The organism is uncultured Roseobacter sp., assembly GCF_947495025.1.
Lineage (GTDB): Bacteria > Pseudomonadota > Alphaproteobacteria > Rhodobacterales > Rhodobacteraceae > Roseobacter.
In genome coordinates this window covers 670,873-726,356 of the sequence record NZ_CANLXG010000002.1, presented here as the reverse complement: position 1 = coordinate 726,356, position 55,484 = coordinate 670,873, and the positions used below count along the sequence as shown (strand labels likewise).

Genomic DNA, 55,484 nt, shown 5'->3' with positions numbered 1-55,484 from the left:
GCTGAACCGATGGGTGGGCTGATGGGGGATGCAGTGGCCCAGCCTGTCTTCCAGGCCGGACAGATGCTGATCATCGTGGTGTTCCTTTTTGCCCAGAGCGTCTGGTTCGGCCTTGCCGGTATCGCGCTCATTCCGCTGCAGGCATGGCTGATCCCGATGCTGCAGCGTCAGATCAACCAGCTGAACAAAAAGCGCATTGTCGAGGTCCGCCAGCTTGCCGCAGAGATCGGGGAAACGGCCGCCGGCATTACCGACCTGCGCACCAACGGTGGCTGGCGGTTCCGCCTTGCGGGGTTCACCAGCCGTCTTGGCCGTCTGTTTGATATCCGGTTCCAGATCTACCAGAAGAAATTCTTCATGAAGTTTCTCAATAACTTCATCACCCAGCTGACGCCGTTCTTTTTCTATTCGGTCGGCGGTATTCTGGCCATCCGCGGCGAAATCACAGTTGGCGCTCTGGTTGCGGCGCTGGCGGCGTACAAAGATCTGTCCAGTCCCTGGAAAGAGCTGCTGACCTATTACAACCAGGTTCAGGATATGTCCTTGCGCTGGGAAATCGTGACCGAGCGTTTTGCGCCTTCGGGCATGATTGATGAGAGCCTCTTCGAAGGCGAACCCGAAGAGGTGCCGCACCTTGACGGTGCCATATCCATCCAGAACGTCACCGTGCGGAATGCTGATGGAAACGCTGTTCTTGAAAACCTTGACCTTGAGATCCCGGCTGGCGCACGGGTTGCGATCAAGTCCTCAAGTCAGGTCGAACGTACGGCCATGGCCGAGCTGCTGACGCGCGAGGTCATGCCGACGCGGGGCAGTGTCACAATCGCCGGTCATGAACTGGCCAGGCTGCACCAGGCAGTTATTGCAGCCCGGATCGGATACGCGCATTCGCGTCCGTATCTCTTTAACGGCACTCTCGGTGACAATCTGCTGATGCCGCTGAAATCCAGCCCCAAAACGGTTCTCTGGGACCCTGACAGAAAGGACCGCGAAACGATCGAAGCCGCCCGGTCGGGCAACAGTCCTGACAGCCTCAGAGCAGAGTGGCTGGATCCGGGAATTGCCGGTCTCAATTCAGCCGAGGAAATCCGCGGGTGGTGGTTCCAGCTCGTGGAAGCGATGGGTCTTGATGAGTTTATGTTCCGCAGGATGCTGGCGGCACGGATGGATCCCGAAGACCATCCTGATCTGGCCTCGCGTCTCGTTGCCCTGCGCGAAGAGGTCCACGAACGCCTCGTGGAGCGTGGGCTTGATACCGTTGTACACAGATTCCATCCCGACGAATTCAATCCATCAATCCCGCTGGGCGGCAACCTCATGTTTGCCTCACCCAAACGCGACATCAGCCAGCAGGGACTGGCGGCCGAGCATGATTTTCTGTCTCTGATTATCGAGCTGGGCCTTGCAGAGCAGGGCATTGCCATATCGCAGACTCTGATCGAAACACTGCACCAGACCTTTGGTATGGACGGTACGAGTCACCCGCTCTTTACCGCGCTGGGCATCGAGGACACGCTCTATGAGCGGCTGGTCGATATTGCCGCGCGGCGTCAGGACAAGGGCGATCAGGCACTGACAGAAGAGGAATTCGCGCTTCTGCTGACGGTTCCGTTTGCCTTCAGTGCAGAACAGATCGGCCCAGCGTTTCCCGAAGCCTTCAAACAGGAAATTCTGGAGATCCGTCGCGCCAAAGCCGAGGAAATGCGTGCCCGTGCCCAGGATCTTTTTGTTCCGATTACGCCTGACAACTATCTGCCGCGCCTGTCGATCATGGAGAATGTTCTTTACGGCAAGATATCCGCTGTTGCCGGTGTGCAGGGCGAACTGGTCGAGGATGTTGTGGCCGAGGTGCTGACCCGCCACGAGCTCAAACGCCTGGTGGCTGAGACGATCCTTGATGTTCCCACCGGGCTCGGGGGCGCAAATCTTGCGTCGGTTTTCCTGGAACGTGCGGCCTTCAGCCGTGCGGGGATCAAGCGCCCGGACGTTCTGATCCTCGACACGGTGCTGGCCAGCCATGACGCTGAAACCCGCAGCCGTACCCGCAGCAGGCTTCAGGAACTGCTGCCCAAAACGACACTGATCTTCCTCGAAGAGAACTTTGCCAATCCGGAGGCCTACGACATTTACGTGGAGATCCAGAACGGGCGCATTGATGGCGACTCGGTCATGGAAACACACGATGATAGCGACACCGGCTCGGATGATCTGAGGCGCAAAATCCGCGCGATTTCGCGTACCGAGCTCTTTGCCAATCTAGACGCGCGCAGTCAGCGGTTGCTGGCCTTTTCGGCTACCTGGTACAAGGCAAAGCCCGGCAAACGCATCTTCTCTATGGGTGAACGACCGGATGCGGCCTATCTGTGCCTCTCCGGCAGGGCGATGATGAGTTACCGCGATGATGACGGCGTGTCGCGCGATGTGACAGCTGTCGAGCCAGGCCGGCTGATCGGTGATCTCGCGATCATTCTGAATGAACCACGTCAGCTCGACCTGGCCGCAACAGAAGAAACCCAGTTCCTGCGCATTGGCGCAGAACAGTTCCGCTCGGTGATTGAGAATGATCCGGTTGTTCTGATGCGGTTGCTTCAGACCGTGGCCGAGCATCTGACCGGTGCGGCGGAACTGTTGCGGGAGGCTCGGGTCAACGTGCGCGACCGGGCAGTTGAACTGACAGCGGCTGCCGAAGAAGAAGCCGGGCGTGACGCCGGCAGGGAAAAGGTCGACGACTGAGCATGCTGAGCCGCCAGGACTACCGCGCCCACGACGCGCTGATCGAACCGGTGCGCCCGACGGCGCAGCTGTGGCGGCTGGTTATAGGGCTGATACTGGTGGCAGGGGTGTATCTGCTGTGCAACCAGATGTTTTTTCAGTTTCTGGGAACGGTACTCGGGCCGGGCGCTGTCGGGTTCTTTACTTCGCTCAATGGCGGCACTTCCCCGGTCAGCATGCTGATCCTTCTGGGTACCTTCGGGTTTATGACACTGGGTGTCGCTGTTGCTGTGCGGGTGGCGCACAACCGCGGGATCACCAGTGTGTTTGGTGATTTTTCCCGGACACGCCGGCAGTTTCTGGATGTGCTTATTGTGCTTCTGGTCCTGAACGCTGCGATATTCGTGCTGCCGCCCTGGGGTATGGGCGTGGATCTCGCACCCAACCTCGGTTTTTCGACATGGATGCTGATCCTGCCGTTGTCCGTCGGTGCAGTCCTTGTCCAGGTCAGCGCCGAGGAAATCCTGTTTCGTGGTTATATCCAGCAACAGCTGGCGGCCCGGTTTCGCCCGCGCGTGGTCTGGCTGATCGTGCCGTCACTGCTTTTTGGCCTGGGCCACTACATGCCGTTGCAGGCTGGACCGAACGCGACACTGATTGCGCTCTGGGCGGTGATGTTCGGCGTACTGATGGCAGATCTGACCGCGCGCTCGGGTACGCTCGGGCCTGCCATCGCGGTGCATTTCGTAAACAACGTGGCTGCAATCCTTTTCGTCTCACTGCCCGACGGGCTGTCAGGCCTGTCACTGTATGTCACGCCTTTCTCGATGGAGGACGCTGACACGCTCCGGGCCTGGCTGCCCGTCGATTTCGCGCTGATGTTTGTCAGCTGGCTGGGCGCGCGTCTTGCGCTTCGCCGCTGATTGCACTTTGTGCAGTACCGCCTTATTTAGGGCCTGAGAGTAACAGGGGTGGCCGTATGAACTGGATCACGAACTATGTCCGGCCGAGGATCAATTCGATCTTCTCGCGTCGTGAGACACCGGACAATCTGTGGACCAAATGCCCCGAGTGCGGGACCATGTTGTTTCACCGTGAAGTGGCAGACAACCTGAATGTCTGCTCCAGCTGTGACCATCACATGCACATCACGGCACGCGACCGGTTCACGGCGCTTTTTGACGGCGGCGTCTTTACCGAAGTTGACGTCAGAGCGCCAAAGGCTGATCCGCTGAACTTCCGGGACCAGAAGCGGTATCCGGATCGCCTTAAAGCTGCTCAGAAGCAGACCTCTGAAAAAGAAGCTATGCTTGTGGCCCGCGGAGAGATCGGACGCACGCCGATCGTCGCCGCCGCGCAGGACTTCTCTTTTATGGCCGGTTCGATGGGCATGTATGTGGGCAACGCGATTATCGCGGCGGCCGAAGAAGCGGTAAAGCTCAAGCGCCCGCTGATCCTGTTTTCGGCAGCCGGCGGCGCGCGTATGCAGGAAGGTATCCTGTCGCTGATGCAGATGCCCCGCACGACGGTGGCCGTGCAGATGCTGAAAGAGGCAGGTCTGCCGTACATCGTTGTTCTGACGCATCCGACGACAGGCGGTGTTACGGCCAGCTATGCGATGCTGGGTGATGTGCATATCGCCGAGCCCAATGCGCTGATCTGTTTTGCGGGGCCGCGCGTGATTGAACAGACGATCCGGGAAAAACTGCCGGAGGGCTTCCAGCGCGCGGAATACCTGCTGGATCACGGAATGCTGGACCGCGTGACCCATCGCGGTCAGATGCGTGAAGAACTGATCACCATCACGCGAATGCTGCTGGGGATGCCGCCGCCCGTACGCGGTGACCTGCCCGCGCCGGACCCCGAGCAGGAAGCCACTGCCGAGGCCGCCGAGGCAGTTATGGAGGAAGCAGCCGCAGCCCCGCAGGACCCGCCAAAGAAATGACGGCGCTGACATCGGACGTCATTCTGGAACGGATGATGGCGCTGCATCCCAAGGTGATTGACCTGACCCTGGACCGGGTCTGGCGTCTGCTGGACGCGCTTGGAAATCCGCAGAACGAACTGCCGCCGGTGATCCATCTGGCGGGGACGAACGGCAAGGGATCAACCCAGGCGATGATCCGCGCCGGTCTAGAGGCCGCCGGCCACAGCGTTCATGCCTATACCAGTCCGCATCTGGCACGGTTTCACGAGCGTATCCGTGTGTCCGGAGACCTCATCGATGAGACAGATCTGACATCGGTGCTGGATGAGTGCTACGACGCCAATGGCGGTGCGGATATCACCTATTTTGAAATCACGACCTGTGCGGCGATCCTCGCGTTTTCGCGCGCGCGGGCTGATTACACGCTGCTGGAGGTAGGTCTGGGTGGCCGGCTGGATGCGACAAATGTTGTCGACCGCCCGGCGATGACGGTCATCACGCCGGTTTCTCTCGATCACCAGCAGTTTCTTGGAGATACCATAGGCCAGATCGCAGGCGAAAAAGCGGGCATCATAAAACGCGGTGTGCCCTGTGTGGTATCACAGCAGACTGATGAGGGCATGGATGTGATTGAGGCGAGGGCCGCCGGTCTGGGAGCGCCACTTTTTGCTTATGGCCAGCAATGGCATGTCGGGCCTGAAAGGGACCGCATGGTCTATCAGGACGAGACAGGTCTGCTTGACCTGCCGCTCCCTGCATTGCCCGGTGCACATCAGATCATGAATGCGGGTGCTGCGCTGACGGTGCTGAGGCAACTTGGTGCGGACAGCAGTGCCTGCGAGGCTGCTGTGACACGCGCCAGCTGGCCCGCGCGTATGCAGCGGCTGCAGCATGGGCCACTCGCTGAAGCGGCGGGTTCGGCGGAACTGTGGCTGGACGGCGGTCATAATCCCGCTGCCGGAGAGGCTCTGGCGCAGCATCTGCAGACTTTGCCTGCGCGCCAGACATGGCTGATCTGTGGTATGCTCAACACCAAGGATGTCGGGGGCTATATGCGCCCGGTTGCAGCAGTGGCAGAGGGGCTGGTTGCGGTATCCATTCCCGGAGAGGCGAATACGCTTCCCGCCGAGGCAACCGCCGAAGCGGCAAGCGACGCGGGTCTTGATGCAACCGTGGCGCCGGATGTGCGCGAGGCTATCGCCCAGATCACGTCACGTGCACCGCAGGCGCGCATTCTGATCTGTGGTTCGCTGTATCTGGCCGGCTCGGTTCTCCGCGACAACGGCTGAAGTGAGTCCTTTTGGCCACAAAATGTAGTTCCCGTCTGACGATATTGACGCTGCGTGAATCCCGCGTCTATATCTTGCCCGCTTGTCCCTGCGGAATTTCACGCAGGGCGGGAATATTGCCTGTGGGGGGCAGCATTCATGTGGTCAGAAAGCCGGACAGGCGGGTCCGGACTTGATATGTCGCGCCTGTCAGCGCGGCGCAGAATACAGCAGCGCTGTCTGATTGCTGCTGCAGCCTGTGCTGTCGGACTGGCAGTTGTGGCCGGTGCGGGTGTAATTGGTGCTCCCGTTGGCACTGAACGGGCCGACGTTGCCCGTGCAGACGTATCGCTGCTGCGCATCACGGCCCCCGCGGCCCTTTCGGATCCGAACCGTGTGCCGGTAAGCCACCGGGTTGCACAACCGCTGCGGCTGACGGATCGCAGCGTCGGCGCGCATGATCTGAGCCTGCGGGTGCATCAGGTGCTGGCCGGTCTGGGCTATCACGCCGCTGGCAATGACAGCCTGCATGATCTTCTGGTCCGCACACTCGCAGGCCGCCAGAGCGATGCCTACATCAGCGCTGCCATTGTCGCAGGTCACCGCGATGGTGTTTTCAGCCTGCCTGATGCTCTGATACTGTCCGGCGGTCGTCCGGATACGGATCGCCTGTTGCAGGCGTTTCTTGAAACCGCCGGCGGTTAGAAGCCCCAGCCTTCTGACTGCATTTCGCGCAGACGTGACGCGGTTCTCTCAAACTCAAATGTCCCCTCGCCTTCGACGTACAGCATCTCCGGCTTGGCCGCCGCAGAGCAGATCAGCCGGACCCGTGCCTCGTAAAGCGCATCTATCAGCGTCACAAAGCGTCTGGCTTCGTTGAAGTTGTTCCTTGAGAGTGTCGGAATATCGTCCAGGACCAGCACGCGGATTGCGTCAGCGAGCGCAAGATAGTCTGCAGGCCCGAGGTGGCGGCCACACAACTCGTGAAAGCGCGCGCGGGCGATACCGTTGCGAAAGCGTGGTATCTCTACCTCGCGCCCCTTAACCCGAAGAACCAGCGGCGTGGCGGGCCCTCCGGTGAGGTCATTCCAGACAGCGTCCATTGCAGCCCGGCTGTCACTGTTCACAGGTGTGAAATAAACCTGTTGGCCGCCCAGACGGTCCTGCCTGTAATCGGTCGGGCTGACCAGCTCGTGCACAACCATTTTCTCGCTGATCAGCGCGATAAAGGGCAGGAAAAGGTCGCGGTTAAGACCGTCTTTATAGAGATCACCGGGAACTCTGTTGGATGTCGTGACAACGACGACGCCGGCTGCGAACAGCGCCTCAAACAGGCGTCCGACGATCATGGCGTCGGTGATATCCGTGATCTGCATTTCGTCAAAAGCCAGCAGACGCACAGAGGCCGCGACATCGGCGGCAACGGGGGCAATTGCATCCTCGACACCGGTTTTCCGGGCTTCGTGCATGGCGGCATGGATTTCCTGCATAAAGGCGTGAAAATGCACGCGTCTTGCAGGTACATCACCGAGGTGTTCGACAAAAAAGTCCATCAGCATGGATTTCCCGCGCCCGACTCCCCCCCAGAGGTAAAGCCCTTTGGGAGGCTCGGGCGCTTTGCGGAAAAGACCCTTTTTGACGGGTGTTGCCAGGGCGGCACGGATGCGTTCAAACTCCGGTAAGACCGCAACCTGTGCAGGATCCGACTGTAACGTGCCGTCATTGGTCATGCGGGTGTAGAGGTCAAGCAGAGTGTCCATGTCACCGGCATAACCCGCGCCCCGTCCGGGGAAAAGAGGCGGGGTGCATCAGCGAAGGTGATGTTTGCGTAAAAACTCCTGATTTGACCTGCGTCTTTCCATGGTTACGGTCATCACAGGCAGGAGAATACCAATGTCAGAGCGCGCGCCCCTTTTTACTCCCGTACTGATTGTCGGGATGCTGATCATCCTGGTCAGTTTCGCGATCCGTTCGACATTTGGCGTATTCCAGATTCCGATCGCAGAGGAATTTGGCTGGCTGCGGGCCGAGTTTTCGCTCGCGATTGCCATTCAGAACCTCGCATGGGGCATCGGGCAGCCACTGTTCGGTGCGCTGGCAGAAAAAATCGGCGACCGAAAGGCAATCATCTTTGGCGCGGTGATCTATGCGCTGGGGCTTGTTTTGTCTGCCAATTCGGTAACGCCACTGGAACACCAGCTTTATGCCTGGCTGCTGGGCTTTGGTATTGCGGGCACCGGGTTCGGCGTAATCCTGGCCGTGGTGGGCCGTGCAGCGACAGATGAAAACCGATCCATGTCGCTGGCGATTGTCTCGGCGGCGGGCAGTGGCGGCCAGATTTTCGGCCCACCCGTGGCCGAATGGCTGCTGAGTGTCATGCCCTGGCAAAGCGTTTTCATCATATTTGCCGCAGCTATTCTGGCGGTGCTTCTGCTGCTGCCGCTGATGCGTGCCCCGGCAATGGCGAGCAAGTCGGAGCTGGAAGAGAGCCTGGGCGAGATTCTGGTCAAGGCCTTCAAAGACCCTTCCTACACTTTCATCTACCTTGGGTTCTTTTCCTGCGGCTACCAGATCGCGTTCATCACTGCACATTTCCCGGCTTTTGTGACCGAGCTTTGCGGACCGATCATGCCCGGCGGTATGCTGGACAACATGGGCATCAGCACGACGTCGGCGCTGGGTGCGGTTGCCATCTCGCTCATCGGGTTCGCCAATATCGGCGGAACACTGTTGGCCGGCTGGCTGGGCAAGCGGTACTCAAAGAAATATCTGCTGGCCGGCATATACACCGGCCGGACCATCGTCGCGGCGCTTTTCATTCTTTTCCCCATCACGCCGGAAAGCGTCATCCTGTTCTCGATTGCGATGGGTGCGCTGTGGCTGGCTACGATCCCGCTGACGTCCGGTCTGGTCGCCCATATCTACGGGTTGCGCTATATGGGGACGCTTTACGGCATCGTGTTTCTCAGCCACCAGCTGGGCAGTTTCCTGGGTGTCTGGCTGGGTGGCCGGATGTACGACATTTATGGTGACTACACACTTGTCTGGTGGATCGGTGTGGGTGTTGGTGCGTTCAGCGCCATCATCCACCTGCCGATCCGGGAGCGTCGCCTCGAAGGACTGCGCACCGCCTAACCACTCTGGTGGGTGAATTCATGGATATGATCCAGCACTGTTGTGACATGGGTATAGGTCAGCCCGTGGCCGGCATCGTCCAGAATGACAGTCTGCACCGTCGGGTTCCAGTCGATCAGACGATCTGCTGCAGTGATCGGTATCACGTCGTCCTGACGACCCCAGATGGCCATCACCGGCACACCCTCTTTCTGCAGTGTTTCATGGAAAGGCCGCAGGTCCTCACGCAGTATGCCGCGCAGACTGGAGGCAACAGCGGGAATAAATCCACGCCAGTTTATCTCGGCTTCCTGCAGATCCGCTATGCGCTGACTTGCGCCTGGCTGTGACCGTTCTGCTGCGATCCCGCGGCGGAGAATGTTCGGATAGAACTCCAGTGCCATCCACGTGCCGACAACCGGGAGCGTCATCATCCGGCGGAAAAAACCACCTGACAGATCCGTCATCCCGGCAGGCGCCAGAAGCACAACCTGTCGGATGGCAACTGCCTCTGCGGCGGCGAAAGCGGCTGCAATGGCGCCCCCCATTGAATAGCCGACGACAGTAATGTCGTCATCAATGCGCTGGTCGTCCAGCAATTCGCTCAGCTGGCGGCGGAAAAAGGCGACGTCCTGTCTGCCTTTCGGCCGATCAGAATACCCACGTCCGTAAAGGTCATAGGTCAGGACCCGAAATCCGATCTGACTGAGCCCCTGTGCGATGCCACGCCAGACAAACGACGGTGTCGTGAGCCCGTGAATGCAGACGGCAACCGGGCCGTTCTCCGGCCCCCACCACTGGTAATGAGTCACACCGTCGGGAAGCTCCGCAAACTGACCGGGCGCCTCGCTGCGTGCGGCAGCGTTCATCCTTTTGCGGGTCGCTTCGATGACCAGCGGTGTGGCGATTACGGCGGCCAGTATCAGATATGCCCACATCATGCGCGCGTACTCCAGCGATCGAGAATGTAGCGGCTGGTCATCAGGTCCAGATGCGCACCACCGCCATTTTTAAACAATGTGATTTCGTCGGGGGACTGCCGTTTAAATCTGTCTGGTCCGTAATAATCACTGACAATCTGTGAGGCCTCAAAAGTGCCCAGTCCGATCGGAATTTTCAGCTCTCCGATATGGCCCACGGTCGTCTCAAGGCTGTCGACGAAAACGCGCGCGCGGTTCAGAGCGATATCATCCACTTCGCGCATGTCCGGCCTGTAGGCACCTATGAGGTCGATGTGCTGGCCGGGTTGCAGCCAGTCGCCACGCAGCAGGGGTTCGGTGGTCATCGTGGCGGTGGTCACGATATCTGCCGCGCGTACGGCGGTTTCCAGATCATCCGCTATGGCCAGACCTTCGATTTCAGCGGCCAGTTTTTCGGCGTTGGCACGGGTCCGGTTCCACAATGTAAAACGGGCATCCGGAAAGGCTGCGGAATAGGCCGCATGAAGACCGCGCGCCTGGGTCCCTGCTCCGACAATCAGGATGTTTTCACTCTCGGGTCGCGCGAGGCGCCGCGCAGCCAGCAGGCTGTCGCCGGCGGTCTTCCATTTGGTGACCAGATGAAAATCGATGACTGCCTCAAGTACGCCGGTCGCATCCGCGTAAAGCGTAACACCCCCGTTGATCGTCGATGCCTCTTTGCCGGAATTGCCGGGAAAAACTGTCGCTGATTTCACAGCCAGACCGAGTCCGTCAATCCACGCTGCACGGTTCAGCAGCGTGTCGTTTCCGCGATAAAGAAACGTATCGGCAATATCGGCGCGGGGCATAAGGTGCCCGGCTGCCAGTGCATCTGTCAGACCGATCCAGTCGAGCAGAGCATCGCCTTCGTCGAAAGAGATAAAGGGCGGGCTCATGTGGCTTCGTCAGATGTGAGCAACCCTGCAGAAACCAGGCGGTCGGCCCAGCCCTGCGGTCCCTCAAACAGATGTGTCTGCCAGCCCTTCTTCTGCGCCGCCGCGATATTGTCTGCGCGGTCATCTGCAAAAAGCAGCGCAGACCCGGACAGGCCGGAGGTGTCCTCGACCGCGGTGTAGATTGCCGGATCAGGTTTTGTCATACGCATATGACCCGATATGAAATCGCGGTCAAAATCGCGCAGGAACGGGTAATGCGTGGCAGCGTAGTCATAGCTTTCAATGCCGAAGTTTGTCAGCGAAAATACCGGTACGCCCCTGGCCTGAAGCGCCTTCATCAGGCGCACTGAATGATCAATGACCGGCGTTGCCATTTCGATCCAGCGATCATGCCACATGCGGATTTCATCCCGCCAGTCGGGATTTTGGTCCGCAGCTGTATAGATGGTAGCAGTGAAAGGGTGGCCCAGGTCCACCAGCTCGTTCATGCCGTGCAGATCGACCACGTCAAACATCGCGCGGCGGCGCTCCTCGCCGATTGCGGCGTCATAAAAACGTTCGGGTTGCCATTCAATCAGTACGTTGCCGATGTCGAAAATGACGGCCTGTGGTGTCACACTGCTCATGCGCGCTCTCCTTTTTGGCAACAGCTAACGCAGCGTCCGGGCTTTGCGCAAGGACTGCTCGAGTGCATTCAGAAATCTCGAGCGGTCTGATTTCGTGAAACCCTTACCGCCGCCCTGGCGAAACGGGTCCGCCGCGCGCAGATCTGCCATCAGGTCACGGGTCGCCAGAACGTTGCCGATGTTGGCCTGTGTCAGCGGCTCTCCGTTGTGTTTGAGCACCTGTGCTCCCGCTTCGACGCATTTCGCGGCCAGCGGGATATCTCCTGTAACAACGACATCTCCCGGGCCACAACGCCCGGCTATCCACATGTCAGCAACATCGGGTCCGTCGGGTACTATAACCGTCTCGACCAGAGGGTTCTGCGACGGACGCAGGCCGCCGTTGGATACGACGTACATCTTTACGCCATGCCGCGTTGCGACTTTCTCGGCCTCGGCTTTGACCGGACAGGCGTCCGCGTCAATGAACAGCGATGTCATGCGTAAAGCGCGTCTGCGTGGAAGGCCACATGCTCTTCCATGAAGGTCGAGATGAAAAAGTAGCTGTGATCGTATCCCGGCTGCAGGCGCAGTGTGGCCTGCTGACGCCGGGCGTTTACCGCTGCGGCAAAAGCTTCTGGCCTGAGCAGGTCAATGAACTGGTCATCCGTGCCGGTATCGACCAGAACCGGACCGTCGAACCCTTTTTCCTGCATCAGGAGCGTGGCGTCATGCGCTGCCCATGCCGCCTCGTTGTCTCCCAGGTATGCAGAGAACTGCTTGCGACCCCAGTCACTGGCAGTGGGGTTGGAGATCGGTGCAAAAGCCGAGACGGAACGGAAACGCCCAGGCAACGACATCGCCATGGTCAGCGCTCCGTGCCCGCCCATTGAATGCCCGGTGATTGCCTGGCGGTCCATGTCGAGGGCGAACCTGTTACCAAGCAGTACGGGCAGTTCTTCGGTGATGTAATCCCACATGCGAAAGTGCGGCGCCCATGGGTCCTGTGTCGCGTTCACGTAAAACCCGGCACCCTGGCCCAGATCATAGGCATCGTCATTGGCCACATCATCTCCGCGGGGGGAGGTATCCGGAAACACCAGCGCGATGCCCTGCTCGGCCGCCCAGGCCTGGGCGCCTGCCTTGGTCATGGCGTTTTCATGCGTGCAGGTCAGGCCGGACAGAAACCACAGGAGCGGCACAGGGCCGTCTGCCGCCTCTGCGGGCAGAAAGAGAGCGAATGTCATGTCGCAGGCGCAGCTGTCCGAGCGGTGCTTGTAAACACCCTGTGTGCCGCCGAAGCATGCGTTTTCCGAGATGGTTTCCATGAGCGCTCTCCCTGTGGCGTGTTCTCTCCTGGCTAAAGCCTTGGCAGCGTTGCGGCAAGCCCCCGATGCTCAGGCGGCTGTAAACCAGGCGATTACGGCGCTGACTGTAACAATGCTGAAAACCGTCGATACCAGAATAGCAGTTGAGACGCGCTGTGGTGCCACGCCATAGTGCTGAGCGAGAATGTACACGTTGCCCGCCACGGGGAGTGCTGCTGCAGATATCACGACCGTCGCGGTATAGCTGTCCACGGGAAAGAGCCAGAGGACACCAATCGCGACCATCAATGGGTGCAGGCCCAGTTTGCAGAACGTCAGCCACAGGGCGGTCTGCAGACGCTCTGCGGACTTCCCGGCCAGAGATGCCCCGATGGCGAACAGGGCACCGGGTGTCGCGGCGGCGCCCAGTATCGTCAGAAAGTCGTTCATCGGGGCGGGAACCGGCAGTTCAAGAGCGGCCCACGTCAGGCCCAGGACGACCGAGACGATCATCGGGTTGCTGATCAGACCAAGCCCGACCGTTCTGAAAGTGTTCAGTGTCAGACGACCCTCACGCGACAGCGTAATCAGGATGACGATCAGCCCCGAGAAAACGATCAGATCGGTGCTGACGATCATGACTACCGGCCCGATCGCGGCATCGCCCAGCAGCAGCGTCAGCATCGGAATGCCCAGAAAACCGACGTTGCCGATCACAGCGCACTGAGCTTCGACGGCAGAGACCTCGAGGCTCTGGCGACGCAGAAGGGCGAAAACAGTGGCGATCAGGTAGACTGCCACGGTGCCTGCGAGATATCCCAGAACGAGGTTTGTATCCCAGACGTCGGAAAGCGTCAGATTCGACGTGAAGCTGAATATCATTGCTGACAGGGCGAAATAGAAAACGAACCTGGTCAGGTAGGCGGTGGCTTCTGCCGTGAAAAAACGGGTGTAGCCCGCCCAGTAGCCCAGCCCGATAAGCGCAAAAAAGGGCAGGGTCTTGAGAAAGATTTCAATCATGGAACCGGTCTGCCCGGATCAGGCCCGTATATCAACCCGACCCGATCAGAACACCTGCTGCAAAAACCAGCGCACCCCCGACAACAACCTGGAAAGCAGCGCGGAAAAAAGGTGTCTCCATGAATTTGTTCTGAATCCAGGCGATGGCCCAGAGTTCGATGAAAACAACGATGATCGCGATGACAGTTGCGGTCCAGAAATCGGTGATCAGATAGGGCAGCGCGTGCCCCAGACCGCCAACGGTGGTCATCACACCGGAGGCCACGCCGCGTTTCACCGGAGAGCCACGTCCTGAAAGCTGACCGTCATCAGATGCGGCTTCGGTGAAACCCATCGAGATACCGGCGCCAACCGAGGCGGCCAGACCCACGAGGAAGGTGGTCCAAGTGTCCTGGGTTGCAAACGCAGTGGCAAAGATCGGGGCCAGTGTAGACACCGATCCGTCCATCAGCCCGGCCAGACCCGGTTGTACCCACGTCAGGATGAACTGCCGTTTGGCGGCGTTTTCCTCGCGGTCGCGCGCATCCTCACTCAGGTGTTTTTCTTCGAGTGCCTCGGCAGTATTCTGGTGTCCGGCCTCAGCGACGGCGAGATCGCCCAGCAGTTTGCGTGTGGCTGCATCGCTCGTACGGGCGGCGGCCTTGAGATAGAACTGTTCGGCTTCGCGCTCCATGGCTTCTGCCTCGGCGCGGATACGTTCCAGCCCGAGGTTTTCCACCAGCCAGACAGGGCGTCGGTTGTAGTACCCCGCGACATGTTCGCGCCGGATCAGCGGGATGACCGTGCCGAACCGTTCTGTATGCAGGTCGATCAGGCGCTGACGGTGCGTATCCTCTTCGGCGGCCATACCGTCGAATACGCGGGCGCTGTCGGGAAAATCCGCGCGCAGGGTTTCGGCATAGCCGCGGTAGATACGGGCGTCGTCTTCTTCCGAGGAGATGGCAAGCGCCAGTACTTCCTGTTCTGTCAGGTCAGAAAACCGCTTTCGGGACAGTGAAAATCGCATATCTGCTCTTCCGTTGTTTAGAATGATTCTAATTCAGAGATCCGGTATGATCAATGCGCTTTGACGCTGATCTGCGGATTTCGCTTGGAACTGAACCGTTCGGTTTATACTGTAGGCAGGCAATTCCGGAGGCAGAATGACTGAAACCGCAGAGCTGATCCGAAAAGGCCGGAAGTTCGATCAGGTGCTCGAGGGCGCTCGCCAGGTCTTTATGGCGGATGGCTTTGAGGGGGCCAGCGTGGATGAAATCGCCCGCGTGGCGAACGTATCCAAGGCAACGCTCTACAGTTATTTTCCGGACAAACGTCTGCTGTTTCTTGAGGTTGCGCGCAGTGAATGCCAGCGCCAGTCGCGGGACGCTCTGGACCGGATTGACATGGACGGCGAGCCGCGCGACGTGCTGTGCCAGACAGGGCGGCATTTTCTGACCTTCATCACGTCGCGGTTCGGGCAGCAGATTTTCCGCATCTGTGTTGCCGAATCCGACCGGTTTCCGGAGCTGGGTCAGCGATTTTACGATTCCGGCCCGGCGGTGTTCCGTGCAGAGATGGCTGCGTATTTTGAACGGGCGCAGGCGCGGGGCGAGTTGCGCATTGACGATTGTATTCTGGCCGCTGATCAGTTTGGTGAGCTTTGCAAGGCAGATGTCTGGCCCCGTCTGATCTTTGGTGTCATCCGGTCTGTTTCTGCAGCAGAGATTGACCGTGTCGTTTCGGCGGCGGTTGAGACCTTCCTGGCGCGCTACGGAACCTGAGCAGAAGACTCGACAGGGCACTGGCCGGCGGCTAGATGTAGTGAGAACAAAACAGGAACAATTACTGATTCCAGGGTCCTTGCTGCCACAATGACTGATCGGCGAATTCTGTCTCTGTGGTTCCCGCGTCTGGGAGCTGACCGGCTGATGCGGCAGGACCCGCAGCTGCTGGAGATGCCGCTTGCCGTGGTGCAGGAGATCAGCAATGCGCAGATTGTATCTTCTGTAAATGCGGATGCAGCGGCCCGCGGGATCAGGACCGGACAGCCCGTGCGTGACGCGCATGCAATGTGCGAGGGGCTTGTGACACGGACCCGCAATACCGAAGCCGAAGCGGCGTTTCTGATGGTGTTGCAGCGCTGGGCGGGGAAATTCAGCCCCTGGGTTGCAACCGAAGCTGACGACGGGCTGGTGGTGGACCTGACCGGATGTGCGCATCTCTTTGGCGGCGAGACCCCTTTGCTCGGGGTGGTCCGGCAGGATTGTAGCGATCTGGGTCTCGCTGTGCGCATGGGGCTGGCAGATACCCGCGGCGCGGCCTGGGCGCTGGCCCGGTTTGCCGGTCAGACGGCAGAATCGCACAGGTCTGGTGATGCGATTGACCAGGAGGCGCGGGCGACACGGTCACGGGCAGGCAAGCGCCGCCACTGGACAAAAGGCGGTGCGGCCCCGGTACACTCTCCGGGCGCGCATGACGCTACGCACCCCATTGCAGCACCGGGGCAGAATTACTCGGCTCTCAGCCCGCTGCCGGTTGCAGCGCTGCGGCTTGATGATGGTGTGGCTGAACAGCTGTCCCGGCTGGGTCTGCGGCGGATCGGTGATCTGCTGGGCCAGCCCCGCGCATCGCTGGCACGTCGTTTCGGGCGGGGGCTGGTGATGCGCATGGATCAGGCGATGGGTTCTGCACCCGAACCGGTCTCTCCTGCCAGGCCGCCCGATCATTTTGCCGTGCGCCTGACACTGCCTGACCCGATCGGCCTTGAGACGGATATGCTTGCAGGTATTGACCGCCTTCTGCCGCGCCTGTGCGGGCAGTTGCGGGACAAGGGGCGGGGCGCCCGCCGGGTAAGGCTGCAGGCTTTTCGCAGTGACCACGATATCCAGTCCGTCGGAATCGGTCTTGCGCGGCCGACCCATGATCCTGAACGCATCCGACCGCTGCTGGCAATGAAGCTGGAAAACATCGATGCCGGATTTGGCATTGATATGCTGCGACTGGAGGCCGTGCAGTCAGAACCGCTGCACACTCGACGTACTGTCGGCCATCTGGATGCGGGGCAGGCGGTAAACCGGCGGCTGGCGAGCAATACAGCGATGGATGATCTTATTGGCCGGATTGGTGCCCGCGTCGGGCTTGATGCTGTGACACGCCTGCATCCGGCCGACAGCCATATTCCGGAAAAGACCAGCAAGATCATGGCTGCGGCCTGGTCTGCACCGCATGAAGGGGAATGGCGCTCGGCGCCAACGCCCCGCCCGCTGCTGATGTGGCGACCGGAACCTGTCAGCGCACCGGATACGCCGCATGTCCCTCAGGAATTCCGCTGGCGGGGCCAGACGCTGCAGCGGCGGCGGGCGACAGGTCCGGAACGGCTGGCGCCGGAGTGGTGGCTCGACGATCCTGACTGGCGGACGGGCGTGCGGGACTACTGGGTGACGGATACAGAGGATGGCCAGCGCCTCTGGCTGTTTTACGGGCACGGCGGGACGATGTCGTCAGGCTGGTTCTGCCATGGGGCGTTTGCGTGAGTGCAGCCAGTAAAAGAGAATTACCGTTTGATCAGCCTGTGCTCTTTCTTCTGGCCCGACGATCTGCGTTCATTCTGCGCAACCTGGCATAACGCTCTGCCCCGATGACTGTCCGAAACAGGGTACGTAGGTCAAAAATGCAACTCAGTGAAAGATCAGACAGTTTCAGCACCTGCTTTGCCCGCACAGTTGGCAACGCGCCTGAACCCAGGCCAGCCTGTATCCGTTTCAGCAGAACAGCGCGGCGTTCAAAAAACAGACTGTCCGGCTCTTCGGGTGGTGTCGATTTCCGGAGGTGTACAAAAAACTCGTGGCCTTTCGTTCCGGAAACATCCAGCACCTCGAGGTCAAGTTCGCCCAGAAAAATAAGGTCTCGTACCATCAGTTCGAAAGTCTCACCAAACATCGCACTGAAATGCGAGTCGACATAGTCAAACGGTCTCTCCAACCGCTCAAGATACGCACTGTACTGCTCTTTCAGATCCGTAACGGGAACAAACTTTTCCGGTCGCAGACGTTCCAGGTTAAAAGCAAGATGACTGCCATCGAAGTCTCTGTATTCAGCGTAGACACTTCGCGTCTCGAAAATACGTGAAGGCTGCGGCATCGCCGAGGGGCGGTGGTATGCATCCAGCCAGTCCGACAACCGGGTGGGAAACCTGAAGTGATCGAAACAGGCGCGGAAATCCGGAATCGCCATACTCAACACACCGCCGTCTTTCAGTACCACTGAACAATCCTTCAGGAATTTCAGCGGGTTGGGTAAGTGTTCGAAATTGTGGGACGAAACAATATAACCAATCTGATGATCTGTTCGCAGCTTTTTGGTAAGGGCGGCAAGGTCACTGGCGTCACCGACAAGGTCCACTTCCTCAATCAGTTCTCTTTTTGCACAATCCACAAATTCATCCGCGGCCGCACGTTTCAGGATCGTGGCTGTGTCAAAGACATCGACATTTATCGTGCTGTATCCCTCCCGCCGGGATGCAATCGGCGTACAATAGGGCGCAATTTCAATGCCGGTTTCACTTTTATCAGCGTATCGGCGTAACTCTGTGATGCGATCAAACTTCTGTGCCATACTGCTTTTTCCGAATGAAGGTTAAGCGCATTCAGGAACAATCAGGGAGCGGTGGCAAGGGGTCAATAGTCTGCCAGAGGTACCGCAGCCGTTCAGGGCGTGGTGTCCCGGCAATCGATGATCCGTACTGCCTTGCCCTGAGATCGCGCGACGGAACCTGGCGGACCGACCGTGACTGTGACCGAAATCCCGATAGTCTGTTTGATCCGGTCTGTCAGCGCGGCTGCCGCGGAATCGCCCGACCCCTCGGCCGCTTCGCACAGTATGCGCATCTGATCCATCCGGTCGGGGCGCGAGAGTTCGATCTGGAAATGCGGGGCGAGGCCAGGGGTGGCCATGATAGCTTCTTCGATCTGGGTCGGAAAAACGTTCACACCGCGCAGGATAATCATATCATCCGACCGGCCTGTCACCTTTTCCATACGGCGCATGGACCGCGCCGTACCCGGCAGCAGGCGCGTCAGGTCCCGGGTCCGGTAGCGGATAACCGGGAAGGCCTCTTTGGTCAGTGAGGTGAAAACCAGCTCGCCCTGTTCGCCGTCTGCAACGGGTACGCCAGTTACCGGATCGACGATCTCAGGATAGAAATGGTCCTCCCAGATATGCAGACCATCCTTGGTCTCGACACATTCATTGGCAACACCGGGGCCCATCACTTCTGAAAGACCGTAAATATCGACGGCATGCATGTCGAAGGCGTCTTCGATTTCACGGCGCATTGCATTGGTCCATGGCTCGGCCCCGAATATTCCGACCTGCATGGGAGATTTGCGCGGATCGAGGCCGGCCGCGTCGTATTCATCCAGCACAGACAGCGCGTAGGATGGTGTCACTGTGATTCCGTCTGGCCGGAAATCCTCGATCAGCCGCACCTGTCGCTGTGTCATGCCGCCGGACACCGGCACAGTGGTCAGGCCAAGCGCGTCGGCACCAAGGTGGATGCCCAGACCACCGGTAAAGAGGCCATAGCCATAGGCATTGTGCAGAAGGTCACCCGGCTTCATACCGGACGCCCGCAGGGAACGGGCCACCACGGCCCCCCAGTTTTCGAGATCTTTTTTTGTGTAACCCACGACTGTTGGCTGCCCGGTCGTGCCGGAGGATGCATGAATGCGCGCGACCTGATCGCGCGGAACGGCAAACATACCGAACGGGTAGTTTGCCCGCAGATCAGCTTTTTGGGTAAACGGAAACCGTGTCAGGTCGGACAGATCGCGCAGGTCTGATGGATGCACGCCTGCGTCGTCAAAACTTCTGCGATAGTGCGGTACGTTTTCATAGGCATGGGCCAGCGACCACTTCAGACGTTCTGTCTGCAAAGCGGTGATCTCGTCCCGGCTTGCGATTTCGACAGGGTCGAGCGAACTCCGGTCTGGTGTCAGATCTTTCATTCGGAGCCTCCGTCTTCCGGAAAATGCTGGCCTTTTATCGTGCGGGAGAGGCCCCGAAAGACAGCAATAACGTCATCATTCTGATTGTGAACCTCTACATCGTAAATGCCGGAACGCCCTGTGCGCGACACTTCCCGCGCGCTGGCGGTCAGCATATCACCGACGTTGCCCGGTGCGAGATAGGTAATCTGGTTCTGCTGGGCCACTGTAACGCGGTTGTAGGAATTGCAGGCAAAGGCAAAAGCGGAATCAGCCAGCGTAAAGATATACCCGCCGTGACACACCCCGTGGCCATTTGCCATCTGGTCCGTAACCGGCATCCTCAGCCGCGCTGTGCCTGGCGCAATATCGTCTATCGTCATTCCAAGCGCCCGGCTTGCAGTATCTTTCTCCAGCATCAGACGGGCGCAGGTTTCAGCGCGCATCTGTGGCGTCATCTGATCCGGCATTTGTGTTTCCGATTTCACTCCCTGATCTGCGATCGGTAACATATCACCTCGCTTCTGTATATCCTTTCGTGAGGGGCTTGATTTGATGCGCGAAGGGCGCAAGTCTGATGGTATGAATTATCAGGTTCCACCCCAGAGCAATCTGCATCAGCTGCCGCCGCAACAGGTCGCGTTTCACCGGACAGAACTGTCAGTGATCCTGTCACTCTATGGCCGCTTTGTAGCTGCCGGCGAATGGCGCGACTATGGTATCTCCTGTCTGCGGGAGGTCGCGGTGTTTTCGGTATTCCGCCGTACCGCAGAGAACCCTCTTTACCGTATCGAAAAACGCCCCCGGTTGCGGGACAAACAAGGCATGTATGCTGTCGTTGGCATGGATGGGCAGATTATGCGGCGGGGGCATGACCTGCGTACGGTATTGCGCGTGCTGGAACGCAAACTGATCCGTGCGGTTGAGTAACGGAATTTAACCTGCAGCTGACAGCCTTTTGTGCGCGGTTACCGGCCCGCCGCCCTGGGTTTCGATGCGCGTGACAGCCTCTTCAATCGGTTCATAACTGACCAGCATGTGGCCTGCGTTGGCGTGGATCAGCGTGTTTTCATCTATCACCAGAGCCACGTGGCCTTTCCAGAACAGCAGATCGTTGCGTTGTGGTACCGTGTCAGCTGGCAGACGTTCACCGAGCTGGGTTTCCTGTTGATCACTGTCACCCGGACAGGCGATTCCACAGGACAGGCAGGCGGCCTGGACAAGTCCAGAGCAATCAATGCCAGTGCCGGTATTGCCGCCCCAAAGATACGGTGTGCCCTCAAAAAGCGCGGCGACGGCGGCCGGATCGCGGGCCAGGACCTCTGTGCGGTGCACATGCTGACGGGGAACGAAGCCCCAGGCAGTTTTGATAAAGACCGCGGTTTCCGAAATGGCTGTTACCTTTGCTCCGAAGCTCAGGCAGGCCCGTTCGGGAGACTTGATATCCGCGTCTGAGTACGTATGGGCGAGGCGGGTTATCACCCTGTGCGTGGGCACCAGTGCCGGGCCGGTGTCGGACGCACAGACATAGCCACAGTACCCGTCGGCCTCTGCGCGTACCAGCGCATGGTCGCCGGTACGGCCAAGGACGGTCACCGGAGCGCCCAGTGTCAGCTGCCTGTCACGCGGGCCGTCCGGTCGGCGCAGCAGGTCTGTCACCGGCACGCAAACGCAGGCCGCCTCATTCAGAGTGACAGCCGCCGGATCCGGTGTTGAACGCGGGTCGTTCATCCGTTTGCCATCTGACCAATCGTATCGAGCAGCGCACGGATCGCCTGGCCGGCACCTCCTTTGGAGCGCGCCGGTGCATCTGTCGGATTCCAGCCATAAACATCGAAGTGCGCATAGGTGCTGTCGCCCACAAACCGCCGCAGGAAAAGCGCGGCGGTGATCGACCCGGCAAAGCCACCCTTTGGTGCGTTATCCAGATCGGCGATGCCCGGCTCGATCATCGCCTCGTAAGGATCGTGAAAGGGCATCCGCCAGACCGGATCGTCAGTGGCCTGCGCGCTGCTTTCCAACTGCCGGACAAAGTCGGCATCGTCGCAATAGTAGGGCGCGAGGTCCGGACCGACGGCAACGCGTGCCGCGCCGGTCAGCGTGGCCATGGAGACAATCAGATCAGGGTCGTCTTCCTGGGCGAGTGTCAGGGCATCCGCGAGGACCAGGCGGCCCTCGGCGTCCGTGTTGTTGATCTCGACCGTGAGACCCTTGCGGGAAGGCAGAATGTCGCCCGGGCGGAAGGCGTTTCCGGAAACTGAATTTTCCACAGCCGGGATCAGCACACGAAGCCGGATGCCTGTGGCCGTTGCCATCAGCATGTGTGCCAGACCCAGCACATTGGCGGCACCCCCCATGTCCTTTTTCATCAGTGCCATGGAGCCGCCCGGTTTCAGGTTCAGACCCCCGGTGTCAAAGCACACACCCTTGCCAACAAGAGTGACCGCGGGGCCGGAATCACCCCATCGGATGTCGATCAGGCGCGGCGCGCGGTCGGACGCGCGGCCCACAGTGTGGATCAGCGGATAGTTTCCGGCCAGCAGGTCTTCGCCATGAACGACGCTGACAGATGCGCCATGGCGCACAGAAAGATCGCGCGCGGCTTCCTCAAGTTCCGAGGGACCCATGTCATTTGACGGCGTGTTGATCAGGTCGCGGGTCAGGGCCTCTCCTTCGGCAATCGCGAGCAGACGCTGAACGTCCAGGTTTTCGGGGGGCACCAGTCTCGCTTCCATGCCACGTGCGGTGGCGTAGCGATCGAAGCGGTAACCGGTCAGCAACCATCCGAGGGTTTCACGTTCCAGCCGGTCTTCGGGGATGCCAGAGGTTATTCTGTAGGCGCCGCCCGGCAGTCTTGCAGCCGCTGCGGCGAGGTAAAACCGCATCCGTTTTCGGGTTTTGGGAGTACCGTAGCCTGCAAGCGCCAGCAGCGGCGCGCCCTCGCCGTCCGGCACGACGATCGCCTGTCCGAGAGCGCCGGTGAAGCCATTTGCGGTGACCCATTTTGACACAGATGGCGGCTTGTCCGAAAGCCAGTCATCCACCTCGCCCTGCTCAATAACGTGAAGCGGAACCGGATCGGTGTCGGGGTCAGCAAAAGCTACAGACATGACAAAAGGCCTTTCAGGAGACATCTCCCGTCAGCCTAGCCTGATCACACGCCGGCGCAAGCCGTCAGATGGTGATGTCCTGGAGATCCCAGATGGCGGTCAGGGATTGTTCGCCGGTTCTCAGCAGCCGCGCCAGTGTCGCGGCAATGGCGGGCTCGTCGCAGGAATCGACGGCACAGATTACGTCACCGGCGACGCGCGCGAGAACATGCATGCCAATCTGATCAGCGATGGCGATCAGAGACCGGGCGCATTTGCGCAGGTCCTGGCGACTTCCGTTTTTGTGCAGACGTCCACAGTGAGAAAGACGCAGTGCGAGCTCTTCCATTGCTCTGCAGACAACATCCTCGGCACCGGCCTCTCCGAGCTCGGCATAAAGCGCGCTCAGCCGGTCCTGATCGACGTGCACCTTCTCATTCAGCCTGATCTTCAGGACTTGATCCATTTCTCTCACCCTATTACGCACCCACCGCGAGTTGGGGTTATGCCATTGGAAATGTATCCAAAGGGTTGAGACTACCCCATGTTTTCCCTCGAATTTATTGCGAATTCAGGTTAGTCCGGTACCGACAGTTGCGCAAATCGGACGAATTATGGAACAGGCAAAGCCGCTGCCAGGCTATCTGGTACAACGCTATCACGGCTGGAAAGCAACCGGATACGCAGAGAATGAGGCCTGGTACAGGCATCTGGCAGCAGATGGTCAGCACCCCAGAGCAATGGTCATATCCTGCTGTGACAGCAGAGTGCACGTTACCTCAATTTTCGGTGCTGATCAGGGCGAGTTCTTTATCCACCGCAATATCGCAAACCTTGTGCCGCCTTTTGCGCCGGATGGTGATCATCACGGCACGTCCGCTGCTGTGGAATATGCGGTTACTGTATTGCATGTTACCCACCTCATTGTGCTTGGTCATTCCGGATGCGGCGGCGTGAAGGGATGCATTGACATGTGCTGTGGAAATGCACCGGAGCTCGAAGAAGATCAGAGCTTTGTCGGTCGTTGGATGGATATTCTGCGCCCGAAATATGAACTGGTGGCACAGGAAAACGATCCCGGGCAGCAGGCGCAGCAGCTTGAAAAGCATGCTGTGATTACGAGCCTTGAAAACCTCATGACATTCCCTTTTATCAGCGAGCGCGTCGATAAAGGGCGTCTGACTCTGCACGGCCTCTGGACTGATATCGGCGAAGGCGGGCTCGAGTGTTTCATGCCAGAGCAGAAAGCCTTCAGACCGGTTTAACTCCACCATCTGACTGTGGTACCGGAGGCCTGAGCAGGCACTGAAAGGGAAAACCGTGGAGCAGATACTGACACTGGCGGGCAACAATCTGCTGTCGCCGATTATTCTGTCGTTTGCGCTGGGCGTTGCTGCGTCACTCGCACGCTCGGACCTCACGGTACCTGAGGCTGCAGCCAAAGCGTTGTCTATCTATCTGTTGTTTGCCATCGGTTTCAAAGGCGGGGTCAGCGTTGCCGCCCACGGTATTGACCTGAAACTCGGGCTGTCGCTTGTCGCGGGTATTGTCCTTTCCGCTTTACTGCCGCTCATCGCATTCGCGCTTCTGAAAGTCATGACGGGGCTCAGCCGGCTGGACGCGGCTGCTGTGGCGGCGCATTACGGGTCCATCTCGATTGTGACCTTTGTGGCTGCAACATCCGTGCTGGAAAGCAGCGGGATCAGTTCGGAAGGATATATGGTAGCGGTTGCGGCGGCGATGGAGGCGCCAGCGATCCTGTCGGCCCTGTGGCTGATTTCCCGGGGTGGCGACGGGCGCCGTATGGACAGTGACCTGTGGCGCGAAATTCTGCTGAACGGCTCCATTGTTCTGCTTGTCGGATCGTTCATCATCGGGTGGGTCACCGGCGAGGAGGGCCTTGCCGAAATCTCCAGCTTTATCGTGGCGCCATTCAAGGGCGTTCTGTGTCTCTTCCTGCTGGATATGGGGCTGGTGGCGGGGCGTGGGCTGCGCGGCGGCAGCGGTGTACTGCGCCCCGGTGTGCTGGCTTTCGGAGTGCTGATGCCGGTTATCGGCAGCGCCTTCGGGCTTGGGGCTGGGCTGTTGCTGGCGCTGTCGCCGGGTGGCGTCGCGCTTCTTATGGTGCTGTCTGCGTCGGCCTCCTATATCGCCGTTCCGGCTGCGATGCGCGTCGCCCTGCCAGAGGCGAACCCGTCGATTTACCTCACACTGTCGCTTGGTGTGACTTTCCCCTTTAATCTCACTCTGGGCATACCGCTCTATGTTGCGGTTGCCACGTCATTTGCGGGAGGCTGAGGCATGCAAACTCATCAGGCCAAAAGGGTCGAAATCACAATCGAGGCGATCATGCAGTCACGGCTGACGGACGCGCTCACGCGGGCGGGCGTTACAGGATTTACGATATTGCCTGTGCTCGGCGGTTCCGGACGCTCAGGTTCATGGACGCGGTCGGGTGAAATTGGTCGTGCAGCAGGTATGGTGCAGGTCATCTGTATCATCCGGCCTGACCGGCTGAGTGCTTTGCTTGATGCCGCTTTTGAGGTTGTCGAAAGGCACATCGGCGTCGTCAGCATCGTGGATTGTGAAGTTCTCCGCGCGGAACGATTTTAACCATTTGTAAACCAGAATTAAGCAAATGTCGCGGTATGAACAAACGTACTGTTACCGTCCAGCTTCCGGCCGACCTTGCTCTCGCAGTTCACGACCTTGCCACCGAGAAAGAGGGCACGGTGGGAAAGATTGTAGAGGATCTGCTGCAGGCGCATATCGTCAACAGAAAGTCGCCCCGCAAAGCCCGTGAAGAGATCAGTGACCGCCTCGTTTTTGCGCTGCAGAAACTGCTGTTTCGCGACATGGCAGAGGCGACCAGCTGGGATGATCTTGACAGACGTCTGCGCGGGCACGGTTACTATCTGAAAGTTGCCTGGGGCGGTCTGTCTCTCCACACTGAGACCAGCGGATACAAGTTGTGCAATGTCCACGATCTCGGCTTTTCCTATGCGACCTTTCTGCGGCGCTTCGGGCCCGGAAAACCAAAAAACCCGCGCGAGACCTGAAATTCTGTTGCACCGGGAAACCATCGCACGTCAGCATCTTCGGTGCGATGTCGCGATTCACACAGCGCGGTAGGGCGCATAGAGCTTTTGGGTTTCTGCATCAGGCTGCGGGTCAGGCCGCCGATAACGCAGGAATGGAAAAATCGCGCGGAGACCGCGCATTGCGCCATGTTTTTCCACCCACATCGCATATTCAACATAGGTCGGGTCTTCTGAAAGATGCCGTTCCTCCGCCTTTGCGCGCAGCAGATAGATGGTATTCAGGCTCAGCATGAGAAGCGTGTTCTGCAACGCGACTTCGTTGCTCTCGGTAGAAAAGAACGGGACGGTCAGCAGCCACCACGATACATTCTTGAAGAAGTAGGATGGGTGCCGGAACCAGCGGAACGGTCCGTTTGTCAGGATACCGCGGTTCGTCAGGTTAGAGAAACGGATGCCAAAGGTGACATTGGCCCAGACCCAGCCAAGTTTGGAGATAATGATGGCCACTCCCCAGACGTAGAACCAGACGCCGGTATTATCAGCGAACATTTCCAGCCAGCCGTTGCCGTCCTTGTGGTCCAGGTATCGTTTACCAATCAGTCCGTAAAAGGGTGCGTAGACACACAGCGTAACGGTCCAGCCCCAGAACAGGTTGTTGGGCGAGCGAATATGCGCGTTGGCCAGGCGGATTGTCAGAAAGTATCCAACAGCGGCAATCGCCAGATCCAGTCCGAGCGTAAAGCGCGAGATATACCGGACGAACATGGGGAAGCTGTCGAAAGCCGACCCAACCGGCTCTCTGATCAGAAACTGTACCGAGTTCGACAGATAGATGAACATCAGCGGGATGAAGAATCCCTTGATGATCCAGTTCAGAAAATGGCGCCTGATGTCCTCTCCGGAAACCTTGTCGCGTTGTCCCATGAACAGTCTGCCAGCGGCATAGTATTCATCCTCGGGTTCTTTCTGCCAACGGTCGATAAGCCAGAAATAAAAAGTGGTTATGAAGACAAAAGCCAGGGCGTAGTCGTGGCAGAATGCCCAGAACGGTTCATAGAATTCACGCGCATACTCAGGGAACAGCCAGTAGGCAAAGGCAAGGCCGGCAATTGTACCCCACATGCCAAACAGTTTGATACAGATGCGTTCCCAGTTGGCCGGGCCCGTGCCACGCAGCGTGAACCCCTGGAGACCGGCAGCTTCCTGCCTGTGTGCCTTCAGAAACACTACTTCGTGCAGCAACATTGGCAAAGCCGTCGCCGCCATAACGATGACTGTCGCATGCACCCGGTCAAATCCGGCATTACTCAGGAAATACAATGCGAGTGCAAAACCGATTACGCCCAGCAGGCCCGTCATCTGGCGGGTGACCGATGGAGGTGGGCCTGATTTTCGTCCGGTCTGCATTTCGTCGGGGCATCCTGAAAAGTGTTTGTGCAGCATTACCAGAAAAAAGAAGCAATTTGATGCGCATTTTAGGGAGAGCGTCTGACTTTTCTGCAGGCTCCGGGCGTGTTTATCCAGAAACTAATCGGGGTAAGTTGTTAAGAATTTGAGTATTTCCGGCAAAACGGAGCGCACGAAGCAGGTACATTCTCCGGATCCGGTGCCCGCGGCACAGATTTTTTGCCACTCCGTTATGTCTCGGAAAAGGGGCAATGCTCCCGGGTTTCGCGCCGCCCTTTTGTCCGGTGACGGTTGGCCCGATGTTACCTTGCAGGATTTCTGTCTTTTGCAGAAGTCGGCCTGTTCAGGATCGCAAAAGGTCCGGGGCCTGCGTGACGCTGCTCTTCGGTGCGTGCATTCCCCGACATCGAACCGAAGAAAGACCCCGCCGCTCCGGAGAGAGCTGCGGGGTCCTCAGAGCAATAGTTCTGTCAGCCTTTTTTCAGTATCTCGCGGCCCAGAAGTTCCGCGATCTGCACTGCGTTCAGGGCAGCGCCCTTGCGCAGGTTGTCCGACACGCACCACAGGTTCAGGCCGTTGTCGATCGTGCTGTCCTGGCGGATGCGGCTGATGAAGGTGGCGAAATCACCAACACATTCGACGGGCGTGACATAGCCGCCATCTTCGCGTTTATCGATCACCATGACGCCGGGCGCCTCACGCAGGATCTCGCGGGCCTCGTCTTCGTCGAGGTGGTCTTCAAACTCGATGTTCACCGCTTCGGAGTGACCGACAAAAACCGGCACGCGCACGCAGGTCGCTGTGACTTTGATCTTCGGGTCGACGATCTTTTTCGTCTCCGCCACCATTTTCCATTCTTCCTTGGTCTCGCCTGAGTCCATGAAGACGTCGATATGCGGGATCACGTTGAACGCAATCTGCTTGGTGAATTTTCTCGCCGGTTTGTCATCGGTCGGGTTGTAGATCGATTTCGTCTGATCCCAGAGTTCGTCGATCCCCTCTTTGCCCGCACCGGACACAGACTGGTACGTGCTGACCACAACACGCCTGATCGTTGCGCGGTCGTGCAGCGGTTTGAGGGCCACCACCATCTGCGCGGTCGAGCAGTTCGGGTTCGCGATGATGTTCTTTTTGGCATAGCCGTGGATCGCCTGAGGGTTCACTTCTGGTACGATCAGCGGCACGTCCGGATCATAGCGATAGAGCGACGAGTTATCGATCACGACACAGCCCGCAGCTGCGGCTTTGGGCGCATATTTCTTTGTGGCCTCAGAGCCTACTGCAAAAAGCGCGATGTCCTGGCCGGTGAAATCAAACGTGTCCAGGTCCTTTGTCTTGAGCGTCGTATCGCCAAAGCTGACTTCCGTGCCGAGCGATTTACGGGACGCAAGTACCGTCAGCTCGTCCACCGGAAAGTGGCGTTCGGAAAGAATATTCAGCATTTCGCGGCCCACATTGCCTGTGGCACCCGCAATAACGACGCGGTAACCCATCTGTTTGACTCCAATATATGTGTGATGGTGCGGGCCTCTTATACCCGCGCGCGCTCAGTGGAAAGGGGACTCTGTGCGGAATGACATGCGTGTGACCTCAGAGCGCAGTCACACAGATGATCAGCTTGCGTGGCTCTTCCACTTTGCAGCCGTTGCTTTTCCCGTGTTCAGGAGAAGCGCAATGTCCATCGCTACGGCGACAAACTGCGCGCCTGCGTCCAGCGAGGACTGAATCATCCCGTCATCGGTCGTCAGTATGCCCGGCGCTTTGCCCGCATCCGAGATCCGTTTCAGGGCGTCCAGGATTGTCGCCACCATGTCAGGATGCATGGTCTGGCCCAGGTAGCCCATACTGGCAGACAAATCCGCAGGTCCGATGAACACGCCATCCACGCCCTCTACAGCCAGGATCTCGTCGAGGTTATCAAGGCCGGTTTTATTTTCGACCTGCACCAGAAGACAGATCTGTTCATCCGCAGTGGGCCCGTAGTTTTCCATCTGACCAAAGTCCGATACGCGGCCCACGGCATAACCGACACCACGGGTGCCGTTCGGCGGGTACCGGCAGGCACGCACGAGCGCGCGCGCCTGATCTGCGGTCTCGACCATAGGGACCAGCACGGACTGGGCACCGACGTCGAGAACCTGCTTGATGATCCAGGTCTCGCCGATGGGCACCCGCACAACCGGATGGCTGGCGCTGCCTTTGAGCGCCACCATCTGGTCCCGGATTGACCGGATGTCATTGGGCGAATGCTCGCCGTCGATCAGAAGCCAGTCAAAACCGGCGCCGCCCATGATTTCGGCGGTATAGCCTTCTGCCATGCTCATCCAGCAGCCGAAAAGTGTGTCACCCTCTGCGAGAGCTTTCTTGAAAGTGTTCAGAGGAGCGGGCATGAGCATTCCTTGGGTTGTTGTCCGGTGCACCCTAATCGGAGCTGGCATGAGATTGCCAGAAAGAATGCCCGGAACGCATTTTCAGCGTCATGCACAGGAACGGTGCCCGGGCCGGACATCCGAAGATAAGTAAATGCGGCCAAACCATGTGGCCAGACATAACAGGCGCTGGCCGCCCCAGTTGTCAGCGCAACCGCCGGTCCGTTGCGTGCAGAAAGAAATCTCCTGAACAGGCTGCCAGATCAGGTGCGTCTGCATCCGCGGCTATATCCCGCCTGTACAAAACGCCACATCAGACTTTGGTGCTGCACCAACCGCGACCAGCGCTGAACGCAGTCTGCAACTGAAAAGGGCCGCCCGAAAGGCGACCCTCTGCATTGCATCGAAAGCGACGGTATCAGCCGTTGACGCTGTCTTTCAGCGCTTTGGCGATGGTCATTTTCACGACCTTGTCTGCCTCTTTCTTGAACTGCTCGCCGGTGGCAGGGTTGCGCACCATGCGCTCGGGGCGCTCGCGGCAGTAGATTTTGCCGACACCCGGCAGCGTTACGGCGCCACCGCCGGACACTTCACGGGTGATCAGGTTGCAGACGGCGTCCAGCGCAGCGCTTGCAGATTTCTTATCGGTGCCCATTTCATCGGCCAGTGCGGCGACGAGCTGGGTTTTCGTCATTGGTTTCGTAGCCATTTTGTTTTTCTCCTTCGCTGCCCGAACAGTTGGGCCTCATGCGGGAAACCTAGCCCTATGTTGTGCGTAAACACAACGATTAGTAGTGAAAATTAACGAAAAACATCGCAATTTTCACCGATTTCCGGGGAATTCCGCCGTCAGAGGAAGGCTGTTTCCTCAAACGAGCGCAATTTCCTGCTGTGGATGCGCTCCAGAGGCATCGTGCGCAGGTGTTCCATCGCGCGGATTCCGATCATCAGATGGCGCGCGACCTGTGTTTTGTAGAAGTCTGAGGCCATACCCGGCAGTTTGAGCTCGCCGTGCAGAGGTTTGTCAGAAACGCACAGAAGCGTGCCATAGGGCACCCTGAAACGATAGCCGTTTGCCGCAATCGTGGCGCTTTCCATATCAAGGGCGACCGCACGCGACTGGCTGAGCCGCTGCACCGGGCCTGACTGATCGCGCAGCTCCCAGTTTCGGTTGTCGATCGTGGCAACAGTGCCGGTGCGCATGATACGTTTCAGCTCGTAGCCCTCAAATGCTGTGACCTGTGCGACGGCCTGTTCCAGCGCAATCTGAATTTCCGCCAGCGCCGGGATCGGCACCCAGACGGGCAGATCGTCGTCAAGCACGTGATCCTCGCGCAGATAGGCATGGGCCAGCACGAAGTCACCAAGTGCCTGACTGTTGCGCAGACCGGCGCAGTGGCCCACCATCAGCCAGGCATGTGGCCGCAACACCGCAATGTGGTCTGTTGCGGTTTTGGCGTTTGAGGGGCCGACGCCGATATTGACAAGTGTAATGCCCGAGCCGTCCGCCCGTTTGAGGTGGTAGGTCGGCATCTGCGGGGTCTTGTCTGCGGTTGCCAGCGTTTCGTCACCGCGTGTGATTGTTGCATTACCAGTCGAGACGAACGCCGTGTACCCGCTGTCAGGATCATCCAGTTGCGCGCGGGCGTAGGCCTCGAATTCGGACACATAAAACTGGTAGTTCGTGAACAGAATGTGGTTCTGAAAGTGGTCAGCGTCGGTTGCTGTGTAATGCGACAAACGGGCGAGTGAGTAATCGACCCTCTGGGCCGTGAACGGCGCCAGCGCGCCCACGCCATCGGTCGGCTGGTAGGTGCCGTTTACGATATCATCGTTGGTGGTCGACAGATCAGGGACGTCAAAGATGTCGCGCAGGGTAAAGTCTGCAGCACCTTCCTGGGGCACTGTGATTGTGGGATCGCTCGCCACGGCAAAGTGCACCGGGATCGGTGTTGTCGACGGGCCGATAATCACCGGCTGGTCGTGATTGCAGATCAGCAGATCGATCTGCTGGATCAGATAGGCCCGGAAGAGATCAGGGCGTGTGATCGTTGCGGCATAGCTGCCGGGTGTCGATACATGGCCAAAGCTGAGGCGTGTGTCGACCTGTGCGTAGCTTGACGTGCTGAAGGCCACCTGCGGATAAAAGGCACGGACCCGAGCGTCGGGCGCGCCGGTGGCCATTGCTTGGACAAAATGACGGCACAGGAATTCTGTGGCCTGTGTGTAGAGTTCCTCGAGACGTGCGACGGCTGCTTTTGCGTCCCGGAATTCTTCAGCGGCCGGTGCCGCCGGGGTCAGTGTATTGGTCATGATACGGGTTCCAGTACCGGAATAAATTCAAAGGTGCGTACATCGACCAGTCCAAGGTCGGAAATGCGCAGTTCAGGAATGACCACAAGGGCCAGCAGCGAATGCTGCATATAAGCGTTGTTCAGGGTGCAGCCACAGTCGCGCATGGCGTCCATCATACGGTCTGCCTTTGCGGCGACCTCGGTGGCAGGGTTGTCAGACATCAGACCGGCAATGGGCAGATCGACAAGAGCCAGCTCTGTGCCGTCTTTATAGATGACGATGCCGCCGCCGACCTCGCCAAGGCGGTTGGCGGCAAGGGCCATATTGTCCGCGTCCGTGCCGACGACAATCATATGATGGCTGTCATGCGCCACGGTCGAGGCCATGGCCATCGGCCCTTCGTATCCAAAGCCCGAGACAAAGGCGTTTGTGACCTGACCCGTGGCGCGGTGGCGTTCCACCAGGGCGATCTGGCAGACCTCGCCAGTGGCCTGAACGCGGCCTTCCGTCACCGGCAGTTCAAATTTCAGCGCGCGGGTCGGGGCCTGGTTTTCGACAACGCCGATCACGTTGGCTGTTACTGCGTTGGCGCCCTTGGGTGCTGAGATTACAAAATCACCTGCGCTCAGGGTCCTGCCCATGTGAACCGTCTGCCGCGCGCGGTCGGGCCAGTCATAGTGCGGGCAATCCACAAGGCATTCACCATTCCTGGCGGCCACCTGACCACGCGCGATGACCACTTCAACGGGCAGGGTTTTCAGATCAGAGGTCAGGATCACATCCGCGCGGCGCCCCGGTGACAGGCTGCCGATCTCGCGTTCCAGCCCGAAATGCGTTGCGGTGTTGATTGTCGCCATCTGCAGGGCGACCACCGGATCACAGCCGCAGTCGATCGCATGTCGTACGACCCGGTTCATATGCCCGTCGTTCACGAGGGTGCCGGAATGGCAGTCATCAGTGCACAGGATCATGTTGCGTGGATCCAGCCCCTTTTCCGTAATTGCGGTGATCTGGCTTTCGACATCATACCAGGCAGAGCCCAGGCGGATCATGCTGCGCATCCCCTGGCGCATTCGGGCGATGGCATCCGCCTCGCAGGTGCCTTCGTGATCGTCTGCCGGTCCTCCGGCCACATACCCTGCAAAAGCCGGCCCGAGGTCAGGGGAGGCATAGTGGCCACCAACTGTTTTCCCGGCACGTTGCGTCGCGGCCATTTCGGCCAGCATTTTGGGATCGGCGTTCGATACTCCGGGAAAATTCATCATTTCCCCCAGACCGATGATGCCGGGCCACGACATTGCTTCGGCCACATCATCGGCCGAGATTTCATAACCGGTCGTTTCCATTCCGGGGGCTGAAGGCGCACAGGACGGCATCTGCGTAAAGATGTTCACAGGTTGCATAAGGGCTTCGTCATGCATCATGCGCACGCCCTCCAGGCCCAGAACATTCGCGATCTCATGGGGATCAGTGAACATGCTGGTCGTGCCATGGGGGATGACGGCGCGGGCAAATTCCGCGGGGGTCAGCATACCACTTTCAATGTGCATATGGCCGTCACAAAGTCCGGGGATCATATAGCGACCGGCTGCGTCGATGATCTGTGTTTCCGGACCTCTGCAGTAATCCGCATCCGGCACAATGCATGCAATTCGGCCAGCCACGATGGCAATATCGTGATTTGGCAGGATTTCGCGCGTATGGACGTTGACCCAGGCACCGCCTTTGATGATCGTGTCCGCGGGGGACCTGCCCGTTGCCACGTTGATCAGATCGGCAGCGGTATCAGGCCAGGAGGGAAAAGGAACATGCGTCATGTCCCTGATTGACACGGGGCAGGGCGATGTTCAAGCGGGGAGCCTGCAGAATGGATTACGAAACGGTCTCGGCTGAAGATTTCGGCAAATCTCTGCGCGGCATCGGACTGAATATCCTGGTACGGGACGTGCGCGCGACCAGCGGATTTCTCGAAGCGGTGTTTGATGTCCGTGTGCACCGGCTGAGTGATGATTTTGCGATCATCACCAGCGGGTCAGACGTCTTTCAGCTGCACAGTGACGGTACCTATGCGTCGAACCCGCTGCTCAGCATCCTGCCCGAGAACCCGCCACGGGGCGCGGGTGTGGAAATCCGTTTCTACGATACGGACCCTGATCAGGCGGCGGGTCGCGCAGAGGCGCTGGGCTTTATGGTTCTGCAGCCGCCAACCGACAAGCCCCACGGTCTGCGCGAATGCTATATTCTGTGCGACGACGGTTATGCCTGGGTGCCCAGCCGACCGCTGTAGAACGCCCCGAGTTCAGAGCGCAGCCAGTCTGTAAACGCCCGGGCGGCGGGCATATCCTGCGCCCGGGGGCTCTGGATAAGGAAATAGGCTTCCTGCATCACGGCGCGGTGGGCGAACGGAACAACAAGGTGGCCCTGCTCGATCAGACCCCGCGCAATGGCGTCATGGCCCAGGGCCAGCCCGCCGCCGCTCATCGCTACGGACAGAGCAACGGAATAGGTGGTTGCATATGTCACTGCCGGATCGGGCCAGGGCAGGTTCTGTTCTTCGGCCCAGACGGTCCATGTGCCCATCATGTTCGAACAGTCATAGAGCGGATGTTGTGCGAGGTCTGGGAGCGTGACGGCATATCCCGGCGCGCAGACCGGATAATAGTGATCTGTCGCCAGCAGTTCGGCATAAACGCGGTCTGAGGGCCGCAGTGAATATCTGATCTCGACATCAGCACCCTCGACACTGTCGCGTGGCTCCCAGAGTTCTGTGGTGATGTTCAGCTGTACGCCAGGGTGCAGCTGGCGAAAGGCAGACAGGCGCGGGGCCAGCCAGTGGATCGCGAACGTCAGATTACACTGTATGTGCAGCACATCGTTTTCGGTGCGCGTCAGGGCACGGGTGCCATGCGCCAGCGTGCGGAAGGCATCGCGCACCACCGGCAGATAGCTGATACCTGTCTGCGTCAGTTCCAGTGCCCGGACCCGGCGATGAAAAAGAGGACGGCCCAGAAATGCCTCCAGCGATTTGATCTGCTGGCTGACCGCGCTTTGCGTCATGTTCAGATCCCGCGCCGCACCCGTAAAACTCAGGTTGCGGGCCGAGGCCTCAAAGGCGCGCAGCCAGTTGAGAGGGGGCAGGTCGGACATTCATAACTCATGCATAAGTTCAACTAATGCATAGCGTGAATTTTTTTCGTTGGTCAAGAAGCCCGGACCCATGCTGAGATATGCGTGTCTGACAGGAGGAACCGGCATGTCCGTCACTGAAATGCGCCCGAACATGGAAAACTGGCAGGAACGTGTGGATCTGGCTGCGGCCTTTCGGTGGACCGTGCGGCTGAATATGCACGAGGCTGTGGCGAACCATTTCAGCCTGGCAATTAATGACGACGGCACAAAGTTCCTGATGAACCCCAATCAGATGCATTTCTCGCGGATCAAAGCCAGTGATCTGATTGTCGTCGATGCCAACGATCCGGAGACCCTCGAAGGGCCGGATGCGCCGGACCCGACCGCCTGGGGTCTGCACGGGGGCCTGCACCGCCATTGTCCGCATGCGCGCTGTGCGATGCACGTGCATTCGCCCTATGCCACCGCGCTTGCCTCTCTCGCAGACAGTCGTCTGCCGCCCGTGGATCAGAATGGTGCGATGTTTTTTGACCGTGTCGTCGTCGACGAGAACTATGGCGGTCTGGCGTTCGAGGAAGAAGGCGAGCGCTGTGCGCAGCTGTTTGATGACCCGAAAAAGAAGGTCATGGTCATGGGCAACCACGGCATCATGATCATCGGCGACACGGTGGCCGAGACGTTCAACCGGATGTTCTATTTCGAACGCGCCTGCCAGACATACATCCTGGCGCTGCAGACCGGCAAACCCCTGCGTGTCCTGCCCGATGAGGTTGCCGAGAAAACCGCGCGGGAGATCGAACAGTACCCCGAGCAGGACATCCGTCATCTGGCAGAGCTCAAGGCGATCCTGGACGAAGAAGGCTCCCCCTATGCCAGCTGATTTCGATGCGGGCGGCGAGGCGGCGCGCTGGCATTACCATCCGGGCAGGGCGGTGGCCAGCAACCCGCTTTTTTCCTGGCCGCCCGAACCGCGTGCGGTTGTGAAATGGTATGCCGCCTACTGGCTGGCGTTATCCACGACGACGGTTACGGTGATCCTGTCTGTCGCGATCTGGTTTGCGCTGCTGCCCGCGCTGGGCGAGATGCAGACATTCGCGCCCGGCTGGATGGTCCGGGTCTGGCTGGCCAACCTGCTGCCGATGCTGATCTGCGCAGGCGGGTTGCACATGTGGCTCTATCACTGGCGTGCGCAGGACAAGCGCACCAAATATGACCCGCGGGATCTGGCGCGGGACAACGGCATCTTTACCTTCCGCAACCAGGTGGCAGACAATGTGTTCTGGTCGCTGGCCAGCGGTGTAACGCAGTGGACGATTGCCCAGTGGCTGGTGTTCTGGGCCATGGCCAACGGCTGGGCGCCGTCCTTTCTGTTTCCGGAAAACCCCGTCTGGTTTGTGCTGATGTTCCCGCTTCTGGTGATCTGGTCCAGCTTTCATTTTTACTGGGTGCACCGCCTGCTGCATGTGCCAGCGCTATATAAAATCGCCCATGCACTGCATCACCGGAACGTCAATGTCGGGCCCTGGTCGGGGATTTCGATGCACCCCGTTGAGCATTTTCTGTTCTACACCAACTTCCTGATTCATCTGGTGGTACCCAGCCATCCGATACACGTGCTCTTTCACGGGTACATGCAGTCGGTTCACCCGGTCTTTTCCCATTCGGGCTTTGACCAACTGGTCGTCCGGGAACGTGAGCGGGCAAAGATGGGTGATTTTTTCCACCAGCTGCACCACCGCTATTTTGAATGCAACTACGGCACTGTAGAAATGCCCTGGGACCGGTGGTTCGGGTCTTTCCATGATGGATCCGAACAGGCTACTGCCGAGACCCGCGCGCGCAAAAAGCAGATGTACACATGAGCGCCCGACAGGAATGGAATTACCGCCCAGATGGCGCGATCGAGGTCTCGCCGCTGTGGCAATGGCCGCCGAAACCGCTGGCTGCGCTGAAATGGTACACGGACAGCTGGTTTTTCCTGACGATCAACATGGCAATCCTGGGCCTCGCCTTTGCGACCTGGCAGGTGGCCAGCCCGACGCTGGAACAGACCGCCCGCCTGGCGCCCGGGTGGATCGCACTGATCTGGGTGCGGAATTTTGTGATCGTCTCGGTCGTGGCCGGGACGCTGCACCTGTGGTTTCACCGCTACGCGGTGCAGGGCGAAAACCTGAAATACGATCCGCGCCCCTTTCCGCGCAAGGGCCGGATGTTCACACTGAACGACCAGGTGAAGGACAACATGATCTGGACGCTGGCTTCGGGCGTGACCGTCTGGTCGCTTCTGGAGGCGCTGATCTGGTGGGGTCTGGCCAACGGGGTCGTGCCATCAACGAGCTTTGCCGCAAACCCGGTCTGGTTTGTCGCCTTTTTCTTTCTGATACCGATCTGGGAGAGTTTTTACTTTTACTGGATTCACCGGCTGCTGCACACGGACCTGTTTTACCGCTTTCATGCGCTGCACCACCGCAACACGGATATCGGGCCCTGGTCCGGGCTGTCGATGCACCCGGTCGAGCATCTGTTCTATTTCGGCACGGTGATCATTCATCTGGTGCTGCCCACACACCCCGTGCATCTGATTTTTCATCTGATGTTTTACGGACTGCTCGCGATCACCTCGCACACCGGGTTCGAGGGGCTGGTGTTCCGGAACAGAAAGCGCATGCATCTGGGAAACTTTCACCACCAGCTGCACCACCGGTACTTTGAGGTGAACTACGGCAATCTGGATGTGCCCTGGGACAAGCTCTTTGGCTCGTTTCACGATGGTACTGACGCAGGTAAAGCGGCCATGAAGGCGCGTCTGCAGGCAAGGAAAAGATAATGCACTACGGGCTTTCTGATGAGCATCAGATGATTGCGGAGACCGTCCGCAGTTTTGTTGAAAACGAGATCTATCCGCATGAGGAACTGGTTGAACGGACCGGTGAAGTGCCTGAAGAGATCGCGCAGGAGATCAGACAAAAGACCATCGACCTGGGGTTTTATGCCTGCAACTTCCCTGAAAGTGTGGGCTGTGCGGGCCTGAACCATCTGGAGTTTGCTATCGTGGAGCGCGAGCTGGGTCGTGGTTCCATGGCGCTGAACCATTTCTTTGGCCGGCCGCAGAATATCCTGATGGCCTGCGAGGGCGACCAGGTGGAGCGCTATCTGCTACCAGCCGTGCGCGGCGAGCGTATGGATGCTCTGGCGATGACAGAGCCCGGGGCAGGATCGGACGTGCGGGGCATGAAATGTGCGGCCGTGCGTGATGGCGGTGACTGGGTTGTGAATGGCACCAAGCATTTCATTTCCGGTGCGGAACATGCCGATTTCATCATTGTATTTATTGCGACCGGCGAGGATCAGACACCAAAGGGACCGAAGAAGCGGATCACCGCCTTTCTGGTCGATCGCGGCACGCCGGGCTTCACGATCCGGGACGGGTATAAATCCGTCAGCCACCGCGGCTACAAAAACATGATCCTTGATTTCGACGACTGCCGCCTGCCGGATGCTCAGGTGCTGGGCGCGGTTGATGGCGGGTTTGAGGTGATGAACACATGGCTCTATGCCACACGCATCACCGTTGCCGCGATGTCGGTGGGCCGGGCGCGGCGCGTGTTTGACTATGCGCTGACCTACGCGGCCGAGCGCGAACAGTTTGGCCAGAAAATCGGAAAATTCCAGGGCGTGAGCTTTCAGCTCGCGGATATGATCACCGAGATTGATGCGGCGGACCTGCTGACGCTGGCCTCTGCAGACCGTCTGGACAAAGACCTGCCGGCGAACCGGGAGATCGCGAGTGCAAAACTCTATGCTTCTGAGATGCTGGCACGGGTCACAGATGCGGCGATCCAGGTGCACGGCGGCATGGGTCTGATGGATGACTATCCGCTGGAGCGGTTCTGGCGCGATGCACGTGTCGAGCGGATCTGGGATGGCACCTCGGAGATACAGCGCCACATCATCAGCCGGGACCTCCTGCGGGCGCTGGGAGCCTGAGCCGTTATGCTTTCGGTGAAGAACTCAGGGGCCAGTAGATGCCGGGGGATTACCCGTGCGCCGTGATCTTTCGCGTTTGTTGCGGCCGCGCTCTGTCGCAGTGATCGGCGGCGGTAACTGGTGCCGTCAGGTTCTGCGCCAGTTGCGTCTCATGGGCTTTGATGGCGATGTCTGGCGCGTTCATCCGCGCCCTGATCCTGTCGAGGGGGTGACCGCCTTCAGCACGGTGGGTGATCTGCCTGCACCCCCGGACGCAGTCTTTGTCGGCGTGAACCGCCACCAGACTGTCGGGGTCATCCGGGAACTGTCCGGAATGGGAGCCAGAGGGGCGGTCTGTTTTGCCTCGGGATTTTCGGAGGCGGGCAATGAAGACACAGAAGCCGGAGGTCTTCAGGCGGAGCTGATCATGGCCGCCGGTGATATGCCCGTCCTCGGACCGAACTGCTACGGGTATATCAATGCGTTCGACGGCGCGCTGCTCTGGCCGGATCAGCATGGATGCCGGCCCTGTGAGAGCGGTGTCGCCATTCTGACCCAAAGCTCGAATATCGCGATTAATCTGACCATGCAGAAACGCGCCTTGCCCCTTGGTATGGTCGTCACCTGTGGGAATATGGCACAGACCTCGCAGGCAGACATCGCCATGGCGCTACTGGACGATCCGCGCGTTACGGCAATTGGCCTGCATATTGAAGGGTTTGGCGATCCGTCGGCCTGGCACAGAGTGGCGCGGCGCGCGTTCGAGCGTGGTGTGCCGCTTGTCGCTCTGAAAGCCGGTGCGTCCGAGCAGGCGCGCCGCGCGACGGTCTCGCATACAGCATCAATGGCCGGAAGCGACGCAGGGGCACAGGCATTGCTGGAATATCTTGGTATTCCGCGTGTCGGGGATCTTCCGACCTTTCTCGAGACACTCAAGGTGCTGCATTCCGCCGGCCCGCTGAAATCGCGCGCGCTGTCCTCGATCAGTTGCTCAGGTGGTGAAGCCAGCCTGATCGCGGACACTGCCGAGGGGTGCGATGTGTATTTCCCGGCATTGTTACCAGATCAGACGACGGCACTGGCAGACGCGCTGGGTCCGATGGTGGCTCTGGCCAACCCGCTGGATTACCACACGTATATCTGGGGGGATGTGGACCGGATGATCGATGCATGGCTGCCGATGGCGGCAGATCACATCGGGCTTCTGGTGATCATCGTGGATTATCCTCATACAGATGCCAGCGACTGGGCGAGCGCGACAGCGGCGGCACTTGCAGTGGGCAAAGCCGGAAAATGCCCTGTTGCCGTGGCGGCCACCCTGCCGGAACTGATGCCGGACGATGTGGCCCTGGAACTGATGGCTGGTGGTGTGGTTCCCCTCTGTGGTCTGTCCGAGGCAGTGCACGCAGCAGAAGCGGCTGCGAGGTGCCGAGCGCCAGAGGCGGATCCGCCGCTGAGCCCGGGCCCTGATCGGGCCGGGCAGATATTGACGGAGGCGGAGGGCAAATCGTTGCTGGCAGAGTATGGCATGCCTGTCCCGCGCTTTGTCAGAGGTACCGAAACTGACAGTCCTGAGAGCCTGGCGGCCAATCTTCTGGCGCCGCTGGTGGTCAAAACCCTGGGTGACGCGCACAAATCAGAAAGCGGTGGTGTGCGTCTGGGGTTGTCGCACTGCGAATTACCGGGTGCTGTGGCGAGCATGGGGATGCCGGCTTACCTGATCGAGGAAATGGTGGGCGACAGTGTCACAGAGCTGCTGATCGGTATCACGCGCGACGCGGCACATGGATTTGTGCTGTCGATAGCCGCCGGTGGTGTCACGGCAGAGCTTTTGCAGGACCGCGTGTCGCTGCTGGTGCCTGCCAGTACTGCACAGATCGGTGATGCACTCCGGCGACTGCGCTGCTGGCCGGTATTGCAGGGCTATCGTGGCAGGCCCGCGGCGGACCTGCCGGCAATTGTTTCCGCCATACTGGCCCTGCAGGAGACCGTGATTGCGCTGGCTGACCGGATCAGCGAAGCTGAGGTCAACCCGCTCATCTGTACGCAGCAGTCGGCAGTGGCTGCTGACGCGCTGGTCGTGCTGGCGCCGGAGTAAACGAACAGGAGCAATGATGAACCCGATCAGAACAGAAACCCGCGGAGCGGTTTTCGAGGTCACCCTGGACCGCCCCAAGGCCAATGCGATCGATCTGCAGACGTCCCGGCAGATGGGGGAGGTTTTCGCTGCATTCCGGGATGATCCGGATCTGCGTGTTGCGATCATTACCGGTGGAGGTGACCGGTTTTTCTGCCCGGGATGGGATCTCAAGGCGGCGGCAGATGGTGACGCCGTAGATGGTGATTATGGCGTCGGCGGATTTGGTGGTCTGCAGGAGCTGCGCGACCTCAACAAACCGGTGATTGCGGCGGTGAACGGGATCGCCTGCGGGGGCGGTCTGGAACTGGCGCTGAGTGCGGATATGATCCTGGCCGCAGATCACGCTCAGTTCGCGCTTCCTGAAATTCGATCCGGAACAGTTGCGGACGCCGCTTCGGTCAAACTGCCGAAACGCATCCCCTATCACATTGCAATGGAGCTTTTGCTGACGGGGCGCTGGTTTGACGCGGCGGAGGCGAAACACTGGGGCCTGGTGAACGAAATTCTGCCGGCAGCCGATCTGATGGACCGCGCGCGTGCTCTGGCCGACCTGCTGGCATCGGGTCCGCCGCTGGTCTATGCGGCGATCAAAGAGATCGTACGCGATGCCGAGGACGCAAAGTTTCAGGATGCCATGAACCGTATCACTGGCCGGCAGCTCGCGACGGTTGACCGGCTTTATGCTTCCGAGGACCAGCTGGAAGGCGCGCGCGCCTTTGCGGAAAAACGGGATCCTGTCTGGAAAGGACGCTGAAACCGGGCTTGCGCATCGCGCCTGTGAGGGTCACTTTCCGGATATGAGCAAAACGCTTCTTTCTCTTGGCCATGGGTTCAGTGCACGCGCTCTGGCGGCCCGTCTGGTGCCGCAGGGCTGGCGCGTGATCGGAACAACGCGGTCTGAGGAAAAGGCAGAAGCCATCCGGCAGACCGGCGTGGCGCCGCTGATCTGGCCAGGCAGCGATCTTTCGGAACACCTGCGGGCCGCCGATGCCCTGCTGATTTCAGCAGGCCCCGGGCCGGATGGCGACCCCGTTCTGGCGGAATGCCGTGCGGCGGTTGAGGCGGCGGCCAGCGGGTTTGAATGGGCCGGATATCTGTCTACCACGGGCGTTTACGGGGATCATCACGGTGGCTGGGTCGACGAGACCGCAGCCCTGACCCCTGCGACAAAGCGCGGGCAGGCCCGCGTTGAGGCCGAGGCGGCCTGGCGGGATGTTCCCGGTCTGCCGCTGCATATCTTCCGGCTTGCGGGGATTTATGGACCCGGGCGCGGCCCTTTTGCAAAGGTGCGGAGCGGGACCGCGCGGCGGATTATCAAAGAGGGTCAGGTGTTTTCGCGCATCCATGTCGACGATATCGCGCAGGTACTTGAGGCGTCGATGCGGCGTCCGCGTCCGGGAGCGATCTACAACGTCTGTGACAATGATCCGGCACCGCCGCAGGACGTGCTGGCCTATGCGGCAGAGCTGTTGGGCGTGCCGCTGCCTCCGACGGTGAATTTCGATGAGGCCGATATGACACCCATGGCGCGCAGCTTTTATGCCGAGAGCAAAAAAGTGCGCAACGACCTCATTCTTAATGAGCTGGGTGTCGAGCTGATCTATCCCGACTATCGCACCGGTTTGCAGCAGATGCTGGCGCAGGAGGACTAGGCCCGCGCCTCGCCGATCTGCGCGATGCCCAGCACCGACAGCACTTTGCTTTCGATATCTGCGGCGTTCATGCCTGCAACAGCATACATGTCTGCCGGGCTGGCCTGGTCGATAAAGATATCCGGCAGGACCATGGAGCGGAATTTCAGGCCGTTATCAAAAACGCCTTCCTCGGCCAGCAGCTGCGAGACATGGCTGCCAAAGCCGCCCACGGCACCTTCCTCGATGGTGATAAGCGCTTCATGATCTGCGGCCAGCTGCAGAATGAGATCCCTGTCGAGCGGTTTGGCAAACCGGGCGTCGGCAATGGTTGGGGATATCCCCCGGGCGAGCAGGGCCTCGGCGGCCTCTTCGGTTTCCGCGAGACGTGTTCCAAAGGACAGCAATGCGACGCGCGCGCCCTTTGCGATGATCCGGCCCTTGCCGATCTCCAGCACCTCGCCACGCTCGGGCATGTCGACACCCTTGCCTTCACCGCGCGGGAACCGGAAGGCAATCGGGCCGTCATCGTGCGCGGCGGCGGTCGCAACCATGTGTTTCAGCTCTGCTTCATCCGCGGCAGCCATAACCACAAATCCGGGCAGATTGCTCAGATACCCGATGTCGAACGAACCGGCATGGGTGGCCCCATCGGCCCCCACAAGACCGGCGCGGTCAATGGCAAAGCGGACGGGCAGGCGCTGGATCGCTACGTCATGCACCACCTGGTCGTACCCGCGTTGCAGGAATGTGGAATACATCGCGCAGAATGGCTTCATCCCGCCCGCCGCAAGGGCCGCAGAGAAAGTAACACCGTGCTGTTCGGCGATGCCCACGTCAAAGCACCGGCTGGGATAGCGTTCGGCAAACAGGTTCAGACCGGTACCGTCTGGCATCGCCGCTGTGACCGCGCAGATTTTGTCGTCGCCCGCCGCCTCCTGCAGCAGGCTTTCGGCAAAGACCTTTGTATAACTCGGCGCGTTGGACGGCGCTTTTTTCTGCTCGCCTGTGACCACATCGAATTTTGCGGTCGCGTGGCCTTTGTCGCGCGCGGTTTCCGCAGGCGCGTATCCTTTGCCCTTTTTGGTCAGGACGTGGATCAGAATAGGACCGGTGGCGCGCGATTTTACCGTGCGCAGAACAGGCAGCAGCTGATCCATGTCGTGACCGTCGATCGGGCCGAGGTATGAAAAGCCCAGCTGTTCAAAGAGCGTATTGCCGACGGCCATTCCCTTGAGCACATCCCTGGCGCGTTTCGCGCCTTCGCGGAAGGGTTCCGGCAACAGGCTGACCGCACCTTTGGCAGCGGCTTTGAAGTCCTGGAACGGTTCTTCGGCGTAGAGGCGGCTGAGATAGGAAGACATGGCCCCCACAGGCGGGGCAATCGACATTTCGTTGTCGTTCAGAATGACGATCAGGCGCTTTTTGAGGTGACCGGCGTTGTTCATCGCCTCATAGGCCATGCCAGCGCTCATCGAGCCGTCGCCGATCACTGCTATAGCGTCCCCCAGACCTTCGGGGACTACGCCGCCCAGATCCCGCGCCACGGCAAACCCCAGTGCGGCCGAGATCGAGGTCGAACTGTGCGCGGCGCCAAACGGATCATAAGGGCTCTCGCTGCGTTTGGTGAAACCGCTCAGCCCGTCTTTCATGCGCAGCGTGCGGATCCGGTCGCGCCGGCCGGTGAGGATTTTGTGCGGATAACACTGGTGTCCCACGTCCCAGATCAGCTTGTCGCGTGGTGTGTCAAATACTGCGTGCAATGCGACGGTCAGTTCCACAACGCCGAGGCCTGCGCCCAGATGACCGCCAGTGACAGACACAGCCGAGATCGTCTCTGACCGCAGCTCATCCGCGACCTGACGCAGTTCGCGGTCGCTGAGACCTTTGAGATCTGCCGGGCGCGTGATCCTGTCGAGCATCGGAGTATCGGGTCTGTCGGCCATCGTCTGGTTCCTCAGTGCGTCCGCGTCACGACAAAGCGGGCAGCCTCTTTTAGGGTTTCGGCGCGGTCTGCGTAACCTGCCAGGCTGTCGCAGGCTTCTTCGACCAGCGCGCCGGCCCTTGCGCGTGCGCCGTCGACACCTAGCAGAGAGACGAACGTCGCTTTGCCGGCGTCAGCGTCCTTGCCGACCGCCTTGCCAACTGTAGCGCTGTCGCCGGTTACATCCAGCAGATCGTCGGCAATCTGGAACGCAAGGCCGAGCGCGCGGGCATAAGCGCTCAGCGGGCCGGTGTCTGCTCGGGCCAGGCGTGCGCCGGCTGTGGCCGACCATTCGATCAGTGCGCCCGTTTTTCCCTGCTGCAGAGTTGTTATTTCATCGAGTCCGAGCGGATCCGGGCTGGTTTCAGCTGCAATGTCCAGCGCCTGTCCCAGCACCATGCCCTGCGCGCCGCCGGCCCGGGCCAGGGTCAGCGCAAGGTCCGCACGGACCGCTGCATCAGGGCTGCATTCAGGACGGGTAACCAGTTCGAAGGCCAGGGTCTGCAGCGCGTCACCTGCCAGAACCGCAGTAGCGTCATCCCATTTTTTGTGAACCGTCGGCTGGCCGCGCCGCAGATCATCATCGTCCATACAGGGCAGATCATCGTGCACCAGACTGTAGGCATGCAGCGCTTCGATGGCCGTGGCAGGCCAGATCGCCTGGTCTTCACCGGTGTCATGCAGGCGGGCGCTTTCCAGCACCAGAAAACCGCGCAGTCTTTTGCCCCCGTTGACGGCATGCGCCATCGCATCAACAACAGGGACCCTCGGCATACCACCCAGCACTGCATCAAAGGATGCCTGGACTGCCCGCGCGGCAGCACCCAGTCGTGTCTCAAACACCTCAGAGTCCTTCGACAGGTTTTGTTCCGGTGGCCTGACCGTCCCCGTCCAGGGTGATGGCCGCGACCTTCTCCTCGGCTTCTTTCAGCTTGGTCTCGCAGCGGGCCTTGAGAGCTGCGCCACGTTCATAGAGTGCGATGCTCTCATCCAGCGCCACATCCCCGCGTTCCAGCTGGCCCAGAACTTTCTCAAGTTCTGCCATTGCGTCTTCAAAACTCATTTCTGCTACGGGGGTATCTGACATCGTGGTGTTCCGGCTCTTATTTCACCGGCACATATACCGGGTTAGGACACCGCGCGCCAGACCGGCCGGTCGCGCTTATTCAGGTGCCAGCATGTATCCCGCGCCACGCACCGTCTGCAGATAGCGGGGCTGTTTCGGGTCGGCCTCGATTTTGCGGCGCAACCGGGTGATCTGGACATCCACAGCCCGCTCCTGGGCCTGACCCCGGTCACGTCCCAGTTCCTCAACCAGACGTGCCCGGCTGATGGGTTCGTTGCAGTTGCCCGAGAAAATCTTCATCAGCAGTATTTCAGTTGCTGTCAGCCTGACCAGCTCTTCGCCGCGCCACATCTCTCCACGCTCCATGTCGTACCGTATCGGGCCGAGCGTCAGGACCTTGGGCGCGGTCTCGTCCGCCGGTGCTTCGGGCACACGTCTCAGGATTGCGTTGATCCTGAGCAGCAGCTCGCGCGGTTCAAAGGGTTTGGGCAGGTAGTCGTCCGCACCGGCTTCCAGACCTTCGATGCGGTTGCCGGTTTCGCCTTTGGCAGTCAGCAGCAGGATCGGCACCGCGTTGTTTTCACGCAGGGAGCGCGTCAGTTCCAGCCCATCCTCGCCCGGCATCATCACATCGAGGACAATAAGGTCGAAATCCAGGCCGGACAAAATGCGCCTTGCGTGTGCCGCGTCGCGGGCTGAAGTGACCAGAAAACCGTTGCGGATCAGAAACTTCTGCAGAAGGGTGCGGATACGTTCGTCGTCGTCGACGATCAGGAGATGCGCGTCAAAATCGCTCATGTCGTTGTATCTTTCAGTCTGGTGTAGGCGAACCGCATTTCTTTATCCATCATAGCCTCGAGCACCCGACGAAAGCCGGCGACTGCATCCGGACCTGCGTCGCGAAATGCCATTCGCATCCGCGCCCGCTGTGCATCCGACAGTTTCTGCTCAAGTGCTTTACCCTCCTCTGTCAGAAACAGGTGCCGCTCGCGCTTGTCGGCCTTTCCGATCCTGCTCTCTACCAGACCATCCTCGATCAGGGTGCGCAAGACCCGGTTCAGTGACTGTTTGGTAACGCCAAGAATGTTGAGAAGGTTATTCACAGTGGTGCCGGGCGCACGGTTGATAAAGTGAACAGCGCGGTGATGCGCCCGTCCATAGGCCATGTCCGCCAGAATTCTGTCAGGATCGGCGGTAAAGCCACGGTAGGCAAAAAACATTGCCTCAATCCCCTGGCGCAACTGCTCGTCCGTCAGAAACAGAAGGTTTTCATTGCGATAGCCGGCTGGTGCCTGTCCCTCGGCCATGTCGTCATCCCCGCTTTGACGTCTCAGGTTTGTTACAGCATACGTCAGTCTTGTTGACATTCCAAGTATGAAGCGATATCGAATCGCAGGTTTTGCGCAATTATATGTCCGTACCGGACGTAATTTGCGCAACATCTGGAAATTTAGATCTGATCCCGGGAAGGAAATGAGATGGCGGGTGCATATAACGACCGTGACGGAACGATCTGGATGGATGGCCAGATGATCGACTGGCGCGAGGCAAACGTCCATATCCTGACCCATGCCATGCACTATGCCTCGTCGGTTTTTGAAGGCGAACGGGCCTATAACGGAAAGATTTTCAAGAGCCGCGAACACTCCGAGCGTCTGAAGCGTTCCGCCGAGATGATCGATTTTGAGATCCCCTGGACTGTCGACGAGATCGAGGCCGCCAAGGTCGAGGTTCTCGCCGCTTCCGGTCTGCAGGACGCTTATGTGCGCGCGATTGCGTGGCGTGGCGCTGGCGAGGACATGGGTGTCGCCTCTGCGCGCAACCCTGTCCGTCTGGCCATCGCTGCGTGGGAGTGGGGGGCGTATTATGGTGACGCCAAGATGAAAGGCGCAAAGCTGGACATCTCAAAGTGGAAGCGCCCCAGCCCGGAGACGATCCCGAGCCATGCCAAGGCGGCGGGTCTTTATATGATATGCACCATGTCCAAGCATGCGGCCGAGGCCAGGGGCTGTTCTGATGCGATGATGTTTGACTATCGCGGCTATGTGGCCGAGGCGACGGGCGCGAATATCTTCTTTGTTAAAGACGGAGAAGTGCACACACCTGATCCGGACTGTTTTCTCAACGGCATTACGCGCCAGACCGTCATCGGTATGCTGAAAGACCGCCAGATCAGAGTGCATGAGCGTCACATCATGCCCGAAGAGCTGGAAGGGTTCGAGCAGTGCTGGCTGACCGGCACCGCTGCCGAGGTGACACCGGTCGGACAGATCGGGGATTATAACTTTGAGGTCGGCAGCCTGACGCGCGACATCGCCGAAGGGTACGAAAAACTGGTTCGCGCGTAACCGCGTGGACTATGCAGCCTTTGCCGAGGCCTGGGAAGCCGCGTGGAACTCCCACGATCTTGACCGCATCCTCGCCCACTACAGCGCGGATGTGGTCTTTCGCTCTCAGAAGGCGATGCGCCTGACCGGGCGCGGCGAGCTTTTTGGGCGCTATGCGCTGCGGGCCTATTGGGCAGCGGCTCTGGAACAACAGCCTGATCTGTCATTCGTTGTTGTCGATGTGCTTCACGGGCACGGGATGATGGTGATTACCTATCGCAACCAGCACGGCGTCCTGGCGGCAGAGACCCTGCGGTTCGGCCAGGACGGCCTGATCGTCGAGGCATCGGCCTGCCACGCGCGCTGATCTGAAGTGCCGGGAGGTTCAGAGGTCGAGGTCGGACCGTTCATAGACGTGACGTCCGGTGTCTGAAGGCAGCCCCTTTTTCAGCGCCCAGAAGTGACGCACCTCTTTCATGCCCATGTGCGGGTTATCTGCGAGAAAGTCCCGGGTGTACTGGTTGAACTGGTTGTGGTTTGCAATTTCAGACTGGAAACCGGGCTGCGCCTCTTCGGCCTTCATGCGGTGGTATTCCGAGACTGCTTCCGCAAGCGTCCGGCCTGTGTTGGATTTCATCCATTTCATGAAAGCGATGTTGAACTTAAATGCCGGATCCGCATGCGTTTTGAAGAAACGGCGGACGTTCTGCGAGTTTCTGTAACTGTCGGTGATCACAGTTTCGGGTGTCAGCTCCGCACTGTGCCAGTCAAAACGGGATCGCGGCGTGGTGCGTCTGTCCCCGGGCCAGACGGTCTCGCCCGTATCGAGAAAGTGTGCCAGCCGGTCGAGAATTGTAAACTTGCCCCCTGTGTGCCGCAGCCCCAGAGCCCTGGCATGTGCCTCCAGTTCCGGTTTTAGCCAGTACCACCTGCGCAGCTCGGTGCCCGTGGTGATCTGCCCGATGGGTGGTCTCAGGTCACGGCGCTTGTCCATGCCAGAAAGCTAGGCGTATGCCGTTGTTGTTCAAGGCGCGCCGGTCGGGGTCTGGTTGGGCTTTGATTTGCTCCGGTCGAGTCCGAGCTGCCGCTCGCGCCAGATGATCAGAATGCCGCCGGCAATCACCAGTGCAGCACCAATGATGATGGGGCCGGTCGGCACTTCGTCAAAGACCACGTATCCGATCAGACCAGCAAAAATCATGGAAGCATAGTCAAATGGTGCCAGCATCGAGGCGCCGCCGAACCGGTAAGACGACGTCACCATGATCTGTGCGACACCGCCCACCAGCCCGGCAGAAATCATCATGCCCACAACCCAGCCCGGAGGTACGACCCAGACCAGCGACGGGTGGCTGTATATCAGACCCAGCGGCATACTGAGCAGGGCGATGCAGCTTGCTGTCACAGAGAAATAAAACACAATTGCGGCCGTGTGGTCCGTCTGCACCAGGCGGCGTACATGGATCTGCACGAGCGCCCGCAGAATAGATGCGGCAAGGACCATCAGTGCCCCGGCGGTCGCAGCCGTAGAAAGCGTATCTGCACCAACACTCAGGCGCGGCGCGATCACGATCAGGACGCCGATCAGGCCGAGACCCACAGCGGAAAGGCGGAAAAGGCGGATACGCTCACCCAGAAAAACGGCAGCGAAAATCACTGCAAAAATTGGCGTGGCATAGCCGATGGCGGTCACTTCGGGCAGCGGCAGCAGGCCCAGTCCGGCAAAGGTAAGTCCCATAGCCGAGGTGCCAAAAAGTCCGCGCCAGACATGCCCCATCAGATTGGACGGCACCAGGCCATAGCGCAGCTGCCCGCGCTGCCAGAGCCAGAGGGTAATCACCGGAATGGCAAAAAATGATCTGAAAAAAACGGCCTGGCCGGGCGGGACCTCGTCCGAGACGGCTTTGATGATCGCGGCCATCACCATAAAGAGAAAGACCGCGGCCAGCTTGAGAGCTATGGCGCGGCCGGGTCTGTTCTGGGTCAGGTCAGAGGGCATAGGAGTTCTTTGCGCCTCTGGCGGGGAAAGATCAAGCGCCGCAAGGGAAAACGGCGCCTGATCAGAGGCATATCAGTTCAGCGCAGCAACGCCGAGCGGTACCGAGAATTTCAGGCACCAGATATAAATTTCGTTGTAGTCGTCTAGGTTGACGGAGGCCGGCACGATGTAGGTCTGTTTGCCAGTCAGGTTTTTCAGAGCGCCGAGGTCAGCTTCGAGCGCGTATTCACCGTCTTTGCCAAAACCCACGCGCGGGTCGGGCGCGCCGTCCAGTGAGAAATCTTCATGCAGGGTGACGGTCGCGGTGCCGTCGTCATTGCGAACGATCGTTACCTTACCGGTGGTGATGTGGTCGCTCGCGCCTGTGAAGGTGCTGCTGGTGTCGGCCTGTGCGCCAAAGGTTGTCAGTGCGGTGAGGCCGGCGATGAGTACGGCTGTGACGAGGTTTTTCATGTTTTTGTCCATTTCTGCGGTTCCGATGAGCGACATATAGAATTAGGAACCGAATGGTACAATACACAAAACTGTGATTGTGTATCGATTAGTTCCCAATTATATAGGGGCGACATGAAAACATGAGGGTGCCATGGCGCGACCAAGAGAATTCGATACAGACGAGGCAATCCGGAAAGCTGCTGACGTTTTCTGGGCCAAAGGGTATGAGGATGCCTCTCTGCCCGACCTTCTCGAAGGGATGGGTCTGACCCGTGGCAGTCTGTACAAGGCATTTCAGGATAAAAAGTCGCTGTATCTGCGGGTGCTTGATCACTACGAGACTGTTGCCGTGGATAAAGCCGTCCGGCGGCTCACAGATATCAGCGTCCCGGACGGCCGCCGCAGGGTGCTGGGGTTGTTCAAGGGCGTCGTGCAGGCGGTCAGTGATGGTGACCGGCGCGGTTGCCTTTTGTGTACCGCAGCGGCTGGAAATGAAATGTCTGACCCTGAGATCGCGGCGGCTGTGAACAATGGTCTGCGCCGGATCCGCGATGCTCTGGCCGTGGCGCTGTCGGCGTCGCCTCTGCATGACACCATGCAGCCCGATGCGCGGGCCACGCTCGCCAATGTTCTGCTGACTCAGTATATCGGTCTCAGGGTGCTCGCGCGTTCATGTCTGCCGCTGGGTATTGTGGAGCAGAGCGGCCGCGGAATCGAAGAGCTGCTCAGAGCGCGCTGACGGCTTTTAGCCGATCCGGCCCTTGTTTTCACCGACCTGTCCGCGGTGCAGCAGCAGATGATCGAGGATCACGCAGGCCATCATCGCCTCACCTACAGGTACCGCGCGGATACCAACACAGGGATCGTGCCGCCCTTTGGTGATGATCTCGGTGTCCTCGCCGGATTTCGTGATCGTCCGGCGGGTGGTCAGGATACTCGAGGTCGGCTTTACGGCGAACCGGACCACGATGTCCTGCCCTGTGCTGATGCCGCCGAGTATGCCGCCTGCGTGGTTTGAGGAATATTCCGGCCCGTCCGGCCCCATTGAGATCTCATCTGCGTTCAGCTCGCCGGTCAGCATCGCCGCTGACATGCCCTCACCAATTTCGACACCCTTTACGGCGTTGATACTCATCATCGCCGCTGCCAGGTCGGTATCGAGCTTTCCGTAAACAGGGGCACCCAGTCCGGCTGGTACCCCGCGTGCAACAACCTCTATGACGGCGCCTACCGAGCTGCCCGATTTGCGCAGACCGTCCAGATAGGTCGCCCAGTCCGTTGCAGCTTTGGCGTCCGGCACCCAGAAGGGGTTCTCGTCAATCTGCGCCCAGTCAAAGCGGTCGCGGTCTATTTCATGTGCGCCCATGCGGGTCATGTACCCTTTGATCTCCAGCGCGGGGACCAGTGAGCGGAGTGCTGCGCGCGCGAGACCACCTGCCGCCACGCGCGCAGCGGTCTCGCGCGCGCTCGAGCGACCGCCGCCGCGGTAATCGCGTACGCCATATTTCTGGTAATAGGTGATGTCCGCATGACCCGGGCGGAACTTCTCTTTGATGTCTCCGTAGTCTTTTGAACGCTGGTCGGTGTTTTCGATCATCAGCTGCACCGGCGTTCCGGTGGTCACGCCCTCAAAGGTGCCCGACAGGATCCTGACCTCATCGGCCTCGCGCCGCTGGGTCGTGTATTTGTTCTGGCCGGGTTTGCGCTTGTCCAGCCATTGCTGGATCATCGCCGCGTCGATTTCCACGCCTGGCGGGCAGCCGTCCACCGTCGCGCCAAGCGCCGGCCCGTGGCTTTCACCCCAGGTTGTCACACGGAAAAGATGGCCAAAACTGTTCATCGACATGAGCTTGCTCCTCTGACCCAGGTGCTTATCGGGGCCTGCGACGCGCCTCAAGACCTTATCGCTTGCCAATCCCGCGGTGGCACTTTACGTCTGATCGCACCTCGGGGGGCCTTTCCGGCTGAGATGCGTAACACGCGGACCCGTAGAACCTGAACCGGTTAAGACCGGCGGAGGGAAGGTTGACCTGATCATCCTCTTTCGCCGTCTGACGCATATGAAAAGGAATGATCATGCGTAAGACTTCTGTAATTGCTGCCACCCTGTTCTGCGCCAGCCAGGCCTGGGCGGACACACCTGTGCTGACTGTTTACGCAGGCGACTATTTTACCTCCGAATGGGGGCCCGGCCCGATGATTGAAGAGGGCTTTGAAGCTTTCTGTGAATGCGACCTGCAATGGTCGACCGGCGATCTGCTGCCGCGCCTTTTGCTTGAAGGCGAGCGGACTAAGGCAGATGTGGTCATCGGTCTGACATCGGATGTGACGGCCAAAGCGCGGGCCACCGGGCTTTTCGGCGCGCACGGCCAGGACAACAGCGCACTGACACTGCCGGTGGAATGGAGCGACGATACTTTCCTGCCGTTTAACTACGGCCACACGGCCTTCATCTATAACGAGACACTGATGGATGCGCCGCCGGCGAGTTTCGAGGAAATGCTGGCGCTGCCGGATGATGTGAAAATCGTCATCCAGGACCCGCGCACATCCATCTCCGGTCTCGCCCTGGTGCTCTGGGTGCAGGCTGTGTATGGCGACAAGGCAGACGAAGCCTGGGCGCAGCTGGCGCCAAAAATTCTGACCGTGACCAAAGACTGGTCCACCAGCTATGGCATGTTCACAGACGGCGAGGCCGATATGGTGCTCAGCTACACAACCTCGCCCGCCTATCACATGTTCGCCGAAGAAGATTTCACCAAAAAGGCCGCGATCTTCCCCGAGGGGCACTATTTCATGGTCGAAACAGTCGGCAAAATCGCCAAAACGGAACAGCCTGAACTGGCGGATGCCTTTATGGCCTATGTGATGTCGGGTGATTTTCAGTCGATGATCCCGACGGCGAACTGGTCGCTGCCCGCGGCGCTGCCAAAGGACCAGTGGCCTGAAGGCTGGTCGCAGCTGAACCTGCCTGAAAATGTTCTGTTCTACAGCGAAGCAGAAGCCACAGAGCTTCAGGCGCAGGCCATCGAGACATGGCGCGCAGCGCTCAGCCAGTAACCGGCCGATCCGGCCTGATCGCTGCGGCACTTATCGTCGCGGTGGTCATGCTGTCGTTTGTGGGCATCGGTCTTAGGGCCGGACCCGGTAGCGGGCTGGGCCCGGCGGACTGGGCGGCAATCAGGTTCACCCTGTTCCAGGCGGCGCTTTCCGCCCTGTTTTCTGTCGTTCTTGCCATACCGCTGGCCCGCGCTCTGGCGCGGCGGGAATTGCCGGGCAAAGGGCTGCTTATCACGCTGCTGGGTGCGCCCTTTATTCTTCCCGTCATTGTCGCGGTTCTCGGCCTGCTTGCGATTTTCGGTCGGAACGGCCTGCTGAACCAGGCACTGGCGCTCTTCGGGCTGCCCGAAGTCTCAATTTACGGGTTGCACGGCGTGGTGCTGGCCCATGTCTTCTTCAATCTGCCGCTCGCCACACGTCTGCTGCTTCAGGGATGGCAGAGCATTCCAGGCGAACATTTCCGGCTTGCAGCGCAGCTTGATCTGCCGCCGCGCATGATCTTTCACACGCTCGAATGGCCGATGATACGGCGGATACTGCCGGGGGCCGCCGCCCTTATCTTTGTGATCTGCCTGACCAGCTTTGCCGTGGCGCTCACCCTGGGCGGAGGCCCCAGGGCCACGACGATCGAGCTGGCTATTTATCAGGCGTTCCGGTTCGAGTTCGATCTGTCCCGGGCCGCCTTCCTGTCGGTACTGCAGCTCGTTCTGGCGGGCGCGGCGGCGGTCCTGGCGCTGCGCGTCATTCCGGATATTCCGATGACGGCGGGGATGGACCGCAAAGTGACGCGCTTCGATGCGCGCGGCGGACTGCAGCGTGCTCTGGATATCGCCGCAATTCTTGCCGGTGGGCTTTTTCTGCTGGGCCCGCTGACCGCAGTGACCCTGTCGGGTATCGCAGGACTGGTGTATGTTCCGGCAACCGCCTGGCAGGCCGCGTTTACGTCACTCTGGGTCGCCGGCCTCAGCATTGTGGTCATGCTCGCCCTGGCCCTGCCGCTCGCCGGCTGGATTGCGATCCGGGACAAAGGCAGCGCCGAGGCCGTGGGTCTTATCGGTCTGTCTGCTTCTCCGCTCATGCTCGGCGTGGGCTGGTTCATCCTGCTCAATCCGGTTGCTGACCCCGTTGCGCTCTCGCTGCCGGTCACAGCCGTGGTCAATGCGCTCATGGCGCTGCCCTTTGCCCTGCGTATCATCGTGCCCGGCGTGCGTGACGCTCTTACAGGCTATGGGCGTCTGTGTGTGACGCTGGGTTTAACCGGCCTGCAGGCATGGCGCTGGCTGATCCTGCCAAGGGCCCGCACGCAGATTGGCTTTGCGGCCGGGCTGACAGGTGCTCTGTCTGTGGGCGATCTGGGAGTCATCGCGCTGTTTTCTGATCCTGACCGGACGACGCTGCCTCTGCAGATGTACCGGCTTATGAGCGCCTACCGCACTGAGGCTGCCGCCGGTGCGGCGCTGCTCCTGCTGGCGATGGCGCTGGGCATTTTCTGGATCTGCGACCGGGGAGGGCGCTGGCATGCTGACACTTGAAGACCTGCGCATTGAACAGGGCAGTTTCGCGCTGTCGGCAGAAATGACCATTGCAACGGGGCGACGTGTCGCCGTTATCGGCCCTTCAGGGGCGGGTAAATCGACCCTGCTTGGCGCTGTCAGTGGTTTCGTGCCGCCTGCGTCCGGAAAGATTACGCTGAACAACGTGGATATTACCGGGGCAGCACCAGGTGACCGTCCTGTCTCGATGCTGTTCCAGGACAACAATCTTTTTCCGCATCT

Annotated in this window: 57 protein-coding genes and 1 riboswitch (2 of these 58 only partly in view); of the genes, 27 read left to right on the top strand and 30 right to left on the bottom strand. The window is 59.6% G+C overall.

Features of this window, described 5'->3' with window-relative positions:
• From Q0792_RS11750 to Q0792_RS11730, 5 genes are all read left to right on the top strand, one after another.
• Positions 1-2,733, top strand: the 3' portion of a protein-coding gene (locus Q0792_RS11750) for an ABC transporter transmembrane domain-containing protein (protein ID WP_298840492.1). 399 nt of this gene lie to the left of the window's left edge; the window shows 2,733 of its 3,132 coding nt (coding positions 400-3,132); its start codon lies off the left edge, out of view; the stop codon is at positions 2,731-2,733.
• 2 nt (positions 2,734-2,735) lie between these two features.
• Positions 2,736-3,635, top strand: coding sequence for a CPBP family intramembrane glutamic endopeptidase (locus Q0792_RS11745; protein WP_298840490.1), 900 nt, complete (start codon positions 2,736-2,738; stop codon positions 3,633-3,635).
• A 56-nt stretch (positions 3,636-3,691) separates the two neighbouring features.
• Positions 3,692-4,657, top strand: coding sequence for an acetyl-CoA carboxylase, carboxyltransferase subunit beta (accD, locus tag Q0792_RS11740; RefSeq protein WP_298840487.1), 966 nt, complete (start codon positions 3,692-3,694; stop codon positions 4,655-4,657).
• Positions 4,654-5,928 carry a folylpolyglutamate synthase/dihydrofolate synthase family protein gene (locus Q0792_RS11735; RefSeq protein WP_298840484.1) on the top strand — a complete coding sequence of 425 codons (1,275 nt, stop codon included), beginning with the start codon at positions 4,654-4,656 and terminating at the stop codon, positions 5,926-5,928. The genes accD and Q0792_RS11735 overlap by 4 nt, the downstream gene beginning before the upstream one ends.
• 138 nt (positions 5,929-6,066) lie before the next feature.
• Positions 6,067-6,612 carry a hypothetical protein gene (locus Q0792_RS11730; protein ID WP_298840482.1) on the top strand — a complete coding sequence of 182 codons (546 nt, stop codon included), beginning with the start codon at positions 6,067-6,069 and terminating at the stop codon, positions 6,610-6,612.
• Here Q0792_RS11730 and zapE read toward each other — a convergent pair.
• Positions 6,609-7,667: a cell division protein ZapE gene (gene zapE, locus Q0792_RS11725; RefSeq protein WP_298840479.1), complete on the bottom strand. Its 1,059-nt coding sequence runs from the start codon at positions 7,665-7,667 to the stop codon at positions 6,609-6,611. The two genes, Q0792_RS11730 and zapE, sit on opposite strands and share 4 nt — an antisense overlap.
• Before the next feature lie 133 nt (positions 7,668-7,800).
• On the opposite strand from zapE, the gene Q0792_RS11720 reads away from it, so the two are divergent.
• Positions 7,801-9,042, top strand: a complete 1,242-nt coding sequence (locus tag Q0792_RS11720) for an MFS transporter (protein WP_298840476.1) — start codon at positions 7,801-7,803, stop codon at positions 9,040-9,042.
• Here the strand turns inward: Q0792_RS11720 and Q0792_RS11715 are convergent.
• The 7 genes from Q0792_RS11715 to mbfA all read right to left on the bottom strand — a co-directional run bounded on the left by Q0792_RS11715 (position 9,039) and on the right by mbfA (position 14,814).
• Positions 9,039-9,962, bottom strand: coding sequence for an alpha/beta fold hydrolase (locus tag Q0792_RS11715; RefSeq protein ID WP_298840473.1), 924 nt, complete (start codon positions 9,960-9,962; stop codon positions 9,039-9,041). The genes Q0792_RS11720 and Q0792_RS11715 overlap by 4 nt on opposite strands.
• Positions 9,959-10,876, bottom strand: coding sequence for an ornithine cyclodeaminase (locus Q0792_RS11710; protein WP_298840471.1), 918 nt, complete (start codon positions 10,874-10,876; stop codon positions 9,959-9,961). Before Q0792_RS11710 ends, Q0792_RS11715 begins: the two co-directional genes overlap by 4 nt.
• Entirely contained in the window at positions 10,873-11,493 is a 621-nt protein-coding gene (locus Q0792_RS11705; protein ID WP_298841867.1) for an HAD family phosphatase, read from the bottom strand. Before Q0792_RS11705 ends, Q0792_RS11710 begins: the two co-directional genes overlap by 4 nt.
• A gap of 33 nt (positions 11,494-11,526) precedes the next feature.
• Entirely contained in the window at positions 11,527-11,982 is a 456-nt protein-coding gene (locus Q0792_RS11700) for a YaiI/YqxD family protein (RefSeq protein ID WP_298840468.1), read from the bottom strand.
• Positions 11,979-12,809, bottom strand: a complete 831-nt coding sequence (gene fghA, locus Q0792_RS11695; RefSeq protein WP_298840465.1) for an S-formylglutathione hydrolase — start codon at positions 12,807-12,809, stop codon at positions 11,979-11,981. Before fghA ends, Q0792_RS11700 begins: the two co-directional genes overlap by 4 nt.
• Positions 12,810-12,878: 69 nt before the next feature.
• Complete coding sequence (locus Q0792_RS11690) at positions 12,879-13,808, bottom strand: AEC family transporter (protein ID WP_298840462.1); 930 nt, start codon at positions 13,806-13,808, stop codon at positions 12,879-12,881.
• Between the two features lie 31 nt (positions 13,809-13,839).
• Positions 13,840-14,814, bottom strand: a complete 975-nt coding sequence (gene mbfA, locus Q0792_RS11685; protein WP_298840459.1) for an iron exporter MbfA — start codon at positions 14,812-14,814, stop codon at positions 13,840-13,842.
• A 136-nt stretch (positions 14,815-14,950) separates the two neighbouring features.
• On the opposite strand from mbfA, the gene Q0792_RS11680 reads away from it, so the two are divergent.
• Together Q0792_RS11680 and Q0792_RS11675 are read left to right on the top strand one after the other, a co-directional pair.
• Positions 14,951-15,568 carry a TetR/AcrR family transcriptional regulator gene (locus Q0792_RS11680; protein ID WP_298840456.1) on the top strand — a complete coding sequence of 206 codons (618 nt, stop codon included), beginning with the start codon at positions 14,951-14,953 and terminating at the stop codon, positions 15,566-15,568.
• A gap of 90 nt (positions 15,569-15,658) precedes the next feature.
• Positions 15,659-17,320, top strand: coding sequence for a DNA polymerase Y family protein (locus Q0792_RS11675; RefSeq protein ID WP_298840454.1), 1,662 nt, complete (start codon positions 15,659-15,661; stop codon positions 17,318-17,320).
• A gap of 31 nt (positions 17,321-17,351) precedes the next feature.
• Here Q0792_RS11675 and Q0792_RS11670 read toward each other — a convergent pair whose 3' ends face one another.
• The 3 genes from Q0792_RS11670 to paaI all read right to left on the bottom strand — a co-directional run bounded on the left by Q0792_RS11670 (position 17,352) and on the right by paaI (position 20,229).
• On the bottom strand, positions 17,352-18,401 hold the full coding sequence (locus Q0792_RS11670) for a methyltransferase domain-containing protein (protein ID WP_298840452.1): 1,050 nt from the start codon (positions 18,399-18,401) through the stop codon (positions 17,352-17,354).
• Between the two features lie 92 nt (positions 18,402-18,493).
• Positions 18,494-19,792 carry a phenylacetate--CoA ligase PaaK gene (gene paaK, locus Q0792_RS11665; protein ID WP_298840449.1) on the bottom strand — a complete coding sequence of 433 codons (1,299 nt, stop codon included), beginning with the start codon at positions 19,790-19,792 and terminating at the stop codon, positions 18,494-18,496.
• Entirely contained in the window at positions 19,789-20,229 is a 441-nt protein-coding gene (gene paaI / locus Q0792_RS11660; protein ID WP_298841865.1) for a hydroxyphenylacetyl-CoA thioesterase PaaI, read from the bottom strand. The genes paaK and paaI overlap by 4 nt, the downstream gene beginning before the upstream one ends.
• A 124-nt stretch (positions 20,230-20,353) precedes the next feature.
• On the opposite strand from paaI, the gene Q0792_RS11655 reads away from it, so the two are divergent.
• A complete protein-coding gene (locus tag Q0792_RS11655) occupies positions 20,354-20,701 on the top strand; it encodes a DUF2794 domain-containing protein (RefSeq protein WP_298841862.1) in 348 nt (115 codons plus the stop codon).
• Between the two features lie 6 nt (positions 20,702-20,707).
• On the opposite strand, the gene Q0792_RS11650 is transcribed toward Q0792_RS11655, so the two are convergent.
• The 3 genes from Q0792_RS11650 to Q0792_RS11640 all read right to left on the bottom strand — a co-directional run bounded on the left by Q0792_RS11650 (position 20,708) and on the right by Q0792_RS11640 (position 23,326).
• On the bottom strand, positions 20,708-21,502 hold the full coding sequence (locus Q0792_RS11650) for a C40 family peptidase (RefSeq protein ID WP_298840447.1): 795 nt from the start codon (positions 21,500-21,502) through the stop codon (positions 20,708-20,710).
• On the bottom strand, positions 21,499-22,881 hold the full coding sequence (locus Q0792_RS11645; RefSeq protein ID WP_298840445.1) for a M17 family metallopeptidase: 1,383 nt from the start codon (positions 22,879-22,881) through the stop codon (positions 21,499-21,501). The genes Q0792_RS11650 and Q0792_RS11645 overlap by 4 nt, the downstream gene beginning before the upstream one ends.
• A gap of 64 nt (positions 22,882-22,945) precedes the next feature.
• The gene (locus Q0792_RS11640; protein ID WP_298840442.1) at positions 22,946-23,326 is read right to left on the bottom strand and encodes a hypothetical protein; all 381 of its coding nucleotides are present in this window, start codon (positions 23,324-23,326) and stop codon (positions 22,946-22,948) included.
• 148 nt (positions 23,327-23,474) lie between these two features.
• Here Q0792_RS11640 and Q0792_RS11635 point away from each other — a divergent pair, with 148 nt between their 5' ends.
• The 4 genes from Q0792_RS11635 to Q0792_RS11620 are packed head-to-tail and all read left to right on the top strand — an operon-like array spanning position 23,475 to position 25,919.
• Positions 23,475-24,125 carry a carbonic anhydrase gene (locus Q0792_RS11635; protein WP_298840440.1) on the top strand — a complete coding sequence of 217 codons (651 nt, stop codon included), beginning with the start codon at positions 23,475-23,477 and terminating at the stop codon, positions 24,123-24,125.
• Between the two features lie 55 nt (positions 24,126-24,180).
• Positions 24,181-25,158: a sodium-dependent bicarbonate transport family permease gene (locus Q0792_RS11630; RefSeq protein ID WP_298840437.1), complete on the top strand. Its 978-nt coding sequence runs from the start codon at positions 24,181-24,183 to the stop codon at positions 25,156-25,158.
• Between the two features lie 3 nt (positions 25,159-25,161).
• Entirely contained in the window at positions 25,162-25,473 is a 312-nt protein-coding gene (locus tag Q0792_RS11625; RefSeq protein WP_298840435.1) for a transcriptional regulator, read from the top strand.
• 35 nt (positions 25,474-25,508) lie between these two features.
• A complete protein-coding gene (locus Q0792_RS11620; RefSeq protein WP_298840434.1) occupies positions 25,509-25,919 on the top strand; it encodes a hypothetical protein in 411 nt (136 codons plus the stop codon).
• Positions 25,920-25,976: 57 nt separating this feature from the next.
• Here Q0792_RS11620 and Q0792_RS11615 read toward each other — a convergent pair whose 3' ends face one another.
• From Q0792_RS11615 to ade, 6 genes are all read right to left on the bottom strand, one after another.
• On the bottom strand, positions 25,977-27,308 hold the full coding sequence (locus tag Q0792_RS11615; RefSeq protein ID WP_298840432.1) for an isoprenylcysteine carboxylmethyltransferase family protein: 1,332 nt from the start codon (positions 27,306-27,308) through the stop codon (positions 25,977-25,979).
• A 470-nt stretch (positions 27,309-27,778) separates the two neighbouring features.
• Positions 27,779-28,801, bottom strand: a complete 1,023-nt coding sequence (locus Q0792_RS11610) for an aspartate-semialdehyde dehydrogenase (protein WP_298840431.1) — start codon at positions 28,799-28,801, stop codon at positions 27,779-27,781.
• A gap of 120 nt (positions 28,802-28,921) precedes the next feature.
• Complete coding sequence (locus tag Q0792_RS11605) at positions 28,922-29,698, bottom strand: HpcH/HpaI aldolase/citrate lyase family protein (protein WP_298840429.1); 777 nt, start codon at positions 29,696-29,698, stop codon at positions 28,922-28,924.
• Between the two features lie 397 nt (positions 29,699-30,095).
• Positions 30,096-30,386, bottom strand: a complete 291-nt coding sequence (locus Q0792_RS11600; protein WP_259274189.1) for an HU family DNA-binding protein — start codon at positions 30,384-30,386, stop codon at positions 30,096-30,098.
• 140 nt (positions 30,387-30,526) lie between these two features.
• Complete coding sequence (locus Q0792_RS11595; RefSeq protein ID WP_298840424.1) at positions 30,527-31,990, bottom strand: AMP nucleosidase; 1,464 nt, start codon at positions 31,988-31,990, stop codon at positions 30,527-30,529.
• Positions 31,987-33,789 carry an adenine deaminase gene (ade, locus tag Q0792_RS11590; RefSeq protein ID WP_298840423.1) on the bottom strand — a complete coding sequence of 601 codons (1,803 nt, stop codon included), beginning with the start codon at positions 33,787-33,789 and terminating at the stop codon, positions 31,987-31,989. The genes Q0792_RS11595 and ade overlap by 4 nt, the downstream gene beginning before the upstream one ends.
• Positions 33,790-33,839: 50 nt before the next feature.
• On the opposite strand from ade, the gene Q0792_RS11585 reads away from it, so the two are divergent.
• A complete protein-coding gene (locus Q0792_RS11585; protein ID WP_298840422.1) occupies positions 33,840-34,259 on the top strand; it encodes a glyoxalase in 420 nt (139 codons plus the stop codon).
• Here Q0792_RS11585 and Q0792_RS11580 read toward each other — a convergent pair.
• Positions 34,229-35,119 (bottom strand): LysR substrate-binding domain-containing protein, encoded by an 891-nt coding sequence (locus tag Q0792_RS11580; RefSeq protein ID WP_298840421.1) that lies wholly within the window; start codon positions 35,117-35,119, stop codon positions 34,229-34,231. The two genes, Q0792_RS11585 and Q0792_RS11580, sit on opposite strands and share 31 nt — an antisense overlap.
• Before the next feature lie 106 nt (positions 35,120-35,225).
• Between Q0792_RS11580 and Q0792_RS11575 the strand changes: the two genes are divergently transcribed.
• The 7 genes from Q0792_RS11575 to Q0792_RS11545 are packed head-to-tail and all read left to right on the top strand — an operon-like array spanning position 35,226 to position 42,859.
• Positions 35,226-35,981, top strand: coding sequence for a class II aldolase and adducin N-terminal domain-containing protein (locus Q0792_RS11575; protein WP_298840419.1), 756 nt, complete (start codon positions 35,226-35,228; stop codon positions 35,979-35,981).
• Positions 35,971-36,963, top strand: coding sequence for a sterol desaturase family protein (locus Q0792_RS11570; protein WP_298840417.1), 993 nt, complete (start codon positions 35,971-35,973; stop codon positions 36,961-36,963). The genes Q0792_RS11575 and Q0792_RS11570 overlap by 11 nt, the downstream gene beginning before the upstream one ends.
• Entirely contained in the window at positions 36,960-37,928 is a 969-nt protein-coding gene (locus Q0792_RS11565) for a sterol desaturase family protein (protein WP_298840415.1), read from the top strand. The genes Q0792_RS11570 and Q0792_RS11565 overlap by 4 nt, the downstream gene beginning before the upstream one ends.
• Positions 37,928-39,088: an acyl-CoA dehydrogenase family protein gene (locus tag Q0792_RS11560; protein ID WP_298840413.1), complete on the top strand. Its 1,161-nt coding sequence runs from the start codon at positions 37,928-37,930 to the stop codon at positions 39,086-39,088. The genes Q0792_RS11565 and Q0792_RS11560 overlap by 1 nt, the downstream gene beginning before the upstream one ends.
• Before the next feature lie 55 nt (positions 39,089-39,143).
• Entirely contained in the window at positions 39,144-41,165 is a 2,022-nt protein-coding gene (locus tag Q0792_RS11555) for an acetate--CoA ligase family protein (protein ID WP_298840412.1), read from the top strand.
• A 16-nt stretch (positions 41,166-41,181) separates the two neighbouring features.
• Positions 41,182-41,961 carry a carnitinyl-CoA dehydratase gene (locus Q0792_RS11550; protein ID WP_298840411.1) on the top strand — a complete coding sequence of 260 codons (780 nt, stop codon included), beginning with the start codon at positions 41,182-41,184 and terminating at the stop codon, positions 41,959-41,961.
• Between the two features lie 43 nt (positions 41,962-42,004).
• Positions 42,005-42,859, top strand: a complete 855-nt coding sequence (locus Q0792_RS11545; RefSeq protein ID WP_298840409.1) for an SDR family oxidoreductase — start codon at positions 42,005-42,007, stop codon at positions 42,857-42,859.
• Here Q0792_RS11545 and dxs read toward each other — a convergent pair.
• The 5 genes from dxs to Q0792_RS11520 form a co-directional block, all read right to left on the bottom strand.
• Positions 42,856-44,784 carry a 1-deoxy-D-xylulose-5-phosphate synthase gene (dxs, locus tag Q0792_RS11540; RefSeq protein WP_298840406.1) on the bottom strand — a complete coding sequence of 643 codons (1,929 nt, stop codon included), beginning with the start codon at positions 44,782-44,784 and terminating at the stop codon, positions 42,856-42,858. The two genes, Q0792_RS11545 and dxs, sit on opposite strands and share 4 nt — an antisense overlap.
• A gap of 11 nt (positions 44,785-44,795) precedes the next feature.
• A complete protein-coding gene (locus tag Q0792_RS11535; RefSeq protein WP_298841859.1) occupies positions 44,796-45,596 on the bottom strand; it encodes a polyprenyl synthetase family protein in 801 nt (266 codons plus the stop codon).
• A 70-nt stretch (positions 45,597-45,666) separates the two neighbouring features.
• Positions 45,667-45,909: an exodeoxyribonuclease VII small subunit gene (locus Q0792_RS11530; RefSeq protein WP_298840404.1), complete on the bottom strand. Its 243-nt coding sequence runs from the start codon at positions 45,907-45,909 to the stop codon at positions 45,667-45,669.
• A 75-nt stretch (positions 45,910-45,984) separates the two neighbouring features.
• Positions 45,985-46,686, bottom strand: a complete 702-nt coding sequence (locus tag Q0792_RS11525; RefSeq protein WP_298840402.1) for a response regulator — start codon at positions 46,684-46,686, stop codon at positions 45,985-45,987.
• Complete coding sequence (locus Q0792_RS11520) at positions 46,683-47,195, bottom strand: MarR family transcriptional regulator (RefSeq protein ID WP_298840400.1); 513 nt, start codon at positions 47,193-47,195, stop codon at positions 46,683-46,685. The genes Q0792_RS11525 and Q0792_RS11520 overlap by 4 nt, the downstream gene beginning before the upstream one ends.
• A 171-nt stretch (positions 47,196-47,366) precedes the next feature.
• Between Q0792_RS11520 and Q0792_RS11515 the strand changes: the two genes are divergently transcribed.
• Both Q0792_RS11515 and Q0792_RS11510 read left to right on the top strand, forming a co-directional pair.
• Entirely contained in the window at positions 47,367-48,236 is an 870-nt protein-coding gene (locus Q0792_RS11515) for a branched-chain amino acid aminotransferase (protein ID WP_298840399.1), read from the top strand.
• A 4-nt stretch (positions 48,237-48,240) separates the two neighbouring features.
• On the top strand, positions 48,241-48,582 hold the full coding sequence (locus Q0792_RS11510; protein ID WP_298840396.1) for a nuclear transport factor 2 family protein: 342 nt from the start codon (positions 48,241-48,243) through the stop codon (positions 48,580-48,582).
• An 18-nt stretch (positions 48,583-48,600) separates the two neighbouring features.
• Here the strand turns inward: Q0792_RS11510 and Q0792_RS11505 are convergent, their stop codons facing one another.
• The 3 genes from Q0792_RS11505 to Q0792_RS11495 form a co-directional block, all read right to left on the bottom strand.
• Positions 48,601-49,209 carry a DUF6434 domain-containing protein gene (locus Q0792_RS11505; RefSeq protein WP_298840393.1) on the bottom strand — a complete coding sequence of 203 codons (609 nt, stop codon included), beginning with the start codon at positions 49,207-49,209 and terminating at the stop codon, positions 48,601-48,603.
• 30 nt (positions 49,210-49,239) lie between these two features.
• Positions 49,240-50,214, bottom strand: coding sequence for a DMT family transporter (locus tag Q0792_RS11500; RefSeq protein WP_298840390.1), 975 nt, complete (start codon positions 50,212-50,214; stop codon positions 49,240-49,242).
• A 72-nt stretch (positions 50,215-50,286) separates the two neighbouring features.
• Positions 50,287-50,667: a DM13 domain-containing protein gene (locus Q0792_RS11495; protein ID WP_298840387.1), complete on the bottom strand. Its 381-nt coding sequence runs from the start codon at positions 50,665-50,667 to the stop codon at positions 50,287-50,289.
• Between the two features lie 133 nt (positions 50,668-50,800).
• Here Q0792_RS11495 and Q0792_RS11490 point away from each other — a divergent pair, with 133 nt between their 5' ends.
• On the top strand, positions 50,801-51,388 hold the full coding sequence (locus tag Q0792_RS11490) for a TetR/AcrR family transcriptional regulator (protein ID WP_298840384.1): 588 nt from the start codon (positions 50,801-50,803) through the stop codon (positions 51,386-51,388).
• A gap of 6 nt (positions 51,389-51,394) precedes the next feature.
• On the opposite strand, the gene aroC is transcribed toward Q0792_RS11490, so the two are convergent.
• Positions 51,395-52,495: a chorismate synthase gene (gene aroC, locus Q0792_RS11485; RefSeq protein ID WP_298840382.1), complete on the bottom strand. Its 1,101-nt coding sequence runs from the start codon at positions 52,493-52,495 to the stop codon at positions 51,395-51,397.
• Positions 52,496-52,587: 92 nt separating this feature from the next.
• Positions 52,588-52,688: riboswitch (TPP riboswitch) on the top strand.
• Positions 52,689-52,725: 37 nt separating this feature from the next.
• Between aroC and Q0792_RS11480 the strand changes: the two genes are divergently transcribed.
• The 3 genes in view from Q0792_RS11480 to thiQ are tightly spaced (each overlapping or abutting the next) and all read left to right on the top strand, a layout consistent with a single transcriptional unit that may run on beyond the window.
• A complete protein-coding gene (locus Q0792_RS11480; RefSeq protein ID WP_298840380.1) occupies positions 52,726-53,709 on the top strand; it encodes a thiamine ABC transporter substrate binding subunit in 984 nt (327 codons plus the stop codon).
• Positions 53,685-55,241 carry a thiamine/thiamine pyrophosphate ABC transporter permease ThiP gene (locus Q0792_RS11475; protein WP_298840378.1) on the top strand — a complete coding sequence of 519 codons (1,557 nt, stop codon included), beginning with the start codon at positions 53,685-53,687 and terminating at the stop codon, positions 55,239-55,241. Before Q0792_RS11480 ends, Q0792_RS11475 begins: the two co-directional genes overlap by 25 nt.
• Positions 55,228-55,484 carry the 5' end (the start) of a thiamine ABC transporter ATP-binding protein gene (gene thiQ, locus Q0792_RS11470; protein ID WP_298840377.1) on the top strand. 436 nt of this gene lie beyond the right edge of the window, so only the first 257 of its 693 coding nucleotides appear in the window; its start codon is at positions 55,228-55,230; its stop codon lies beyond the right edge, outside the window. The genes Q0792_RS11475 and thiQ overlap by 14 nt, the downstream gene beginning before the upstream one ends.

Excerpts from the sequence above, each read along its gene's own strand:
- Q0792_RS11575 (WP_298840419.1), top strand. The coding sequence starts at position 35,226 with ATGTCCGTCACTGAAATGCGCCCGAACATGGAAAACTGGCAGGAACGT.
- Q0792_RS11525 (WP_298840402.1), bottom strand. The coding sequence starts at position 46,686 with ATGAGCGATTTTGACGCGCATCTCCTGATCGTCGACGACGACGAACGT.
- Q0792_RS11735 (WP_298840484.1), top strand. The coding sequence starts at position 4,654 with ATGACGGCGCTGACATCGGACGTCATTCTGGAACGGATGATGGCGCTG.
- Q0792_RS11530 (WP_298840404.1), bottom strand. The coding sequence starts at position 45,909 with ATGTCAGATACCCCCGTAGCAGAAATGAGTTTTGAAGACGCAATGGCA.
- Q0792_RS11720 (WP_298840476.1), top strand. The coding sequence starts at position 7,801 with ATGTCAGAGCGCGCGCCCCTTTTTACTCCCGTACTGATTGTCGGGATG.
- Q0792_RS11710 (WP_298840471.1), bottom strand. The coding sequence starts at position 10,876 with ATGAGCCCGCCCTTTATCTCTTTCGACGAAGGCGATGCTCTGCTCGAC.
- zapE (WP_298840479.1), bottom strand. The coding sequence starts at position 7,667 with ATGGACACTCTGCTTGACCTCTACACCCGCATGACCAATGACGGCACG.
- Q0792_RS11480 (WP_298840380.1), top strand. The coding sequence starts at position 52,726 with ATGCGTAAGACTTCTGTAATTGCTGCCACCCTGTTCTGCGCCAGCCAG.
- mbfA (WP_298840459.1), bottom strand. The coding sequence starts at position 14,814 with ATGCGATTTTCACTGTCCCGAAAGCGGTTTTCTGACCTGACAGAACAG.
- Q0792_RS11475 (WP_298840378.1), top strand. The coding sequence starts at position 53,685 with ATGGCGCGCAGCGCTCAGCCAGTAACCGGCCGATCCGGCCTGATCGCT.
- fghA (WP_298840465.1), bottom strand. The coding sequence starts at position 12,809 with ATGGAAACCATCTCGGAAAACGCATGCTTCGGCGGCACACAGGGTGTT.
- Q0792_RS11595 (WP_298840424.1), bottom strand. The coding sequence starts at position 31,990 with ATGACCAATACACTGACCCCGGCGGCACCGGCCGCTGAAGAATTCCGG.
- Q0792_RS11490 (WP_298840384.1), top strand. The coding sequence starts at position 50,801 with ATGGCGCGACCAAGAGAATTCGATACAGACGAGGCAATCCGGAAAGCT.
- Q0792_RS11690 (WP_298840462.1), bottom strand. The coding sequence starts at position 13,808 with ATGATTGAAATCTTTCTCAAGACCCTGCCCTTTTTTGCGCTTATCGGG.
- Q0792_RS11745 (WP_298840490.1), top strand. The coding sequence starts at position 2,736 with ATGCTGAGCCGCCAGGACTACCGCGCCCACGACGCGCTGATCGAACCG.
- accD (WP_298840487.1), top strand. The coding sequence starts at position 3,692 with ATGAACTGGATCACGAACTATGTCCGGCCGAGGATCAATTCGATCTTC.
- Q0792_RS11585 (WP_298840422.1), top strand. The coding sequence starts at position 33,840 with ATGGATTACGAAACGGTCTCGGCTGAAGATTTCGGCAAATCTCTGCGC.
- Q0792_RS11675 (WP_298840454.1), top strand. The coding sequence starts at position 15,659 with ATGACTGATCGGCGAATTCTGTCTCTGTGGTTCCCGCGTCTGGGAGCT.
- paaK (WP_298840449.1), bottom strand. The coding sequence starts at position 19,792 with ATGAAAGATCTGACACCAGACCGGAGTTCGCTCGACCCTGTCGAAATC.
- Q0792_RS11670 (WP_298840452.1), bottom strand. The coding sequence starts at position 18,401 with ATGGCACAGAAGTTTGATCGCATCACAGAGTTACGCCGATACGCTGAT.
- Q0792_RS11560 (WP_298840413.1), top strand. The coding sequence starts at position 37,928 with ATGCACTACGGGCTTTCTGATGAGCATCAGATGATTGCGGAGACCGTC.
- ade (WP_298840423.1), bottom strand. The coding sequence starts at position 33,789 with ATGACGCATGTTCCTTTTCCCTCCTGGCCTGATACCGCTGCCGATCTG.
- Q0792_RS11535 (WP_298841859.1), bottom strand. The coding sequence starts at position 45,596 with ATGCCGAGGGTCCCTGTTGTTGATGCGATGGCGCATGCCGTCAACGGG.
- aroC (WP_298840382.1), bottom strand. The coding sequence starts at position 52,495 with ATGTCGATGAACAGTTTTGGCCATCTTTTCCGTGTGACAACCTGGGGT.
- Q0792_RS11610 (WP_298840431.1), bottom strand. The coding sequence starts at position 28,801 with ATGGGTTACCGCGTCGTTATTGCGGGTGCCACAGGCAATGTGGGCCGC.
- Q0792_RS11605 (WP_298840429.1), bottom strand. The coding sequence starts at position 29,698 with ATGCCCGCTCCTCTGAACACTTTCAAGAAAGCTCTCGCAGAGGGTGAC.
- Q0792_RS11545 (WP_298840409.1), top strand. The coding sequence starts at position 42,005 with ATGAGCAAAACGCTTCTTTCTCTTGGCCATGGGTTCAGTGCACGCGCT.
- Q0792_RS11655 (WP_298841862.1), top strand. The coding sequence starts at position 20,354 with ATGAATTATCAGGTTCCACCCCAGAGCAATCTGCATCAGCTGCCGCCG.
- Q0792_RS11635 (WP_298840440.1), top strand. The coding sequence starts at position 23,475 with ATGGAACAGGCAAAGCCGCTGCCAGGCTATCTGGTACAACGCTATCAC.
- Q0792_RS11620 (WP_298840434.1), top strand. The coding sequence starts at position 25,509 with ATGAACAAACGTACTGTTACCGTCCAGCTTCCGGCCGACCTTGCTCTC.
- Q0792_RS11730 (WP_298840482.1), top strand. The coding sequence starts at position 6,067 with ATGTGGTCAGAAAGCCGGACAGGCGGGTCCGGACTTGATATGTCGCGC.
- Q0792_RS11505 (WP_298840393.1), bottom strand. The coding sequence starts at position 49,209 with ATGGACAAGCGCCGTGACCTGAGACCACCCATCGGGCAGATCACCACG.
- Q0792_RS11715 (WP_298840473.1), bottom strand. The coding sequence starts at position 9,962 with ATGATGTGGGCATATCTGATACTGGCCGCCGTAATCGCCACACCGCTG.
- Q0792_RS11640 (WP_298840442.1), bottom strand. The coding sequence starts at position 23,326 with ATGGATCAAGTCCTGAAGATCAGGCTGAATGAGAAGGTGCACGTCGAT.
- Q0792_RS11570 (WP_298840417.1), top strand. The coding sequence starts at position 35,971 with ATGCCAGCTGATTTCGATGCGGGCGGCGAGGCGGCGCGCTGGCATTAC.
- Q0792_RS11580 (WP_298840421.1), bottom strand. The coding sequence starts at position 35,119 with ATGTCCGACCTGCCCCCTCTCAACTGGCTGCGCGCCTTTGAGGCCTCG.
- Q0792_RS11700 (WP_298840468.1), bottom strand. The coding sequence starts at position 11,982 with ATGACATCGCTGTTCATTGACGCGGACGCCTGTCCGGTCAAAGCCGAG.
- dxs (WP_298840406.1), bottom strand. The coding sequence starts at position 44,784 with ATGGCCGACAGACCCGATACTCCGATGCTCGACAGGATCACGCGCCCG.
- Q0792_RS11645 (WP_298840445.1), bottom strand. The coding sequence starts at position 22,881 with ATGTCTGTAGCTTTTGCTGACCCCGACACCGATCCGGTTCCGCTTCAC.
- Q0792_RS11600 (WP_259274189.1), bottom strand. The coding sequence starts at position 30,386 with ATGGCTACGAAACCAATGACGAAAACCCAGCTCGTCGCCGCACTGGCC.
- Q0792_RS11680 (WP_298840456.1), top strand. The coding sequence starts at position 14,951 with ATGACTGAAACCGCAGAGCTGATCCGAAAAGGCCGGAAGTTCGATCAG.
- Q0792_RS11625 (WP_298840435.1), top strand. The coding sequence starts at position 25,162 with ATGCAAACTCATCAGGCCAAAAGGGTCGAAATCACAATCGAGGCGATC.
- Q0792_RS11520 (WP_298840400.1), bottom strand. The coding sequence starts at position 47,195 with ATGGCCGAGGGACAGGCACCAGCCGGCTATCGCAATGAAAACCTTCTG.
- Q0792_RS11500 (WP_298840390.1), bottom strand. The coding sequence starts at position 50,214 with ATGCCCTCTGACCTGACCCAGAACAGACCCGGCCGCGCCATAGCTCTC.
- Q0792_RS11650 (WP_298840447.1), bottom strand. The coding sequence starts at position 21,502 with ATGAACGACCCGCGTTCAACACCGGATCCGGCGGCTGTCACTCTGAAT.
- Q0792_RS11550 (WP_298840411.1), top strand. The coding sequence starts at position 41,182 with ATGAACCCGATCAGAACAGAAACCCGCGGAGCGGTTTTCGAGGTCACC.
- Q0792_RS11495 (WP_298840387.1), bottom strand. The coding sequence starts at position 50,667 with ATGAAAAACCTCGTCACAGCCGTACTCATCGCCGGCCTCACCGCACTG.
- Q0792_RS11615 (WP_298840432.1), bottom strand. The coding sequence starts at position 27,308 with ATGCAGACCGGACGAAAATCAGGCCCACCTCCATCGGTCACCCGCCAG.
- Q0792_RS11565 (WP_298840415.1), top strand. The coding sequence starts at position 36,960 with ATGAGCGCCCGACAGGAATGGAATTACCGCCCAGATGGCGCGATCGAG.
- paaI (WP_298841865.1), bottom strand. The coding sequence starts at position 20,229 with ATGACGCCACAGATGCGCGCTGAAACCTGCGCCCGTCTGATGCTGGAG.
- Q0792_RS11515 (WP_298840399.1), top strand. The coding sequence starts at position 47,367 with ATGGCGGGTGCATATAACGACCGTGACGGAACGATCTGGATGGATGGC.